Origin of the sequence: Burkholderia sp. BCC0097, from assembly GCF_902832985.1 — a bacterium.
GTDB lineage: Bacteria > Pseudomonadota > Gammaproteobacteria > Burkholderiales > Burkholderiaceae > Burkholderia > Burkholderia orbicola.
The window spans coordinates 57672-115342 of record NZ_CADFDM010000013.1; the positions used below are offsets into that span (position 1 = coordinate 57672).

Here is a 57671-nt window from a genome sequence, read left to right on the forward strand (position 1 = left end):
TTGCGCGCGAGCAGGATCTTGCCGTCGAGTTCGACGATCGCGGCGACGACGGGCAGCGGGTTGTTCCAGTGCACGTAGCCGCAGGACGCGTCGGGGCAGGCCTGGCGGACGCGGCCGCCTTCATGGTCGGGATCGGCGCGCTCGGTCAGCGGGCTCGCGCAGCGCGGGCAAAAGCGATAGTCGGCGGTGGTCATCGATGGGGATCTGGCGAGCGCCGGGCATCGGCCTGCAGGCCGCGTCGGACACCCGCTCGGCGCGGGAAAGGCTTCATTCTAGCGAGTTTGCCCGCGCCCGAGACGATCCGGCCCCACCGGCGTCAGGGCAACCTGCGCCCGCGTGCGGCGGTCGCCGCGAAGCCCGCGGCGCCGATCAGCAGCGCGGCCACCGCGACCCACAGCGCGGGCGTAAACGACCCGAAGCGCGCGGCCAGCGGCGCCGCGACGAGCGGCCCGAGGATCTGCCCGACGCCGTACGACGCGGTCGCATAGCCCATCAGCCCGGCCGCGCGCTCGCCGTGCAGACGCCTTGCCTCGCGCATCGCGAACAGCGTGATCGCGGTGAACGGCAGCCCGAGCAGCGCGCTGCCGACCGAAAAGCCGGCCGCGTTCGGCCACACGATCCCTGCTGCGATACCGAGCGCCTGCGTCGCGCAGCCGGCCGCCAGCAGCAGCCGGTTGTCCCAGTGCCCGGGCAGCCGCGCGGCGGTGATCGCGCCGACGATCAGCGCCGCGCCGAACATCGGCCAGAACAGGTCGGGCCAAGGAGAGGCGGCCGGCAGCGCGGCGCGCGCGATCACCGGCAGGAACGTCGCGGTGATGATGTAGCCGAAGCCGGGGGCGCCGTAGAGCACGACGAGCCACGCGGCGTCCGCGCGAGGGCTTCGCGTATCGGCCCGCGCCGCCACGGAGGCCGGTGCTGCAGTAGCCGCATGCGGCGCGGCGGCCGGCGGCATTGCCTGCGCATGCGCCGAGGCCGGCGCCACACCGAACGTGCGCCAGATCCCGATCGACAGGACAGCCGACAACGCCGCGAAACCCAGCCAGCCCACCAACGCACGCTGCCCGGCCAGCGCACTGCCGAGCAGCCCCGTCACCACGATGCCGACGCCCGGCCCCGCGTAGATCACCCCGCTCCATTCGGGCGCAGCCAGCTCGGCCAGACGCCGCAACCCCCATTGCGACACGAACACGAACGTCCATGCACTGACGACGCCCGCGACGAAACGCACGACGAGCCACACCGGCAGCAGGTGGCCAACGCCCATCGCGGCGGTCAGCAGCACGGTCGCGACGAGCCCGAAGCGCACCATCCGCGCCGGCGCGACGCGCAGCGCCGCGCAACTGACCGCGCCGGCGAAGTAGCCCGCATAATTCGCCGACGCGAGCCAGCTGCCGCCTTTCAGCCCGATCGAGCCGTCCGCGAGCATCAGCGGCAACAGCGGCGTGAACGCGAAACGGCCGACGCCGAGCACGACAGCCAGACCGACCATGCAGGCGAGCGCGGCCGCGCGGGCACGGCGGTCGGCCTGGTCGGACGAAAGCACGCGGGCGGCGGCGGTCAGGGCATCGAAGCGGGACATGGCGGCATGGACCGGCGCGTCGCGCACCGGCCGGGTCGGAAATCGGAATGGGTCCATCCTAACTTGACCAACCATTCTCGAAAAATGAATAATTAAGAATCAACCCATCCCTCGGAGAGAATCATGGACCTGGCGGCGCTGGCGATTTTCCGGGCGGTCGTGCGCGAAAACGGCGTGACGCGCGCGGCGGCCAAGCTCAATCGCGTGCAGTCGAACGTCACGACGCGCATCAAGCAGCTGGAGGAGGAACTCGGCGCGGCGCTGTTCGTGCGCGACGGCCGCCGGCTCGTGCTGACGCCGGCCGGGCACACGCTGCTGCCGTATGCAGAGCGCCTGCTCGCGCTCGCCGACGAGGCGCGCGACGCGGTGCGCGAGGATACGCCGCGCGGCCGGCTGCGGCTCGGCACGATGGAAAGCACGGCCGCGAGCCGGCTGCCGACCCTCCTCGCGCGCTACCACCATGCGTGGCCGGACGTGTCGCTCGAGCTGCTGACGGGCACGACGGGCTGCCTGATCGACCGCGTGCGCGACTTCGAGATCGACGCCGCGCTGTTCGCGCGGCCGCCCGAGCCGGACACGCTGCCCGACACGTTCGAGACGGTGCCGATCTTCCGCGAGGATCTCGTGCTGCTCACGCCGCGCGGCCACCCGCCGGTGCGCACGCCGCGCGACGTGATCCTGCCGACGCTGATCGCGTTCGAGCGCGGCTGCGCGTATCGCAAGTACGTCGAACGGTGGTACGCGGCGCACGGCGTGAAGCCGGCCCGTGTGCTCGAACTCGGCTCGTATCACGCGATCGTCGCGTGCGTCGCGGCCGGCGCGGGCGTCGCGGTCGCGCCACGTTCGGTGCTCGATCTGCAGCCGGAGACCGGCAACATCGCCGCGCACACGATTCCCGAACTCGAAGGCATCGACACGCTGCTCGGGTGGCGGCGCGGTTATGCGTCGGCGGCGCTCGCCGCGCTGCGCGATGCGCTCACCGACGTCGCTCGGCAGCCTGGGGACATGACGAAGCCAACGGTCACCGTGCCGGCCTGACCCGTATTCGCGCGCCACCGCGTCGATCGACGCGCATGGACTGCGCAAACGAAACGACCCGACCGGCCCCTGCCGATCGGGTCGTTCGTCGATTCACGCGATGCCGTCAGTGCGACGGCATCGCATCGGTCGTGCAACGCTCAGAGATCAGAGCCGTTCTTCGACCCAGCCCTTCACGCCGGCCAGCGCGCCCGGCAGGTTCGCCGGCTCGGTGCCGCCTGCCTGCGCCATGTCCGGACGGCCGCCACCCTTGCCGCCGACCTGCTGTGCGACGAAGTTCACGAGCTCGCCGGCCTTGACCTTCTTGCTCGCGTCCGGCGTGACGCCCGCGATCAGGCTGACCTTGCCGCCTTCGACGGCCGCCAGCACGATCGCCGCGCTCTTCAGCTTGTCCTTCAGCTTGTCGACCGTTTCGCGCAGCGTCTTCGCATCGGCGCCGTCGAGCGTCGCGGCCAGCACGTACACGCCGCCGATTTCGACCGCCTGCTGCGCGAGCTCGTCGCCCTGGCTCGATGCGAGCTTCGACTTCAGCGCGCCCAGTTCCTTCTCGAGCGACTTCACCTGCTCCTGCACCTGCGCGATGCGCTGCGTGAGTTCCGACGGCTGCGCCTTCAGCGCCGCTGCCGCTTCGTTCACGCGTGCGTCGAGTTCCTGCACGTAGCGCACCGCGTTGTCGCCGGTGATCGCCTCGACGCGGCGGATGCCGGCCGCGACGCCGCCTTCGACGACGATCTTGAACAGGCCGATGTCGCCGGTGCGGTGCACGTGCGTGCCGCCGCACAGTTCGCGCGAGAAGCCGAGATCGAGCACGCGCACTTCATCGCCGTACTTCTCGCCGAACAGCGCCATCGCGCCGCCCTTCACCGCTTCGTCGTACGGCATCACGCGCACGATGCCCGGCGCGTTGGCGAGGATTTCGTCGTTGACGATCTGCTCGACGCGACGGATTTCGTCGTCGGTCATCGGTGCGTTGTGCGCGAAGTCGAAACGGGTCTTGTCCGCGTCGACGAGCGAACCCTTCTGCTGCACGTGCGCGCCGAGCACTTCGCGCAGCGCCTTGTGCATCAGGTGGGTGGCCGAGTGGTTGCGCTGCGTGCGGGCGCGGCGCTGCGCGTCGATTTCCGCGCGCAGCACGTCGCCGACCTTCAGCGTGCCCTGCTCCAGCGTGCCGTGATGGCCGATCACGTCGGCCTGCACCTTCAGCGTGTCGGCCACCGCGAAGCGCGTCGCGGCGTTCGCGAGCACGCCCTGGTCGCCGACCTGGCCGCCCGATTCCGCGTAGAACGGCGTGTGGTCGAGCACGACGACCGCGTCCTGGCCGGCCTTCACCTCGTTGACGGCCGAGCCGTCGACGTACAGCGCGACGACCTTCGCGTCGTCGAACGCGATTTCCTCGTAACCGTGGAAGGTGGTTTTCGCGCCCGAGTATTCGAGGCCCTGCGTCGCCTTGAACTTGCCGGCCGCGCGCGCCTGCTCGCGCTGGCGCGCCATCGCGTCGTCGAATGCCGGCTCGTCGACCGTCATCCCGCGCTCGCGGCACACGTCGGCCGTCAGGTCCAGCGGGAAGCCGTACGTGTCGTGCAGCTTGAACGCGAGTTCGCCGTCGAGCACCTTGCCGCCCTTCGCTTCGACATCCGCCAGCGCGGCTTCGAGGATCGACATGCCGTGCTCGATCGTCTCGAAGAAGCGCTCTTCTTCCTGGCGCAGCACGTCGGTCACGCGCTGCTCGGCTTCCTTCAGCTCCGGATAGGCGGTGCCCATCTCGGCGACGAGGTCGGCCACCAGCTTGTGGAAGAACGCGCCCTTGCGGCCGAGCTTGTAGCCGTGGCGGATCGCGCGGCGCACGATCCGGCGCAGCACGTAGCCGCGGCCTTCGTTGCCCGGGATCACGCCGTCGACGATCAGGAACGAGCACGCGCGGATGTGATCGGCGATCACCTTCAGCGAGTTGTTCGTGAGGTCGCTGATCTCGGTCACGCGCGCGGCGGCCTTGATCAGGTTCTGGAACAGGTCGATCTCGTAGTTGCTGTGCACGTGCTGCAGCACCGCGGCGAGACGCTCGAGGCCCATGCCGGTGTCGACCGACTGCTTCGGCAGGCGCGTCATGTTGCCCTGCGCGTCGCGGTTGAACTGCATGAACACGAGGTTCCAGATCTCGATGTAGCGGTCGCCGTCTTCTTCAGGCGACCCCGGCGGGCCGCCCCACACGTCCGGGCCGTGGTCGTAGAAGATTTCGGTACACGGGCCGCACGGGCCGGTGTCGCCCATCGTCCAGAAGTTGTCCGACGCGTAGCGCGCGCCCTTGTTGTCGCCGATCCGGATGATCCGCTCGGTCGGCACGCCGACTTCCTTCGCCCAGATGTCGTAGGCTTCGTCGTCTTCCTGGTAGACGGTCACCCACAGCTTGTCCTTCGGCAGCTGGTAGACCGTGGTCAGCAGCTCCCACGCGAACTTGATCGCGTCGTGCTTGAAGTAGTCGCCGAACGAGAAGTTGCCGAGCATCTCGAAGAACGTGTGGTGGCGCGCCGTGTAGCCGACGTTCTCGAGGTCGTTGTGCTTGCCGCCCGCGCGCACGCTGCGCTGCGCCGTCGTGGCGCGCGAGTACGGGCGCGGATCCGTGCCGAGGAAGACGTCCTTGAACTGGACCATGCCCGAGTTCGTGAACATCAGCGTGGGGTCGTTACCGGGCACGAGGCTCGACGAGCGGACGATCGTGTGGCCCTTCGATTCGAAGAATTTGAGGAATTTCTCGCGGATTTCGGCAGCTTTCATGGCGTGCGGGGACAGTCTGGCAAAGACGGCTTCAAACGCCGCCACCCCAGGCGGGGCGCGCGGCGGCATGGATTCGGAAACGATCGATTATACGGGATCGGGGCCCGCTTCCGGGCAAAGCGCCGGCAAGGCGGCTCGGCCATCCGGACGACCCGGTCCGCGCCTGTTCCCGCTGATAACGGGTTCCAGGCCACCCGCGCGGCCGATTCGCCTTAAGATGCTCGACATGCCAATCGGCCTTGCCCGACAACGCAGGCCCGCCATGAAAGGAGACGATTCGACGATGGGTGCCCTGAGCCATATCCGCGTGCTGGACCTGACCCGCGTGCTCGCGGGCCCGTGGTGCGCGCAGACCCTTGCCGATTTCGGCGCGGACGTGATCAAGGTCGAGCGCCCGGGCGCCGGCGACGACACGCGCCATTGGGGGCCGCCGTACCTGAAGGACGCGGACGGCGCGGATACCGCCGAAGCCGCGTACTACCTCGCGGCGAACCGCAACAAGCGCTCGGTGACGATCGATATCGCGACGCCGGAAGGCCAGCAGATCGTGCGCGAGCTCGCCGCGCAGAGCGACGTCGTGCTCGAGAACTACAAGGTCGGCCAGTTGAAGAAATACGGGCTCGACTATGAAGCGCTGCGCGCGGTGAAGCCCGATCTCGTCTACTGCTCGGTCACCGGCTTCGGCCAGACCGGCCCGTACGCGCATCGCGCGGGCTACGACTTCATCGTGCAGGGGATCGGCGGCTTCATGAGCATCACCGGCGAGCGCGACGGCGAGCCGGGCGGCGGCCCGCAGAAGGCCGGCGTCGCGATCGCCGATCTCGCGACCGGCCTCTATTCGACGATCGCCGTGCTCGCCGCGCTCGCGCATCGCGACCGCACGGGCGAAGGCCAGTACATCGACATGGCGCTGCTCGACGTGCAGGTCGCGCTGCTCGCGAACATGAACACCAACTTCCTCGCGAGCGGCAAGCCGCCGGTGCGCTGGGGCAATGCGCATCCGAACATCGTGCCGTACCAGACGTTCCAGACGCGCGACGGCTGGATCATCGTCGCGGTCGGCAACGACGGGCAGTTCCGCAAGTTCGTCGAGGCGGGCGGGCGGCCCGAACTGGCCGACGACGAGCGCTTCGCGACGAACCCGTCGCGCGTGCGTCACCGCGACACGCTGGTGCCGATCCTCGCGGAGATGGTGAAGGCGCGCGGCAAGGCCGACTGGATCGGCGCGCTCGAAGCGGCCGGCGTGCCGTGCGGGCCGATCAACGATCTCGACGAGGTGTTCGACAACGAGCAGGTGGTCGCACGCGGGATGCAGGTGTCGCTGCCGCATCCGTGCGGCGCGGACGTGAAGCTCGTGCGCAATCCGATCCGGATGAGCGCGACGCCGCCCGATGCGCGCACGGCCCCGCCGCTGCTCGGCGCGCAGACGGAAGACGTACTGCGCGACATGCTCGGCTACGACGACGTGCGGATTGCCGCGTTGAAGGCGAAGCAGGCGATCTGACGCGATTCGGGTGACGGCGTCGCGGCGGGTGCGGGCGCCCGTGGCGTGCAACGGTGGTGTGCAACGACGGGATCACACGGCCGCGACCCGCGCACGACCAGCAGGCTGACTAACACCCGAGCGCGTCGAGCCAGCCGCGCGCTTGCGGCCAGTCGCCGAGCCCGCTGTCCGCGTTGATGTGGCCGCGCGGGCCGAGGTCATGGAACGTGCTGCCCCATGCGTTCGCGCAGCCGCGTGCGAACGCGAGCGAACCGTACGAATCGTCGCTGCTCGCGACGACGCAGGTCGGAAACGGCAGCCGCTCGCGCGGCACCGGGGCAAAACCATGCGCGTCGGCCGGAAACACCGGCCCGGCGGGATCGGGCAACGCGACGAGCAGCGCGCCGCGTACTTTCGCGAGCGCGGCCGGGCGTGCATAGCGGGTCGCCCACCATGCGGTGGTCAGCGTGCCGAGGCTGTGGCCGGCGATCAGCACGGGCCCGCGCGCGGCTTCGACCGCCCGGTCGAGCGCGAGACACCAGCCGTTGCGGAAGGCGCGGTTCCAGTCAGGCATCGCGACCCGCGAGAAGCGCGCATCGGCGCGCTCCCAGCGGCTCTGCCAGTGAAGCGGGCCCGAATTGGCATAGCCGGGCAGGACGAAAACGAGGGGATCGCTCATGAACGCAGGCGTCGACGAATGGAGTCGTGTTGTAGCGTCGACGCAGTGTCGCACACCCGCCTCTCCCTGATGGTGCCTGTCAAAATCCGGGGGATGTGCGTGACCTTCGAGCGGGTCGTGACGCGCTCAGGCGCGCGTCACGACCGAAGCGGCGGTCGGATGCGCCCGCACCGCGGACGCCCGCCGACGTGAATCAGCGTACGCCGGCGCCGACCAGGCCGCCTGCCGCCGCGCCGGCCACCGTGCCGATCGGGCCGCCCGTGATCAGGTAGCCGAGCGCGCCGCCCGCGGCCGCGCCGATACCGGCATTACGCTGCGTATGCGTCATCGCGCATGCGCCGAGTTGCGACAGGGCCGCGACGATCACTGCGGTACGAACGAGAAAAGTGGTCTTCTTCATCATGATTATTGGCTTCCTCCCGCCACGCGAAAATCGCAAACGGCGGCATTGAATCGGTGGAGCCATCATAGGAAAAGTCGAACGGCGCCGGCAATCCGATTTACGTCGTGTTACAGCCGACACACACTCGATATATTGCGGTACGCATCGCGCACGGACGGCGACCGACCGGCAGGCCGCGCGGGACGGACCCCGGTCAGGTAGAATTACAGGATTAAACCGGCGCGACGCGCCGACACAACCCTGACGCCAACCGCATGAGCACCGAACGCAACGACGCCCCCGCGGCTTCCAATTTCATCCGCAACATCATCGACGACGACAACCGCACCGGCAAATGGGGCGGCCGCGTCGAAACGCGCTTCCCGCCCGAGCCGAACGGCTATCTGCACATCGGTCACGCGAAGAGCATCTGCCTGAACTTCAGCGTCGCGCGCGACTACGGCGGCGTGTGCCACCTGCGCTTCGACGACACGAACCCGGAAAAGGAAAGCGTCGAATACGTCGACTCGATCGTCGACGCGGTGCGCTGGCTCGGCTTCGACTGGCGCAAGGACGCGGTCGATCACCAGTATTTCGCGAGCGACTACTACGACAAGCTGTACGAATTCGCCGAGCTGCTGATCCAGCGCGGCAAGGCGTACGTCGACAGCCAGAGCGCCGACGAAATGCGCGCGAACCGCGGCTCGCTGACCGAAGGCGGCAAGCCGTCGCCGTTCCGCGATCGCACGCCGGAAGAAAACCTCGACCTGTTCCGCCGCATGAAGGCCGGCGAGTTCAAGGAAGGCGAGCACGTGCTGCGCGCGAAGATCGACATGGCGTCGCCGAACATGAACATGCGCGACCCGGTGATCTACCGGATCCGCTACGCGCACCATTACCGCACCGGCGACGCATGGTGCGTGTATCCGATGTACGACTACACGCACTGCATCTCGGACGCGCTCGAAGGCATCACGCATTCGCTGTGCACGCTCGAATTCGAGGATCACCGCCCGCTGTACGACTGGGTGCTGAACGAACTCGCGGAAGCCGGCGTGTTCACGCGCCCGCTGCCGCAACAGATCGAATTCTCGCGGCTGAACCTCACGTACGCGATCACCAGCAAGCGCAAGCTGCTGCAGCTCGTCACCGAAGGCCACGTCGACGGCTGGGACGACCCGCGGATGCCGACGATCGTCGGCGTGCGTCGCCGCGGCTTCACGCCGGAAAGCATTCATCTGTTCTGCGAGCGGATCGGCGTGACGAAGATCGATTCATGGATCGACATGAGCATCTTCGAAGGCGCGCTGCGCGACGACCTCGACGACAAGGCCGCGCGTACGGTCGCGGTGCTCGATCCGCTGAAGCTCGTGATCGACAACTATCCGGAAGACCTCGAGGAAGCCTGCACGGCGCCCGTGCATCCGCACCATCCGGACCGCGGCGTGCGCACGTTCCCGATCTCGCGCGAGCTGTGGATCGAGCGCGAGGACTTCGTCGAGAATCCGCCGAAGGGTTATTTCCGGCTGTTCCCGGGCAACAAGGTGCGCCTGCGCTACGGCTACGTGATCGAGTGCACGGGCTTCGACAAGGACGCCGACGGCAACGTGACGGCCTTGCACTGCAACTACTTCCCGGACAGCAAGTCGGGCACCGAAGGCGCGAACACGTACAAGGTCAAGGGCAACATCCACTGGGTCAGCGCGAAGCACGCGCAGCCGGCCGAAGTGCGGATCTACGACCGCCTGTTCAAGGAGCCGCACCCGGACGCGGGCGGCGCGAACTTCCTCGAGGCGCTGAACCCCGATTCGAAGAAGATCGTGCAGGCGTACCTCGAGCCGGGCAACGGCGACGTCGCGCCGGAAACGCGCCTGCAGTTCGAGCGTCACGGCTACTTTGTTGCAGACCGTGTCGATTCGAAGCCGGGCAAGCCGGTGTTCAACCGGATCGTCGGGCTGCGCGACAGCTGGGGCAAGCCGGCCTGACGGCCTGCTGCGCGCGGCGGCGTGCGGCTTCGCAAGCCGCCCCGCTGCCTGCTCATGAAAAAACCGGCTCGAGGGCCGGTTTTTTTATCGGCGTACGCCGAAGAATGAATGGCGGCAGCGGACGCTGCAGCGCTCATTCACGCGCCCGTCAATCGTCGATGCAGTTCCACCAGCGACAACTTCGTACGAAACAGCCGCGCGAGACTGCGGCTCGCATAGGTGTCGACGTCGCCCGGCACGGTCCAGCGGTACGCATCCATCTCGGGAATCATCGAGCCGTCGCGACGGCTCGGAAACAGTGACGTACACGTACACCGCGCGGGATCGATCTCGCCTTCGGCCACCTGCACCGCGAACAGGTGCAGGTCCTTGTCGTGCCGGTACGCGAAGCGGCCGAGATCGAGCAAGCGCGCCGGCACGAACTCGATGCCGGTTTCCTCGAGCAGCTCGCGCAGCGCGGCGTCGGCCGGCGTCTCGCCGGGTTCGCCCTGCCCCTTCGGGATATCCCAGTGCGTGGTGTCCGTCGCGTGCGCGAGGAACACGCGGCCGGCCGTATCGAGGATCACGACGCCACACGACACCGTGCGCGGCGCGCCGCCCCGCTTCATCATGCGCGTGCTCAGCGCTTCTGCAGCTGCCACTTGCCCGCGGCCGTCTTGCAGTAGACGGGCTTGAGCGTCATCGTCTGGCCCTTCGCGGTGATTTCGGTCGCGATTTCGCGGCAGGTCTTGCCGTCCGTCTCGGTCGTGCTCGGCGTGAGCTTCGCGTCGATCTGCGTGCCGCGGCCGTTGCTCTGCCACGTCGTGGTTTCGCCGTCCTTGCCTTCGTCGCGCGCCTGCACGACCGCCCTGGAGAGCGACGCGCGGTCGGTCTTGCTGAAATAGCTGATCGGCGTGTCGTTCAGGAAGTTCAGGTTGTTCTGCGCATGGGCGGGCAGCATCGCGGCTGCGCACGCGGCGCCGGCCAGCACACGCGTGACGACGGAAAGGGATGCACGCATCGACATGTTTTTCTCCTTGGATGTTCGATCGAACGGCGTGGCGCGTGCCGGCGAACCGGGGGCCGGCCCTCCGGCATGCGCCACGCCCGTCAGCGAGCGAGCATAGCATGCGTGCTGTAATGAACGCCTCGAGGGCCTGTTCCCGCTAATAACGGGATCGCGCTGGCCCCCACGAATGCATTTTTCCAAACGGGGGAACAGGCCCTAGGGCTTGGCTAACGCGGCCGTTTGCTGATATCCGTCAGTCAGCGTGCCGAGGAACGCGATCACGTCCTTGATCTCGGCCGCGTTCAGCGCCGGCTGGTCGCCGCGCTTGCGATCGAACGGCGCTTCGCGGTTGATGTTCGGCCAGTAGCGCTTCGGCAGATCGTCGTAGATCTGCACCTTGCCGTGCACGACCGGGTAGAACTTCTCCGGATGGATGTCGCGTTCGACGTAGAAGCGCATCACGTCCTCGAGCGAGTGATACACGCCGTTGTGGAAGAACGTCTTGCGCAGCGCTACGTTGCGCAGCGACGGCGTGCGGAACAGCCCGCAGAATTCGTCGCGCCCCTTCAAATCGGTGCGTTCCGGGCCGCAGGCGCCGAGATCGTAAAAGCGCGGATCGCGATTGACGGGCAGCGCGCGGTTGCGCGGCACCGCGATCGCGATCAGCCCGAAATCGCTGAACTGCGGCGGGCCGCCTTCGAGCGTGCGCTGGCTGATGTGGCAGCTCGCGCAGTTGCCCTTCTTCTCGTCGTTGAACAGCTGCAGCCCATGCAACTCCGCGGGCGTGAGCCGCGCGTGACCGGCCAGATACGCGTCGTATTTGCTCGTGTACGGATCGAACAGCGCCGGCTGCTGCTGGAATGCGTCGAGCGCGCGCAGCACCGCATCGAACGTCGCCCGGTCGTCGCCGAGCACCTGGTCGCCGAACGCCTTGCGGAACGCGTCGGCGTACGGCGCGGCGCGAACCGCCTTCGCGACCCGCGCGGGCGAACTGCTCATCTCGAACGGCGACGTGAGCGGAATGCGCGCCTGCGCATCGCGCGTATCGACGCGACCATCCCAGGTCAGCCCGCCGGTCGGGCCCGCGTCGATGCTTTCGTCCCCTTCGTCCGGCGAATCGTGGAAGTGCTCGCTGAACGGCGGGATGCCGCGCAGGTACTTCAGCGACGGCACCGCGCGAAAGCCGGTACGGTGCATGTCGTCGCCGCCTAGCTGCACCGACAGCGCGTTCGGCGGCCCGAACGCATGCTCGGCGCTATGGCATGACGCACAAGCGAGCTTGCCGGACCCGGACAGCGACGGATCGAAGAACAGCTGCTTGCCGAGTGCCGTCATCTGCTTCACGCCCTCGAACACCTGCGCACGCGTCTGCGGCTGGCTGGCCGGCGCGACCGCCGGGGCGGCCGGAGCGGCCTGCGCCGCCGGTACGACGGACGCGGCCGACGCACTCGCGCCGGGCTGAGCATCGCAACCGGCCAGCGCCGCGAGCGCGCCGACCATCGCGAGCGTCGCCGCGGCCGGGATCAGCGATCGCGCGGACGCAAAGGATTTCAGAAGGGTGTGCATCGTTGTTCTGGTAGCGGTGGGCAATCGGCCGGAGCTTATGTCAGTTCCGTGACCGTTGGATGACGTTCAACCGACAGTCAATTGAAAGCGTCCCTACACCCGGCTGTCAAATCGGTTCCAGATAATGCGCGCAGCCGGGCGGTACCGCGAGGTTCGCGCGCCGGCCCTCCCGCCACCCGGTTCCCACACGCGACCAACGACGAATGAGAGAGAACATCGCATGAAGAAGCACGCCTGGATTCGCTACACGCCGATCGCCCTCGCGGCCGCGCTCAGCCTGACCGCCTGCGGCGGCGACGACGTCACGCAACAGGGCCTGTCGGCCGTCAAGAACGTCGTCGTGATCTACGCGGAAAACCGCAGCTTCGACAACCTGTACGGCAACTTCCCGGGCGCGAACGGTCTGCAGAACGCGACGGCCGCGAATTCGGTGCAGAAGGATCGCGACGGCTCGACGATGGCGACGCTGCCGAAGATCTGGGGCGGCCTCACCGCGACCGGCATCACGCCGGCGGTGACCGAGGCGATGACGGCGAACCTGCCGAACGCGCCGTTCGCGATCGACGATCCGAAAGGCTTCAACCAGTCGATGAGCATCGCGACGCGCGACATCGTGCACCGCTTCTATCAGGACCAGATGCAGATCAACGGCGGCAAGAACGACATGTACGCCGCCTGGACCGACGCGGGCGGCCTGACGATGGGCCACTACACGGCCGATCCGTCGAAGCTGCCGCTGTGGAAGATCGCGCAGCAGTACGTGCTCGCCGACAACTTCTTCATGGGCGCGTTCGGCGGTTCGTTCCTGAACCACCAGTACCTGATCTGCGCGTGCGCGCCGTACTACCCGAATGCCGACAAGAGCCCGGCGGCCGGCAAGATCGCCGTGCTGAACGCCGACGGCAAATCGCTGAAGGTCGCGACGAATTCGCCGGCCTCCGCGCTGAGCGGCCCGCCGAAGTTCGTCAACGACGGCGCGCTCACGCCCGACTTCTACGGCATCAACACGATGCAGCCGGCGTATCAGCCGAGCGGCAACAAGGCGGCCGCGGGCGGCGATCCGCTGCTCGCCGACCCCGCCAATCCGTCGACGATGCCGCCGCAGACGGCGACCAACATCGGCGACCTGATGACCAACGCGGGCGTCTCGTGGGCGTGGTATTCCGGCGCGTGGGGCCAGGCGCTGCAAGCGAGCCAGAACGGCACGTCGAACGTGATCTACGGCGCCGACCTGTCGACGCCGAACTTCCAGCCGCACCACCAGCCGTTCAACTACTTCGCGAACCAGGCGCCGGGCACCGCGAGCCGCGCGCAGCACCTGCTCGACGGCGGCGCGAACGGCGCCGAGTTCATCAAGGCGATCGACGCGGGCACGCTGCCGCAAGTCACGTTCTACAAGCCGCAAGGCAACCTCAACGAGCACCCGGGGTACACGGACGTCACGTCCGGCGACCAGCACATCGCCGACGTGATCGCGCACCTGCAGGCGAGCCCGCAGTGGAAGAACATGGTCGTGGTCGTCACGTACGACGAAAACGGCGGCTTCTGGGATCATGCGACGCCGCCGAACGCCGATCGCTGGGGCCCGGGCACGCGCATTCCGGCGCTGATCGTGTCGCCGTATGCGAAGAAGGGCTTCGTCGATCACACGCAGTACGACACCGGTTCGATCCTGCGCTTCATCACGCGCCGCTTCTCGCTGCCGCGCCTCGCGGGCCTGCAGCAGCGCGACGACGCGCTGAAGGCGAACGGCGCCCAGCCGATGGGCGACCTGACGAACGCGCTCGCGCTGTCGCCGAACCTGTAACGGCATCGCCATCACCGCGAACGGGCCGGCCACGCCGCCGGCCCGGACAAACGAAGGGCAGCCCCGCGGGGCTGCCCTTTTGCATGCGGCGTGCGGGTTGCCGCGTGCCGCCGTCGCCAGCCGTACTGCGCGCGATCGCGCAGGTGCAGGATGAACACGGGCGTATCGGGCGCGACTGCATTGAGTTCGCCGATCGTCGGCAGCCGCTTCGCCACGAACTGATGTCCGGTGAAGCCGCCGACCACGCGCACCCGCTGCGGCGCCGGCGTGATCGCGACCTGCTGCTCGAGCATCTCCATCGCGAGCGCAAGCGACGGCACGCCGTCCCAGCGCGAATGGAATCGATCCGATTCCTGAACGAATGCCCGTTCGGGGCCGCCCGCCCTTTTTTTCTTCATGCAAACCCGCTACGCTTTCAAGACTCTGACGGCGCCGTTCCGGCGCCGCTCGGCCATCACGAGGCGCACCACCATGAAACCGTATGTCCTCTCGCTGCTCGCCGGCATCCTCGCCGGTGTGATCTACGGCGCGATCGGCGTGAACTCGCCCGCACCGCCGATCATCGCGCTCACCGGCCTGCTCGGCATGCTGGCCGGCGAACAGATCCTGCCCGTCGCGCGCCGAATGCTGTCCGGCCATCGCCTGAACACCGCATGGCGCGACGCGAAGTGCAGCCAGCACATGTTCGGCGCGCTGCCGGGCGGCGCCGCGAACGACCGCAAGCCCTCTTGATCCGCCGCATCGCCGCCCGCCACGCATGACCAACGTCGAGCTGTTCCATTACCTGTTGCTGTTGATCTGCGGCGCGGGCGCCCTCACCTGGCTCGCCGAGCGCGTGTCGATTCCGCCGGCCGTCGTGCTGCTGCTCGGCGGCTGCGTGGTCGCCGTCGCCGGCAAGCGCGTGCCCGACATGGACCCGGCGCTGCTGCTCGCGGCCGTGCTGCCGCCGCTGCTGATGTCGAGCGGGTTCTACACCGCGTGGAAGGAATTCCGGCAGGAGCTCGCGTCGATCGCGTCGCTCGCGCTCGGGGCCGTGGCGTTCACGACCGTCGCGGTCGCGCTCGCCGTGCATGCGGCGAATCCCGCGTTGCCGTGGGCCGCGTGCTTCACGCTTGGCGCGATCGTGTCTCCGCCCGACGCCGTCGCCGCGAAGGCGATCCTGCAGCGCCACCCGCTGCCCGCGCGGCTCGTCGCGGTGCTCGAAGGCGAAAGCCTCGTCAACGATGCGTCGGGCCTGCTGCTGTACCAGATGGCCGTATCGGCCGCGCTCGCCGCCACGATCACGGCCGCGAGCGCGACCGGCCTGTTCTTCTCGCTCACGCTGATCGGCATCGCGGTCGGCCTCGCGTGCGGCCATGCGATGTGCTGGGTGCTGCAGCGCCTGCGCGAGCCGATGCTCGGCATCGTCGTGACGTTCGCGATGGCATGGGGCAGCTACGGGATCGCGGAAGCCGTCGACGGCTCGGGCGTGCTGTCGGTCGTCACCTGCGGCCTCGTGCTCGGCGTGCGCCAGCATCGCGTGTTCGGCGCCGACATGCGGATCAAGGCGAAGGCGACGTGGGAAGCGATCGTGTTCGTGCTCGACGCGCTCGTGTTCATCCTGATCGGCCTCGCGCTGCACGCGATCCTCGCCGGCGTGAACCACGAAGGCGCGGTGCTGATGGCCGGCCTGCGGGTCGCGCTGCCGGCGACGGCCGCCGCGATCGGCGCGCGCGTCGTATGGGTGTTCGTCGCGATGTGGCTACCCGGTCGCCTGCGCGCGCGGCGCGCGGGCCACGCGGCGTGGTCGTGGCGCGAAGCCGTCGTACTCGGCTGGTCGGGCATGCGCGGCGTCGTGAGCCTCGCGGCCGCGATCGCGCTCCCGGCCAACTTCCCCGGCCGCGACCTGATCCTGTTCAGCACGTTCCTGCTGATCATCGCGACGCTCGTCGTGCAGGGCGGCACGCTCGCGCCGCTGATCCGCGTGCTGAAACTGCGCCCGGCCGCGCGCCGCACGATGTCCGAACATGCGGTGCGCGCGCACACGTTCGGCGCGGCGCTCGCCGAGCTCGATGCGCGCGAGCAGCGCGGCGCGGGCCTCGAACGCGCGTCGCTCGACCGGCTGCTGACCGAATACCGGAGCCGCGTCGCGTTCAACGAGCACGCACATCGCGACGGCGCGGAACCCGCGGACGTGCGCGCGCGGATGCTGCGCGTCGAGCTCGAGCTGGTCGGCGTGTCGCGAGATGCGTTGCTCGACCTGCATCGCGACGGTCGGGTCGACGACGCGGTGCTGCACCGCATAGAATCGGAGCTCGATTTCGAGGAGCTGCGGCTGCAGCGCCTGCTCGAACCTTAACGTCTGGCCTGCCCAGCCCGTCCCCTTTCCCACCTGGAACCGCAATGAGCGAACTCACCGTCGAAGCGAGCATCGGCCCGGTCGATTACCTCGTCCACTTCACCGATGGCGTCCACCAGTGGCGCGCCGACGAACCCGCGTCGCTCGGCGGCGGCGATGCGGCGCCGACGCCCGTCGCGCTGCTGCTGTCGAGCCTCGGCGCATGCACCGCGATCACGCTGAAGATGTATGCGCAACGAAAAGGCTGGCCGCTCGACGAAGTGCACGTGAAGCTCGCGCACGAATCGGGCAGCGCGGGCAGCACGATCGTGCGCCGCATCTCGCTCGAGGGCGACCTGACCGACGAGCAGCGCGAACGCCTGCTGCAGATCGCGAATGCGTGCCCGGTTCACAAGATCCTCACGCATCCGATCACGATCGACACGGCAATCGCCTGAGCATTTCCCGCCACCGCCCGCCACCGCCACCGTCACGAGATTTCCGTTCATGTCCGCCTCGATCAAGACCCTGCTCACGCCGCGCGAAAGCGACATTGGCAACCTCGTCGTGCGCCGCGTGCTGCCCGCGCGCGCCGCGCGCCTCGTCGGCCCGTTCATCTTCTTCGACGAGATGGGGCCGGCCGTATTGCCGGCCGGCCGCGGCATCGACGTGCTGCCGCATCCGCACATCGGGCTCGCGACCGTCACCTACCTGTTCGACGGCTCGCTGATGCATCACGACAGCCTCGGCTTCCGGCAGAAGATCGTGCCGGGCGACGTGAACTGGATGACGGCCGGCCGCGGCATCGTGCATTCGGAGCGCTCGCCCGACGAGGATCGCCCGCGCGAGCAGCCGGTGCACGGCATCCAGACCTGGGTCGCGCTGCCGGTCGAGCATGAAGACACGACGCCGGCGTTCGTTCACCATGCGGCCGACACGCTGCCGTCGTTCACGCGCGACGGCGTGACCGTGCGCGTGATCGCGGGCACCGCGTTCGGGCTCGTGTCGCCGGTCGCCGTGTTCTCGCCGACGCTCTATGCGGTTGCGGAATTCGCGGCAGGCGGCACGTTGGCGCTCGATGCTGAACATGAGGAACGCGGTGTGTATCTCGTCGACGGCGACCTCAGCGTCGACGGCACGTCGCTCGCCCCCGCGACGATGGCCGTGCTCGAACCGGGCGCGAGCGTCGCGCTGGCGAGCGCGCACGGCGCCCGCGTGATGCTGCTCGGCGGCGCGCACCTGCCGGGCGAGCGGTTCATCGAATGGAATTTCGTATCGAGCGAGCGCGCGAAGATCGACGCGGCGCGTGCCGCATGGGCCGATCAGACGTTCGGCAAGGTGCCGGGCGAAGAAAACGAATGGACGCGCCAGCCGGCACGCAAGGCTTAACGCAACGCGCAACGGGCGACCGAGGCCGCCCGGCGATGCAAGCTCAGCACGGCACGCGGCCCACGACTCCGCCACCCGACTGCGTACACCAGCGCTGTTCCTGCTGAGGCTGGCCCTGCGCTTGCGGCGGCGAGTACGGCACGGCCCTCGCCATGGCAAGCGCCTTGGCCAACTCCTTGGCCTCGACCTGCCGCTGTTGCTCGATCGACGTACGCTGCGCGTCGTCCGCCTGCTTCGTCAGCGCAACCAGCCTCGCATACCGGGAATCCCGCGCGTCCTGGAATGGCGGCAGCGGCGGCGGCATCGGCACGGCAGGCGCGGTGCCGCGGTAGCGGGGGATCGACATCTTCGAGGTCTTCCCCCAGATCGCCGCCTCGCCGATATCCCACATCGCCACCCGCATCTCGATCGCGTGTTCATAGCCGCGATCGATCTCGGCCGTCGTGGGCGTGCCCGTCGGCGCGGGAAGCGGCTGCAGGGACGCCGGCAAGGGCTGCAGCGCCGGATGGACGAGCCGCACCCAGCTCACGGCAGCCACCGAGTACTGATACAGGACGCGCTGGTAAGCGTCGAGTATTCTGGCGCGACTGTCAGGCGTGGAGGCCTGGGCGTTCGACACCAGCGCGATGAACGACGTCAGCGTCTGGGTATAGCGGGCGCCTTCTTCCTTCTGCGCCGCCACGCGTTCCGGCTGCGGACCGGACGATGCGGTCAGCATCCCTGCGCACCCTGACAGCGCGGCGACCACGGCCGTGCACACCCCTACCGTTCGAAACGCGATCCGAATGTGATACGACATGGCAGCCCCCCGACACAAGACAAACGCCCAATGAATCAATGCGGTGTCCGCCGCCGGCAGCCGCGCCGCTGGACCCCGAGCGATGGCGCCGGTCAACGGACAGGCAGCCCGACCTTCAGGTTCGAGAGAACGGGCCCGCCTTGGTCGCGGCTGCCCCTTCCGGTTGCAAACCGGCAGGTTCGTCATGCCGAAAGACAGCAGATTGTCTGCCCTCGATCGTGCACGCAAACTCGTTGCCGTCCCTGGCTTTCAGGTTGACGAAGGTATGCGCCCTTCAGTACGGCGGTGGTTTTCCAAATAAAACCGATGCACCGCTCGCGGGGACTATCCGACGGAATAGCCGGAATCGCCAGAAGCCTATGCCCGACGGGGCTGCGCCAAATGATATAGACCGGTCTAGTTTCATGTCAACCGCGCCTGATTAAAATCCGGCATCCCCTGCCCGGCCGCCGTTCCTTCAGGCCTTCAATCCCATCAGCTTCGCGAGCGTCGGCCAGCGATCAAGCGACGCGTCGAACGCGCGGCGCGCCTGTTCGTCGACGTAGCGCTCGGGGTCGAGCGCAGGCAGATGCCGCGCGAGGCCGATCACGTCGTTCGGTTGCGACAGGCGATCGTCGTCGCCTTCGCCAGCTATCGTCACTGTTCGTCGATCCATACACCGTCCGGCGTTTTCACCGCGTAACCCGCGGCCGTCTGCATCGTCACCGTGCCCTCGTTCTCGCCGATCATCCGCGTGCGCGGCAAATCGGCCGCGTATTGCGCGAGCGTCGCACCCGGCTTGAACGGGCTGTTCGACACGAGATTCGACAGCAACTGCGCGAGCGCGAGGAAACTGGTCGGCTGCTCGATCACGGTCGTCGCGCCGTGGTTGCCGGCGAAGCCGACGAGCCGCACGCCGACCGGCCCGTGCACGATGCGCGGCGTCGGAATCTCGCGCAGCCCCGCGATCTGGTTCTTGTCGCCGCGCAACGCGGCGCCGTGCTCGGGCACGAACACGATCACGGCGCGGCGGCCCGATTGCGCGATCAGATCGGCGAGACGGTCGAAGTCGGTCATCATTTTCGTCGCGCGCTGCGGATACGAGTCGATGCTCGTCAGCGCGCTGCCGACGACGCGGTTGCCGTCGTGCAGGCTGATCGTGTTGTAGTACAGCGCGACCGGCCCCGGCACCGACGCGCGCTGCGCGTACCAGTTCGCGAGCGTCGCATAGTCGTCCTTGATCGCCGAGCCGTCGAACGCGTGCATCGCGACCGGCGCGGCCGCGTTCGAGATCATCGGCGCATCGGCCACGCCGATGTTGTCGTGGATCACCTGCAGGAAATTGTCGAAATGGCCGTCGTGGTTCAGAAGCGACTGCACCGTGTAGCCGGCGCCCGCCAGTTGCGAGAACAAGTGGCACTGCTGCGGTGCGCTCTTGTACAGGTCCGCATGCGCCTCCTGCCCGCAGCTCGCGCGCAGCACGCGGATCGCGGCCGGCCCGCTGTAGCTCGCGGCCGTGCTGAAGTTCGTGAACAGGTAGTCGAAGTGGCTCAGCATCGGGTGATTGCGCACCTTCGCCGCATCGAGGTCGTCCCACGACAGCGAGCAGATGTGCAGCACGATGACGTCGAACTGCGCGGCCGGATCGCTGCCGAGATGGCCGAACGCGACCTGCCGCTGCGACTCCTGCGCGCGGAACGTCGCGAGCGCCGCGTTGTGATCCTCGGGCTGGTCGACGCGCGTGGCGCCCGCCACGTTCGCCTGCGGCTGGGCCGGCGCGACGACGCGCGCCATCAGCCCGCTGCCGGCCTGCCACAGCGGCATCACCACCAGCACGGCCACCACGAACGTTGCGACGCGCAGCCAGCGATTGACGATGAAATAGACGATCAGCACGCCGACGATCGTCAGCGCCAGCACGGGCGGCAGCAGGCGCGGCAGCAGCTCCATCCAGTAGTCGAGGCGGAACGTGCTGACTTCGCGCGCGGCCTCCGCGAGACGGGCGAGCGACGGCGCATGCAGCTCGCGCGCGAGCAACGGCACCGCGATCGCGATCGCCACGACCTGCCGGACGATGCGCCATGCGCGCGACCGGATCGGCGCACTCGCCACGAGCGCCACCGCGAACGCGAGGTTCGCGAGCCAGAACGGCTGCAGGCGCCCGGTCGCGAACAGCGCGAACTTCAGGATGAAATACAGATTCCAGAACGTCATCTAACCCACTCCATGATGCGCGCCGCGTCAGTCGCGCGCGCGATCGAGTTTCGGCGCGAGCATCGCCTGCACGCCGCGCGCCGCACCCTTCCACATTCGTACATAGCCGTCCAGCCCGATCCGCAACACTTCCTTGAGCCCGCCAAGCGGCGTGTCGGGCCGCGCGCCTTCGTGCCAGTCGAGCCACGCGTCCGCGCGGCCGAACGTGCATTGCACGAGCTGACGTTCCTGTTCGAGCGTCAATGCCTCGAAGCTGACGCCGACATGAGTCGGCGTCACCCGCGTCACGCGCACCGGGAACGGGAACGCCCGGTCACCGCGCGTCACGCACACCGTCAGCGTGTCGCCTACGGCGAGCGGCAGCCCCGGCACCGCTTCGAGCCCGAGGCCGCCGGTCGAGTAGTCGCTCGTGAAGCATGCGGCGGTCGAGCCGTCGGCGAGCAGCAGCATCGCCGGCACGCGCATCGCGATCCGGTGCGTGACGCGCACCTGCTTGGTCTCGCGCGCAACCGCCAGCGCCGCGCCGAGCATCGCGAGGTTGTACACGGTCCAGCCGAGCGTGATCAGGATGGTCGACGCCTCGTCGCCCTGGTCGGCCACGAGCCGCCACAGGCCGGCGACGATCGCGAGCACGTTCAGCGCGAACAGCACCAGATACGGCTTCGACGTCGACCAGTCGACGTAGCCTTCGTCGATCTTGCCGCCCTTGTCGGTCACGTTGAACTTGCCGTGCTTCGGGCTGAAGAACGCGACGGTGGTCGGCAGCGCGATGTACCACGCGAGCACCGATTCGTAGACCTCGGCCCAGAACGAATGCCGGTAGCGCCCCTGCATCCGCGAGTTCGCGACGTTCGCGAGCACCAGATACGGGATCACGTAGCTCGCGAGCGCGAGCGATGACGCGTTGATGAAGTACAGGTGGAAGAACAGGTATGCGAGCGGGATCGTCAGGAAGATCAGCCGCGGAATCCCGTAGAAGAAATGCAGCATCGCGTTGCCGTAGCAGATCCGCTGGATCAGGCCGAGCCCGCGCCCGAGGAACGGGTTGTCGATGCGGAAGATCTGCGCCATCCCGCGCGCCCAGCGCGTGCGCTGCTTCACGTGGCCCGCGAGGCTTTCGGTCGCGAGGCCGGCGGCCTGCACGGTCGGCAGGTACGCCGACGTATAGCCGCGCCGATGCAGCTTGAGCGCCGTGTGCGCGTCCTCGGTCACGGTCTCGACCGCGACGCCGCCGACCTCCTCCAGCGCACTGCGCTTGAGCACCGCGCACGAGCCGCAGAAGAACGTCGCGTTCCACAGGTCGTTGCCCGACTGCACGAGGCCGTAGAACAGGTTGCCCTCGTTCGGGATCTCGCGGAACGTGCCGAGGTTGCGCTCGAACGGATCGGGCGAGAAGAAATGGTGCGGCGTCTGCACCAGCGCGCACTTCGGGTCGCGCAGGAACACGCCCATCGTCGTCTGCAGGAACGAGCGCGTCGGCACGTGATCGCAGTCGAAGATCGCGATGTACTCGCCGTGCGTCTTCGGCAACGCGCGGTTGATGTTGCCGGCCTTCGCGTGGCGGTTGTCGTCGCGCGTCAGGTAGTCGATGCCGGCCTCGGCCGCGAATGCCGCGAACTCCGGGCGCCGGCCGTCGTCGAGCAGGTACACGCGCAGCTTCGCGCTCGGCCAGTCGATGCTCTGCGCGGCGAACACGGTCGGCTTCACGACCGACAGCGGCTCGTTGTAGGTCGGGATATAGACGTCGACGGTCGGCCAGGTGTCCGGATCGCCGGGCAGCGGCACGATGGGCCGGTCGAGCGGCCACGCGGTCTGCACGAAGCCGAGCAGCAGGATCATCCACGTATAGGCTTCGGCGCCGTACAGCAGGTAGCCGGCGACGGCTTCGACCGGGCTGCGGAAGTCGAGCGTCTGAGTCGTGCGCCACCACACGTAACGCACCGTCGCGAGCAATGCGAGCGACGCGAGCGCGAGGGTCGGCAGATGGCCCGGCAGGCGGCGCAACGCGAGCGCGAGCACCGCGACGATCGCGAAGAACGCGAACTGCGCGCCGGGCATCAGCGGCGACATCCCGGCCGCGGCCCACAGCACCGCGCCGGCCACGAGCAGCAGCGGCGCGAGCCAGCGGCGCCGGCCGACGCCGTTCGCGCGCGCATCGAGCCAGCCGCCCCAGCGCGTCCACGGCAGGCGCTCGAGCATCGCGTTGATGCGCCGGCCGACCGCACGCCCGGCCACGTAGACGGGCACCACGAATTTGTCGAACCACGCGAGCGGATCGCGCGCGGGCCGGCCGTCGGCCGGGTGCGGCGCGCGCACGATCGCGCGCCACAGCCATTCGCGCACGCTGAGCGGCTGCAGCACGCCCCAGTCGTGCGCGAGCCGCAGGAACGAGACGCGCACCCAAAGGCGTACATGATCGGGCCGGCCGGGCGGCGGTGCGTGGAAGAACAGCCGCACGAGCCAGTCCACCCGCGTGCGTTGCGCCGGCAGCCCGATGCCGCGCGCGCACCAGTCGGCCACGCGACGGCCGAACGCGCGCAGTCGCGCCCCGAGCGCGGCCTTCATCGCGCCGCTCCGGTACGGCCGGCAACGGCTGCCGTCAGCCACGTATCGACCCAGTTCGCGACGCCGTTCAGGTCGTGCGACGCCTGCGAATACGGCGCGTCGTCGAAGATCCAGCTGCCGCGTGCGAGCGCTTCTGGCACGGCCGCATCGACGTGGATGCGCTGTTCGAGCATCGATGCCGGCCCCGCGACCGCGCGCAGCATCGCCAGCGCGTCGCGCTGCATGTCACGCGCCGGATTCAGCCGGTTCACGACGATCTGCAGTTCGCCGCCGCCGGCCCGCAGCGCGCCGAGCCGCGCGGCCGTCGTCGCGCAGGCGACCGGCTCCGGCGGCACGACGACGAGCGTCAGATCCGCGCAATGGATCGCCTGCCCGGCCTGCGGTGACGGATAGCGGGCGGTGTCGACCAGCACGACGCCATCGGCCGGCAGCGCGATCTCGTCGAGCGCGCGCGACAGCCACGCCGGATCGGCCACGAGCCGCGCATCGCACGCGGCGGCGCCGGCGGCATCGACTTGCCCGTACGGCACGAACAGCACGCCGTCGGCGTTGCGCCACGTATGCGCGTGCCACGGTTCGGCGCTGCCCAGCAGGCTATGCGCCAGACCGTGCTCGGCCAGCGTATCGAGGCCGAGCGTCGCGCCCATCAGGTTCTGTGCATCGAATTCGACGGCGACGACCGGCCGGCCGCGGCGCGCGAGCAGCACCGCGAGCGCGGCGGCGAGCGTCGTGCGGCCCGCGCCGCCCGTCGTCGACGTGAGGGCGATCGTCTTCATCGTGCCGCCTTGCTGTTGCGAGTGTCGGCTTCGTCGGCGCCGACGCCCGGCAGCAGGCGGCCGCGCAGCGCGACCGGCACGAGCTCGCACGGTACCGCGTCGCGCCGGTCGATGCCGCGCGGCGCATGGAAGCCGCGGCCAATGCCGAGGTGTTGCGCGAGGATCCACACCGGTACCGCAATCACGATACCGACGATGAAGCCGATGACGAGTTCGGCGATCATGCGTCCTCCTGCTTGCGCAACGGCATCGCGCTGCGGACGGCGCCGCGCGCACGCGCGGCGGAAATGACGGGCTCCGGCGGCGACGCGTCGACGGCGATGGGCACGGACGCCTGCGGCACACCGATCGCGTCGAGCGCGACGACGGTATCGATCGCGTCGATCGCGTCGCTCACCTCGCCCGCATCGGGCAATGCCGCGCCGGGCTCGACGGGCGCGGCTGCTGCGCGGGCGGCGCCCGCCGGCCGCGTCGCCGCGAACAGGTCGCTGTAATCGGCGATCGGCGCGCGCCGGTTCTCGGCCTTCAGCGCGTCGAGCTCGGTGTCGATGCTGCCCTGCCCGAGGCACACGACGCGGTCGGACAGCGTATCGACCGGCACCTCGAAGATCCGCGCGAGCGCGTCCTCGGCGTCGACCGGCTCGCAGGCGAACAGGAACACGAACAGGTGCCCGGCATCGGCCGTCACGACGTCGCCCGCGCGGCGCGGCCGGCAGTGCCGCAGCGCGTCGACGTGCGATACGCCCGGCAACAGCGTGAGCTTCGCGAGCGTATGCGGCAGCGCGAGCACCGCGCCGCGATCGAGCACCGCGCGAATCCGCTGGCAGAACGCGCCGACCGGCAGATAACCGAGCACCGAATCGCCGAGCGCGGCCGCGAGCGCCGCGCGGTAGTCGGCCGCGACGGGCCGCGCGTAGAGCTGGCCGTGCAGCGCGTGCACGGCGGCCTGCATCCGCGAGACGGGCAGGTCGCGCGCGACGACCCGGTTCGCGCCGACGCTCAGCACGAGCATCTCGAACTGCTGGCGCAGCACCTCGCCCCGCTCGACGACCGCGATCTTCAGCGCGCCGCCGCACTGACGGCGCAGCGCGTGCACGTCCGCGCACAGCGCTTCGAGCTGCGCGTGCGAGCGGAACACGAGCACCGCGGTCGCGGCCTGCGCGCTCGCGCACGCGGCGACGACGGCCGCGTTGTCGTCGACGATCTCCCAGCCGTCCGGCACGCGGCTCGCGCCGTCGAGCACCGCGCGGCTGACCACCACGCGATCCTCGTCGCTCGCGAGCTTCATCCGGCGTGCCGATTCGGTCGCGCCGCCATCGACGCTCGCCGACAGCCGGCCGCCCGGTGCGAAGCGCAGCGGCCGCACCTCGCCGGCCGCGAGCGTCTCGCCCGCGCGCCAGAAATCGACCACCCACAGCAGTTCGCCATGCGTGCGCTGCAACTGCGCGACGCCCGAACAGATTCCGTGGAAGCCGCTGCGCGGCGTGCGATCGGCATCGCGCACGAGCGGCGCATCGTCGGCGCGCGCGTCGCCGCCCGCGCGGGTCGCTTCAGGGTCGAGCAGCAGCACGAGCGCGATCCGGCGCGTACGGCACCAGTCGGCCAGTGCGTGTGCTTCGTCCGCGAGCGCGACCGGATCGTCCCAGCTGAACCAGCGCTGGGCGCCTTCGACGAAATACAGCGAACGCGCGTGAAATCCATAGCGCTTCATCGCGCGCAAGCCGCCGGCCAGCCGCGCGAACGGGCCCGGCGCCGCGCGGCGCGGTGCGTTGCCGGCTGCGCCGGCGTCGGCACCATCGTCGACCGGCTCGACCGCCGCCGGCATCGCCAGCACGTTCAGGTTGCGCGGCCAGCCGGCCGGCTGCACGCCACCCGCGAAGCCGAGCGATGCCATCTGCGCGGCGACGCGCGCCGGATCGCGCGCCAGCACGATCGTGACGTCGCGCGTGCGCGCCTGGCGCGCGCTTTCCCAGACGAGCGCATCGCAGGCCGGCGTACCGCCGGCCGCGTAGATCGCGTAAAGGCCGCCGGCTTCCAGTTGCGTCCAGGTGTCGGGCAGGCCGTCGATCGCGAGCCGGCTCAAGGCGCCGGCACGGCCGCCCGCCGCCCCCATGCGCAGCAGCACGCGCAGGCGATCGGCCACGCCGGTGGCGCCGGGCATGGAGCGGGTGGCATCGAATTCCGTAGTCACGGCGTTCCCCTAGTAATCCGAATAAAGTCGCACGGGTGTCGGCGTGACGAGCCAGCTGCGCGACGCACGCGCGTCGAACGCATAACGCAGGTAGACGAGCGCCGAGCTCGGCGCATAGTCGTGCGACCGGTCGATCTGCAACTGCGCGCCGACGCTCAGGTGCGGGTTCACGCGATACTCGACGATGCCGTTCACGCCGTACGAGAACGACACGCCGCGCGTCGAACTGCCCGCATAGACGAACCCGGCCGCCACCTGCGCGGCCCGCTGGGCCGAAAACGTCGGGTAATACAGCGAATCCTTCTCGTAGCTGTTCGAGATCCCGCCCGTGACGGTCAGGTCCCACGACAGCGCATCGTGCCGCCCCGCCCATTCGATCGGCACGCCGAGCGACAGATAGCGCTGCGGACTGTAGTAACCGCCCTGCCCGTACGTGTAGTAGCGCAGGTTCTGCGCGTAGTGCCACGCATTGCCGACGAGCCCCGTGCTGACCTTCATCGCCGCGCGCTCGTACACGGGCACCGTGAAGCCGGTGCGCAGCGTGACTTCCGCGTTGCGTTCGACGTTACGCCCCGACAGCACGCCCGCGCCGAGCTCCGCGAACAGGTTCGTGCGGCCGACGTCGACCGACGCGCGCAGATTCACGCCGTCGCGGCGCACGCCGCCCCACACCGCGCCCGTCCACGGGTCGCGCATCCCCGCGTACGACAGCACGCTGCTCGTTTCCGGCCGTCGCGACGCATTCACGGAGAAGCTCGCCGGGCCCGCGTCGAAGCGATAGCGCACGCCGCCGACGAGGTAATGCACCGGGAAGCCGAGCGGCGACGTGCCGAGATCAACGCGCCAGGCGTCCGACAGATAGCCGGCGCCGAGCGCGACGCCCGTCGTCGACTGGTGCAGCGAGCCCGGCGGATTCGCGATCAGCGCGGCGGCCTGCGGATCCGGCTGCGCCCTGAGCGCCGCGTACGTGCCGAACGTCTTGAGCGAATACGCGCCCGGCACGCTCGTATCGAGCGTGCCCGGGTCGAGATGCACGGTGTCGATCTGCGCGAACACGTGCCCGTCGTAGCGGATCGGCATCTGCATGTAGATCGGCACCTGCTGCGCGCGATACGACGAGACGCCTTCGTCGCCCGACTTGTACGCGGGTATCCAGCCGGTCTCGATCTCGGGATTGCGCCGCTGCTGCAGATCCGCGAACGCGGCCTGCGCGGGCGTGAGCCCGTCGCGGCCCGGGCTCACGCCCGTCGCGCGTTCCTGCGACTGCGACAACCGGTACAGCGACGCCGCGTCGTCATAGCGGCCCTGCGCCTCGGCCACGCGCCCGGCCGCGACCGTCACGTCGGCGCGTGCCGGATACGCGGCCTGCAGCCGCTCGGTCACCTGCGCGGCTTCGTCCGGCCGACGCAGCGCGTTCAGGCGGCGCACGGCCGACAGTTGCGTGTCGACGTCGTCATCCGGCGTGCGCGCCAGCACGGCCTGCACGCGCTCGCGCGCGGCGGCACGGTTGCCGCTGTCCTCGTCGATCCGGGCGAGCGCGAGCTGCGTATCGGCGTCGTCCGGCGTGCGCGCGACGACCGGTGCGAGCGCCTCGCGCGCCGCGTCGTAATGGCCCTGCGCGCGTTCGAGGTCGGCGAGTTCGAGCGCATAACGCTTGTCCGCCCGGCCGGCCGGGCTCGCGCGATCGAGCAGCGTGCGCGCCTGGGCATAGTCCTGTCGCGCGATCGCGTCGTCGGTCTGCCGCAGCACGAGCCGCAGCGACTGATCCTCCAGTCGCGCCGTCTGCGCGGGCGTCAGCGCCGGATCGCGGCGCAGCGTGTCGAGCCACGCGGCGAGCGCATCGTCGCGCCCCGCGCGGCCGAGCAGATCGCCGTAGCGCAGCCGCACGTCAGCGTCGGCTTCGCGCGGATGCGCGGCGATCCAGTCGCGCAGCGGCGCGAGGCCGCGTTCCGGTTCGCCCGCGTCGATCCACTGCGCGCCGATCGCGGCCAGCATGTCGGGATCGTCCGGCGCGCTCGCCTGCGCGTGCGCGAGCGTGGCGGCGAAGGCCGCGCGGTCGCCGCGTGCGCGCGCGCCGCGCGCGTCGGCCAGCGCGCTTTCGGCATCGAGCTTGCGCGCCAGCGCCCGCATCCCGTCCGAACGGTGCGCATCGTCGACCGGCGCCAGCGCGGCTTGAGCGCCCGCGACATCGTCGAGCGAGTTGCGGTACAGCGCGTTCGCGTAACGCATCTCGGGCGTATCGCTCAGCGCGAGCCCGTCGTCCATCACCGTGCGGCCGAGCTGCGGCAACCCCATGTCGCGATAGAGGCGCGCGAGCGCGAAGCGCGTCCACGGTGCATCGGGCGCCGCGCGCACGGCCGCCTCGTAGCGTTGCGCGGCCGGCCCGCGCGCGCCCTTGTCGGCCAGCGCGCGCGCCTCGTTCGCGAGCACGTCGCCACGCAGGCCGTCGAGCGCACGGCGATCGTCGGCGCCCGTCACACGCCCTTGCAGCGCATCGAGCAGCGGGCCGATGCGGTCCGCGCGGCCGGTGTTTTCATACAGCGTGGCCGTGTCGCGCACGGCCGACAGGCTCGGCGAACGCGCGGCCAGCAAGCCGCGCAGCAACGGCTCCGCCTGCGCCCAGTCGCGCTGCGCGAGCAGCGCATCGGCGAGCTGCAGCTTCGCGTCCGGGTTGTCCGGCTGCATCGCGAGCGCCGCACGCGCGGCGCGCTCGGCATCGCGCGGGCGGCCCGCACTGGCCGCTTCGCGGCCTTGGGCGAGCAGCCCCCAGAACTGCGCGGTACGCGCGAGGCCTTGCCATTTGCCGCGCTGGTCGGTCGCACGCGCCGCGGCCCGCGCGAACAGCGCGCGCGCTTCGTCGTGCCGCCCTTCGCGCAGACGCAGCAGGCCGAGCCCGCCCAGCGCATCGGCGTCGTCCGGGCGCGCCCGCGCGGCACGCGCGAGCAGCGGGTCGGCGGCGGCCAGGTCGCCGCGCGCGAGCGCCTGCAACCCGCGCTGCTGCGCGATGTAGTCGGGATCGCGTTCGAGCCGGCGCTGCGCGTCGCGCTGCTGGTCGAGGCCGGCGGCGCGATCACGGAATTCGGTGTCGTCCGGCGCGAGCGCGAGATACGCGTGCAGCGCATCGAGATACGCGGGGTCGCTGCCGGCCGACTGCAGCACGCGCCGCCACAGCGCCATCGCTTCCGTATGATCCGCGTCGGCGCGCTTCGCGAGCGACCATGCGATCCGGTTCGCTTCCGCGCGCGTGTCGGCGCGCTGGTTCAACAGCCGCGCGAGCGCCATCGACGCGCTCGTGTCCCGCGGATCGGCGGCGACCGCGCGGCGCAGCGCGGCGATCGCCGGCTCGCGCCCGCCCGGCGCATTCGACACGATCTGGTAATACTCGGCGCCGAGCGCGCCCGATGGCGCGCCGTTCGGAAACAGCGCGACGATCCGCCGGGCCGCCTCGTCGGCGCGTCCGCTGCGCGCGAGCAGCCGGATCTGCGCCATCTCGCCGCGCCCGCTCGTCGCGACGCGGTATTCGTCGGCCACCCGCCGCGTGGCCGGCGCATTCGGCGACTGCGCCTGCAGTCGCGCCAGCGACGCCTGCGCGCCTTTCGCGTCGCCGAGCCGCAGCAGCACACGCACCTGTTCGGCCAGCAGTTCGGGATCGCCCGGCGCGATCAGCAAACCCTTGCGCAGCGCATCACGCGCGAGGTCGTCGCGATGCTTGATGCCCCACATCCGCGCGGTGTCGAGCTCGCGCCGCGCATCGGCGGCAGCCGAAGTCGCCGGTGTCGCCGGATTCGGGATCGCCACGCCGGAGGCCGCGCCTGGCGCCGCGGCGCACACCGACGACGCGAGCCACGCGAATCCCGCGACGTGCGGCGCGGCACACTTCAGCGGGCGGCGCACGAACGGCCTCCCCAGCGGGTGTCGAGCGTGCCGTCCGTCCCGAACCGGTAGCGGCCGTCGCGCCAGCCGAGGCCGAACAGCGTCAGCACGCTCGTGTAATAGCCGGGCGCCGACTGGCGCGCGAGCGTATCGACGCGGGTTGCCTGGGCATCCGCGAGCGCGTGCTGGCCGCGTGCGTCGAGGAACGGCACCGCGGCCGCGGAGAAGCCGCCGTTGCCGTCGTTCGGCCCCGCGACGCCCGTCGTCGTATCGACCTTCTCCGGCGGCGCGCCATGCACGGCAATATGGTCGGCGAACGGCGCGAACTTCGCGAGCAGCGGCGCGGCGAGCGGATCGGCGCGGTCGAGCATGCCGGCCCACAGGTACACGCGGATCGCGTTGTACGCGCTTTCCGCATGGGTCTGCGGATCGGGCCCGAAACCGTTGCCCGCGCGATACAGCGCCCAGTCGGGCGAAAAACCTTTCGGCGCGGTGTCGAGCAGCACGCGAGCAGTGCTGGACGCCAGCGCGGCCCAGCGACGGTCGTCGGGCAGCCGGGCGCCGAGCCCGCGAATCACCTGCGGCGGCGAATAGCTCGGATTCAAGCGCCATTGGCCGTTGGCCAGCTTGAACCCGGTCGGGCCTGGCAGCAGCGTAAGGCCGAGGCCCGGCACGGTCGCCGTCTCGGCGTCGAGCACGCGCTTCGCGAGCAGCGCGCCGCGCGCCGTATAGCTGCGCTCGTGCCACAGCCGCCCGGCCTCGACGAGCGCATACGCGATCCACAGGTCGGCGTCCGACGCCGGGTTCGCGTCGAGCACGCGCCACGCGCCGTCGGGCGCGCGGCCCCACAGCCACGCCGGCAGGTGCGCGCTCAGGTCGCCCTGCGCGAGGTTGTTCTCGGTCCATGCGAGGATCGTGTCGAACATGCGCCGGTCGTTCGCGACCAGCGCGAGGAAAAGTCCATACGCCTGCCCCTCCGATACCGTGCGCGAATCGGCCGAGCCGACGTCGATCACGCGGCCGTCGGCCGAGATGAAGTCACGCTTGAACGCGTCCCAGCGCGGCCACGCCACGCTGCATCCCGTGCTCGCCGCATCGGCTGCACTGGCCGCCGCCGCGTGCGTGCGCGTGGCCATGCCGGCCGCCGCGCACGTCACCGCGACCGCCAGCGCGAGCGTCGCGCCGACACGCCGCGCCGGCTGCGTTGCCCGTCGCTTCGTCATTGCCCGCGCCATCCGTTACATCCCCCGGCGACGCGCCGCGATTCGCTGCAGCACGCTGAACACGCCGAGCGCGAGCAGCAGCCCCGCGACGACGCCGACCGCGCCGAGCACGACCGGATGCCGCGCCGCCTCCGTCCACACACGCGCATACCACGGCACGAAGCCGACCACGTAAGGCTCGCCGACCCGCAGGCTGTCGACCTGCCCCGGCCGGACCAGCGCGAGGTCGCCCTGCAACTGCGACACGAGGCCGCCGTTCTCGAACACGTCGAGCAGATCGCCGAGGCGCGGCTGATCGGTCGCCGTCAGCGCGACGACGCTGCGGCCGCGGCTACCCGGCAGCTCGAACCCGGCGAGCGCCGCGAGCGGGCCCGTCTGTTCGATGTGCGCGCCGCCGTCGGCGAGGCCCACGCCGTTGCGCCAGCGCTCCTTCACCGTGAATGCGACGCGCGTCGCACCCGCGCCGCCGGCCCCGCCCTGCTCGCCGATCGCGAGCGGCAGCGCCGCGCGCCATTGCGCGAGCAGCGGCGACGCCGGCGAGCCGTCGATCACGAGCAGATCCTTGTGCCCCGACAATGCGGCGACGTCGCCGGGCCGCGCCACCTGCACGCGCAGCGCCGGAAAGCCGGTCCATTCACCCATGTGGCCGAGCATCGTCAGGTAGGCCTCGAGTTCCTGCGGCGACGGCCGGTCGGGCAGCACGACGGCCGTCTGCGACAGATCGGCGAAGCGCGTGAACGGGAAGCCGCTGTTCGCGAAGAACGCGAGATTCGGCAATTGCGCGTAATGGACGAAGTGCGAGAAGTCGATCGTCGAATCGGGATCGATCGCCGCGCGTTGCGGCTCGGTGGCCGTGCTCGAACACAGGCCCGTTTTCTGCGAATCGAGCGTGAAGCGGAACTGCAGCTGGTTGCCGCTGCCGACGCGGAACGCGGGAATGTCGACGTCGCTCGTCACGCGCCCTTCCGGCACCGCCAGCAGCGGCAGCTGCATGCGGCCGTGCGCATCTTCGGCATGGGCCGGCCCGAGCCGGTACGACTTCACGAGCTGATCGTTGATCTCGACCGCCAGCGTCGAATTGTCCTGCACGGTCGGCGCCGTGTAGCGGTAGCGCAGCGTGATCGGCACGCCCGCGCCGTTCCACGAATGCAGATCGGCCGGCACGCGCAGGTTCAGCCGGATCGCGTCGGGCGTCGTGCCACGCACTTCCAGCTGACGCGGATCGTTCACGAGTTCGCGGAACGCGATCGGCCGGTTCACCGGCAGCCAGCGCGGCGCGTCGTACGGCTTGCGCGGCGCGCCGAGATCGACGTGCGCGACCGTCGCCGCCTGACCCGACAGCGCCGCGCGGCCGAGCACGAGCGTCGCGACCGCGTCGTCGACCTCGGCCGCCGTGCGGCCCGTGACGACCAGCAGCTTGCGGCCCGGCGCGGACGGGTTGTCCGCGACCGCGAGCAGCGGGCCGTTGACTTGCGGCAGCGCGAGACCGGCCGGCAGCGTCGCGGCCGTGCCGACCACGACGGCCTGGTCGTCGGCCGGCAGCGCCGCCGACACCGGGAAGCGCGCATGCCGGTAGTCGGCCAGCGCGCCGAACCACGACGCGAGCACGCCCGCGCTGCGCAGGGTGGCCGAATCGGGCGTGGCGGGCAGCACGAACGGCAGCCGCAGGCGGCCGTTGTCGCGCCGGTCGAAAAACGGCGCGGGCAGCAGCGCGAGATCGTTCGGCAGGCGCACCGGCGATTCGTCGAGGATCAGTTCGCTCGTCGGGCTCACGTCGGCCCACAACGCCGAATTCGTCGGGTCCTCGCAGTGGTCGAGCGTGTAGTGCGCGATCAGGCGCAGGCCGATCTGGTTGAAATCCGAAAAATAGCGCGGATCGATCGGAATCTCTTGCGTCACCGTGCGGCCCGCACGCGCGGCATCGAACGGGACGGTCGCGATCACCTCGCCGTTCACCGACACCTTCAGGTGCGACAACGGAAAGACCAGCGACGGCGAATACGCGTAGGTCAGGCGCAGGCGCGCCCCCGTGATCACGCGGTCGAGCCGCACGCCGGCGTTGATCGTGCGCGCGTCGTCGGCGCCGCGCAGGCGCAGCGGATCGAACGCGCCGAGCGACGCGAACGGCATGCGCACGGTCGTCGCCGGCAGGCCGGCGGTCGGCGCGCTGGCCCCGGTCGGCGCGACCGGCGCGGTCGCGGACACCGCGGCTGGCGCTGCATCGGGCACCGCCGCGTGATCGGCGGCCGCCGTCGAAGCGGCGGCCGGCACCGGCGCGGCCGACAGCGCGGCCGTGTGGAAAGCGCCGGTCATCGCGGCAGCCAGGACGAACAGCGACACGGCCGGCTTCATGCGCCGCTCCGCTTCGTCACGATCGTCCGGTCATCCTGCGCGTCGAAACCGACGCGCGCAAAGCAGCTATGCCCGTGAGTGCACATCCCCTCTGCTTCCCCTCATTTATGGCCTGATTGCATTTATCGGAACGACGCGGCGGATCATTCAATGACCGGTTCGTCGCGCTGGGAGCCACCTGGCACCGGCGGCCGCCCATTTGTCACACTATCTCAAAAATAGAACAAAACTTACCGTGATTCGCGACTGAGAAGCGAAAAAAATCTCAATTCGGTTGGAAATGCCGCGCAGGAAGAGTGAATGGCAAGAATTGCGCCGTCGCCGCCGGATGGCTGGAACGGCATACTGCCGGCGCGGTTCGGCTGGCCGGACATCGGCCCCGTTCCGTGGCGAGCTGCCCGGAACGCGCTGCCGCGAGCGGCGCGTATGCTACCGCAATCGCGCGTCGCGCGACGTATTTTCTTGGTGAAAAACTGACCTGGATCAATTCGTCGGCAACGCCATCCGCGCTGGGGCTGGCAGCGGCGCGACGAGGGCCGAAATCGCGAAGTCCAAGCTGGAGCTTGGGACCACGCTGGCGCAGGGCCGATTTCCATCGATCGCGCGCTTGCACCGCCCTCGCCCAACCTCGGCCTCCGCGATGACGCGCATGCACGACGCATACGGCCCGCGCGCGGCAGGTCGGCGCATCGGCCGCATTCGACAGGGGCGCTGCGGCCGGCTATCCTCACCGGCAGCGTGAAACGGTCGGCCAACGACGCCCTTACGAAGAACGTACCGGCCGCGCATCCGAACCCGACACTGCAGGAAACCAACCGAACACGATCGCGGCGCACCGGCACCGCGCATCGCTAGCCGATCGGCGACACCGCGACCGCGATCCCGACGACGAGCCACTGCACGATCGCCACGAGCACGGCGGCCCGGCACAGCCCGACCGCGCCGCGCACGCGTGCGTCGAGCGTGCGCCCGGCCTTCGCCGCGTCGATCCAGCCCAGGTCGGCGAGCGCGCGGTCAAGCGCCGCGAGCGGGTCGTCGACCGCCCCATCGCCGTCCACCGCCCACGCGAGCGTGGCAAACAGTCGCCGGTCGATCGCGATGCGCACCGCGTACCACAGTGCCGCGATCCCCGACCCCGTGCTGACGACGGCCAGCAGCACACGGGCAAGCGTCGGCGCCGCCCAGCCCGCCGCGATCCACCCGCCTGCTCCGGCCGCGACCAGCGCTGCCGCGAGCGCCCATGCGCCCGCATCGAGCGCGCCGCGTGCGGCGGCAATCCTGAACGGAGCGGACGGATCGCGCATCACCGCTGCCCCGCGCCGCGCCGGCGATCGATCCACTGCTGCAGCACGGCCACGCCGTCATCCGACCACACCGCGCGTGGCCGGACCGCACGCACCGCGGCCAGCGCGTCGCGCGCATCGGTCAACCCGCGCCGCGCTGCGAGCCACGCGGCCGCGCACAGCACGCTGCGCCCGTAGCCGAGCGCACAGCAGACCAGCACGTCGCGCCCTTCGCCGTGCAGGCGTTCGAGCGCCTCGACGGCCTGCGCGAGCTGCACCGTCGTCGGTGCGACGAGATCGAGCTGCGGCACCGACGCATACGCGAGCGATGCGTCGGCCGCCGCCCAACGCGGCATCTCGGCGGTCAGGTCGACCAGCGCGGTGAAGCCGTGGCGCCGGATGTCGCGCGTGGTCGGCGTCCGGCCGATCGACACGCGCTCGTCGATCCGCACCGGCGCGGGCTGCCGGCGCGTCCACAACCGCGAATTGACGAATGCGCCGGCGATCGTCGGCGCGAGCAGCCAGCCGATGAAGACCGGAAGCCGCCCGTGCACATCCTTCTGAAATGCGCCGGGCGCGCCGCGCCGGTAGGCCCACGCAACGCAGGCGAGCGCCAGCGCGCCCCACCCAGCCGCCAGTGCCCAGCCCGGCGCGCGCGGCACGCACGCCAGCGCCACGAGTGCGACCAGCGCGGCGCCGAACGCATAGCGGCGCGCGAGCGCGCGAGCGGCCGCGGACGGCGACGCATCGGCGCCCGGCAGCCGGCCCGCGGCATCGCGCGGCGGAAACAGGAACAGCGCGAGACAGCCGACGGCCGCCCCGGTCGGCACGTCGATCGCGTGATGCTGGTAAGTCGTCAGCACCGACACGCCGATCGCCGCGAACCACAGATGCAGCACGACGCGCGCGAACGTGCCGCGCAGGTGCTTCGCATAGGCGGCCCACAGCACGACGAGCAACCCGATATGTAGCGACGGCGCCTGGTTGAACGGCTTGTCGAAGCCCATCAGCAGCGTGAACAGCGCACCGGCCATGCCGCCCGCATCGGGCCGCTCGAAGCCGAAGCGCAGCGGCCACGCGATGAAGCACGCAACCGACACCAGCTGCACGGTCAGCAGCCGCTTCACGTGATCGAGCAGATCATCGCGGCGCGTCCAGAAGAAGAACGACAGCGCATACAGCAGGTCGATCGACCAGTACGGCACGATCGTCCACGGCACGAAGGGGATCGCATGCTCCCAGCCGAACGCGAAGGTCGGCACCGCGGCGCGGCGCGCGGCGAGCCAGTTCGCGAAGCCGTACGTCGAGAAGAACACGGCGCCCATCGCCGCGAGCCAGCCCAGGCGCAACACGAACGACGCGTCGCGCGCGCCAGGCGCCGGTTCGGCCAGTCCGTCACTCGCCCCCGCGCCCGCGTCGCCGCCGAGCACGCTCATGACGCGTCGACCCGCTGCGCGAGGCTCACCGTGAAGATGCCCATCTCGTCGATCCGCTGGTCGAGCTTGCGGAACCCCGCGCGCGCGACGAGCTCGTCCATTTCGGCCTGCGAACGGCGACGCATCACCCAGGTCGACTCGCCGCGATGATTGTTCAGCGCGCGTGCGATGAATTCGAGCTGCGGATGCCACGGCTGCCCCGTATAGACGAGATAGCCGCCCGGCGGCACGGCCTGCGCGAGCCCGCGCAGCGAGCGCTCGATCAGCGCGTTCTCGCCGAACAGCTCGTACAGGCCCGACACGATCGCCAGCGTCGGCCGCGGCTCGAGCGTCGCGAGCGACGTCTCGTCGAACGCGTCGCCGCGCTCGAAGCGCGCGATCGGCTCGAGGCCGCGCTGCGCGATCAGCACGCGCCCGGCCTCGACGTTCGGCGGGCTGTAGTCGCGCAGCGTGATGTCGTCGGGCGCCGCGCCGTCGCGCTCGGCAGCCGTCGCGATCGCATCGAGCACGTAGCGCCCGTGGCCGGCGGCGATGTCGACGATCCGCACCGGCGTGCCGTTCCCGCGCAGGCGGCCGATCGCCGTGCCGATCAGTTCCTGCAGATGCACCTTGCGCTGGCGAATGCCGACCCAGCCCGGCGAATCGAGATACGTCCGGTCGATCAGTGCGCCGATGCCCAGCCGCCCCTGCGCGCGGTTGCGGTACACGTAGTCGAGCGTCGAGCCCGAATCGAAGCCGAGCCGCAACCCGAGCGCGATGCCGTCCGACAGCGCGCCGCCGGCTTTCAGGCCGGCGCGCGTAAGCGCCCAGTACGCTCGTGCGAACACGTTCGCCGGCGGCCGGGAGAGCGCCGCGTATTCGTCATGGAAAGCGCCGCGCCGGTCGGCATCGGCGAGCGACACGCGCGGGCTCGGCGCATCGAACTCGCGCAGCACGAACGCCCGCAGCGGCGCGAGCGCCTGCGCGCGGTCGCGCTCGCCGAGCGTGTCGTGATAGAAGCCCGGCAGCACGATGCGCTCCTTGCGCGCCGCGCCGAGCCGCTCGAAGAAGCGGTCCTGCGGGCCGCGATGCACGACCCAGTCGGCGCCCGAGATCAGCAACAGCGTCGGCACGGTGATCGCCGCCGCGTCGGCGACGATGCGCTGCGCGGTATCGTGCAGGTCGAGCAGCATGTTGACCGCGATCGGCCGCGTGATCAGCGGATCGGACGCGTAGCTCGCGATCCGTTCGGGATCGTGCGTGAGGAATTTCGGCTTCACGTAGCTGTTCACGTAGAACAGCCCGCGCAGTTTGTGCATCAGCCGCAGCCCGGGCCGCGCGAACGGCACGTAGAGCTTAATGTGGAATGCCGGCGACACGACGACGAGCGCGCGGATCGGCGGCGCGTAGTCATGCACCCAGGTCGCCGCGAGCACCGCGCCGACGCTCTGGCCGACTACCGCCAACTCCTCGATCGCGATGCCGTGCGTGTCGCGGATATGCTCGACGAAGGTCTGCAGGTCGCGCACCGATGCGGCCGCGCTCGGGCTGTAGCCGCGCGCGCCGGGCGAGCGGCCGTGACCGCGTGCGTCCCACGCAAAAAACGCGAAATCCGGCAGGTCGAGCTCGTCGACGAGGTGCGCGACGCGCGCCGAGTGTTCGTGCCCGCGATGCAGCAGCACGATGGCGCCGCGGCAGCGTGCACCCGTGGCGGGCCAGTGACGATAGAACAGCGTTTCGCCGTCGTGCGTGATGAAGTCGGCCTCGCGGGCCGTGCGTGCGCTCATGCGATCTCTCTCGTTTCGTTATACGTATCGTGTGGCGCCGCCCTCCGGCGCCCGGCCCGTCAGCCGCCCGCTTCGGTGATCCCGGCCCGGACGCGCCGCACCACCGTCACGATCGACAGCACGATCAGCAACCGCCACAGCCATGCGCCGACGCTGCCCACCGGCAGACCGAAGCCGATCCACAGCGCGAACGCGCCGAGGGCCAGCGCCCGGTCGCTCTTGCCGAACGGGCCGTCGTAGCGGCGGGTCGCGCCGACGAGCGGGCCGATCAGCCCCGCGCATTCGACGATCACCGCCGTCAGCGCGAACAGCCAGACATCCGCCGGAGCGAACGCGGGAATGGCGAGGAATGGCAGCACGAGCGCGACGTCGGACACGATGTCGCCCAGCTCGTTCAGGTACGCGCCGAGCGTGCTCTTCTGCCCATGCTCGCGCGCGAGCATTCCGTCGATCGCGTTGAGCGCCATGCGCGCGAACAGCCACAGCGGGATCAGCAGGAACAGGGCGCGGGCGAACACGCCGAGGCCTGCGAGCGCGCCGACGACGATCGAGCCGCCGGCCGCGAACAGCGTGACCTGGTTGGCCGTGACGCCGCGTTCGGCGAGCGAATTCGCGAACGGGCGCAGACGGTTCTGGAATTTGGGTTTGAGTGCGTAGAGGCTCATCGTTTCGTATTCGTATTATTCGCGCGGCACGGTCGGATACGTTCCCGCCGCCATGCCCCGGGCGGCGAAACGGCCTTCGTCGGCCTGGATTGAACGGCCCTCATCGTCGCCGAGCGGCCTCGATGCGTCAAGCATGCGGACCAGCCCGCCCGCGCGGCGCCAATCTGGCGTTTTTTGGCGAAACTCGCGATAATCCGCTGGCTCGATCGCGGCGAGATCCATTCGAACTGCAGACGGGCACTCGTGCAACAGCCGATTATCACGCCGCCGATCGGCGCATTCGCCGCGACGCATCCGCGTGCGACGGCGAATCGTCCGATTATCGCGGACCTGCGACAGGCAGCCACGAACTTGAAAAAATTTAAACAAGAGCCGTCCGGCGCGCATCCTGCCGCGCCGGCATTCCGGGGTTCCGCCCGCCGCGCATGCGCGGCGGGCCTGGCATGCATGCAGGAGGCAGCGCGCCGATGAACATCCTCAACGTCTGGCAGCGCGATTTCCTGCTGTCCATCGTGCGACTCGTCGCCGGCGCGTATCCCGTCTGGCATCAGGCGCCGCCGTCCCCGACGCAGAAGATCTATTTCTCGAACCATACGAGCCACATCGACACGCTCGCGATCCTCGCCGCGCTGCCGCGCGACGTGCGCGCGGTCGTGCGGCCGGTCGCCGCGCGCGACTACTGGGACAGCAGCGACCTGAAACGCCACATCGCGCAGAAGCTGCTGAACGTCGTGCTGATCGACCGTCATCGCGAAAACGGCGGCGATCCGCTGGAGCCGGTGCGCGATGCGCTGCGGCAGGGCCACTCGATCATCATCTTCCCGGAAGGCACGCGCGGCGCCGACGTGTTGCCGCAGCCGTTCAAGAGCGGGCTGTTCCATCTCGCGACCGAGTTCCCGGACGTCGCACTCGCGCCCGTCTACCTCGAGAACCTGCAGCGCATCATGCCGAAGGGCGCGATCTGGCCCGTGCCGCTGATCTGCAAGGTGCATTTCGGTGCGAACGACGCGCTCCGCGCCGACGAAGACAAGCCGACGTTCCTCGCCCGCATGCGCGACGCGGTCGTCGCGCTCGCGCCGCCGCAGCGGCCGGCCGGCTGAACGCGGCGCGCCCCCTTCTCCCTTTTCCGGAAACCAATCATGCGAACCCTCTTCTGGGAACTGGTCGCGGGCGTCACGGGCGTGCTCGTCGTCGCGACCGTGATCGGCGCGATCCTCGGCGCGCGCAGCGGCGGCACCAGCGCGACCATCGTCAACCTGAACCAACGCATCCGCGCATGGTGGGCGATGATCGCGATCATGGCCGTCGCGATCGGCCTCGGCAACAACGTCACGTATCTGGTGTTCGCGCTGCTGTCGTACCTGACGCTGCGCGAATTCATCACGCTCACGCCGACCACCGCAAGCGACCATACGACGCTCTTCATCGCGTTCTTCATCGCAATCCCCGTGCAGTACCTGCTGCTCGGGATCAACTGGTACGGGATGTATTCGATCTTCGTGCCCGTGCACCTGTTCTTCGCGATGTCGCTCGTGTCGGCGCTTACGCAGGACACGCGCGAATTCCTGAGCCGCAACGCGAAGATCAACTGGGCGCTGATGGTGTGCGTGTACGGGCTGAGCCACGCGCCGGCCGTGCTGATCCTCGACATTCCGCACTACGCCGGGCAGAACGCGCTGCTGCTGTTCTTCTTCCTGTTCGTCGTGCAGATCAGCGACGTGCTGCAATACGTGGTCGGCAAGCTGTTCGGACGCCGCAAGATCGCACCGCAGCTGTCGCCGTCGAAGACGGTCGAGGGCTTCGTCGGCGGCGGCCTGCTGGCCACGCTGTGCGGCGCGTCGCTGTATCGCGTGACGCCGTTCAGCTTCGGCGCAGCCTTCGGGATCTCGCTCGCGATCGTGATCGCGGGCTTCGTCGGCGGGCTCGTGCTGTCGGCCGTCAAGCGCTCGCTCGGCACGAAAGACTGGGGCTCGATGATTGCCGGCCACGGCGGGATGCTCGATCGCGTCGATTCGATCTGCTTCGCCGCACCGGTGTTCTTTCACCTGGTGCGCTATCTGTATGTGTGAGGCGCGGGCGGCGCTACGCCGCCCGTTCCTGCGCGCGACGGATCAATATCCGTCGCGCAGCGCCTTCGGCACGACGTAGCGGCCGCGCGCAGCGTCGAACTTCACCGTGTAGCGTACGTGGATGGCCTTGTCGCCGCGCGTGCCTGTTTCCGTGACGGTCAGCGGATAAACGTCGCCGATGCCGGTCGTGTCCGGCGCGATCTCGAAGCGGCGTTCCTCGCAGCGCGCCCGGGCATGCGCGCATTCCGTCGACTCCGCATTGTCGAGCGCCTCGTCGATGCGCGCCGCCGCATGCACCAGCGCATTGCCGTACGGCAGCCAGATCGAACGAAAGCGTTGCGTGTAGCCTTGCCGCGTATCGCTTTCGCCGATCACGAACCCGAACAGGTGCGGCCCGAGCCGCTCGATGCGCACCGCGCCAGGTTCGCCGCGCTGGCCCGAGGCGATCTCCGTTTTCTTCACGACCGGCTCCAGCGCGCTGCCGTCCGGCGAAGGCTTTAGCACGTACAGGTCGATCGTGCCCGGCGTCGCGTCCGAATCCATGCCCGGCATCCCGTTCTGCACCGCCGCCTCGGTCTCGCCGCACATCGCGAGCAGCGTGCGCGGGCCGTCCGCGGTCGCCACGCGCAGCACGCCGCACGGCGAATAGATGAAATCGTCCCCTTCCGCCTGCCAGCCCTTGCGGTCCGCACGCCAGTTGCCGTACGTGTCGTGGATGAAGGTTTGCAGTTGATGGTCGGGCTGCGGCGGCTCGGCGGCATGAACGGGCGACAGCGCGGCAAGCGCCATAAGTGCCGTGAGCGCGCCGAGGGCGGCGAGCGACTTCAGACGTCGGTTCCGGTTCTGGAGGGCCATGACGAGATCAGTTCGGATTGGTGTGTGGCGGATTGTTGCAGAATCGCCGGATCAAGGTTGCCGGGGCGCGACGCCCGTGCCGTCCGGCTTCAGCCGCGCAGTGCGCACCCACCCTTCGGCGATGCCGCGTGTACGCGGATTCAGGTAGACGACCGACGTGAAGCGACCGTACTCGGTCCGCGCATCGACGTGTTCGTGCTCGACGATGAAGAGCCCGTCGATCCTGCACGCGTCGTCCGGTGCGGAAAGGAACGGCAACCGCCCGTTGCCGATGACGACGCGCCCGGCGTCGCTGCCCATCACGTAATCGCCTTGCGCCTGCGCACGGCGGTTCAGCGCATCGCAATCGACGGCACTGTGTACCGGCGTCGCCGATACCACGCACGTCGACACGAAACGCGACAGCGCGCGCCGGTCTATCTTGAGCACGTCCGGCCGATCAGGATCGCGCGTGACGTCGAGCGCCCGCATCGCCTTCGTATCGAGCGTCACCCAGCCGACCGTCGCTTCACGATTCGGCGTGCCCGGATGGTCGGGGCTGGTGAACAGCCGGATCCGGTAGACGTCGCCGTTGCGCTCGTCCACGGCGGCATGGATGTCGCGCCGGGCGAACGCGGTCTGCGGCAGTGCAGGCACGATCAGTGCCGTCAGTCGTTCGTTGCACGGCGACGGCGACGGCGACGCCGGCGCGGCGACGGCGGCCTGTACGGCCAGCGCGCCGACACACGCGAGCGCGACGCGCACGGCGATGGCCGCGCATCGGCTGCGCCGCCCGGCCTCGCCATTCGCGCCGGTCGGCGTTACGATCTCATCCTTCACTCCAGGCTCCGTTCGACACACGCGGAAATCGACCCGCGAAGCCGTAGCGTACACGCACGGCGCGACGAGCCACCGCCACCGACACCACCCATGAAACTGAAACTCGACATCGTCCAGCTCGCCGGCCGCGACGGCGACACGCGCTACAACCTGCAACGCACGCTCGACGCGATCGCGGCCAGCGCGCCCGGCACTGACATCGTGATGTTTCCGGAGGCGCAGCTCACCGGCTTCCTCGATCCGTCGAATCTCGCCGACGTCGCCGAACCGCTCGACGGCCCGAGCGTCGGCGCGGTAGTCGCGGCCGCCCGGGCACGCGACGTCGCAATCGTAGTCGGGCTGATCGAGAACGATGGCGGCCGCTTTTACAACACCACCGTGTTCGTCACGCCGGACGGCATCGCGTTGCGCTATCGCAAGACGCACCTGTGGGTCAGCGAGCGCGACGTCGTGCAGCCCGGCGACCGCTACGCGACGGTCGAATGGCGCGGCGTGCGGATCGGCCTGCTGATCTGCTACGACAGCGAATTCCCGGAAAGCGGCCGGGCGCTGGCCGCGCTCGGCGCGCAACTGATCCTCGTGGCCGACGGCAACATGGAGCCGTACCGCAACGTCCACCGCACGTCGGTGTCGGCGCGCGCGATGGAGAACCAGGTGTTCGCGGCGGTTGCCAACCGTGTCGGCGTCGGCAGCGAAGACGTCGTGTTCGCGGGCGGCAGCCTCGCGGTCGATCCGTTCGGCGGCCTGATCTTCGAAGCCGGCAACGGCGAATCGCGCCACACGGTCGAACTCGATTTCGATCGGCTCGCCGCGTCGCGCGCGGTGTACGACTATCGCGCGGACCAACGCCTGCACGTCGCCGGCGAGCACATCGAGCACGCGGACGGACTGCGCGAACTACTGATCCCGTGAGCGCCCGGCCGCTTCCCGGCCCTTCCCAGCCGCGACGCCTGCGTCACGCCGGGTCCGGCACCTCGATCGCCAACAGCACCGAACTGACCGACTTGCCGTGCGCGTCGAGCGCAAGCGAGCGCGTCACCCCGCCGCCGAGCGCATCGCGCATCACGAAGTTGAACGCGCAGAGCGCCGGCAATTCGTAGCGCACGACGTCGCCGTGCACGATGCCGGCGAGCCGCGCCTTCACCGTTGCCGCATCCAGATGTGCACGCAAATGGTCATAATGACGCGGATCGCGGCAGATGACCGACACGTTCAGCGTATTACCCTTGTCGCCGGTGCGCGCATGCGCGAGTTCACGCAGTTGCATCAGGCCTCCACGAATGAAAACGACGGTGTCACGGCCGCACGCGGCAGCAGCACCGACTGCACCGCGATCACCTCGCGCGTCGACTTGAACGCGCCGCCGCCGCCGGCCGGCCCGTTCGTATAGAGCGTCTCGACTTCGTTGCCGATCCGCGCGGCTTCGGCGGCGTTCGCCGCGCGGCCGGCCACCCGCACGCGGACTTCACTCGGCTCGCCGCGTGCGGCCGGCGTCGCGTCGCCGTACAGTGCATCGACGCCGATCAGGTCGAAACGCAATTCGCTTGCCACGACGCCGGTCAGCGCGAGCCGCTCGCGAACGATGTCGAGCGCCAGACGCGCACGCGCGAGTGCGCCCGGGCCGCCGTACGAGATCTGGCCTTCGCCGATCCAGCCGTCCACGTAAGCCACCGACACCTTCAGCGTATCGGGCCGCGCGGTGCCACGCCCCCCCGTCACGCGCACGCGATCGGCCGCCTCCTCGGCGACCGTCACGCCCGTGAAATCGGCCACGACGTCGGGCTGCAGATAGCGCGCCGGGTCGTGAATCTCGTAGAGCAGCTGTTCCTTGCAGGTCGCCGCGCTCACGCGGCCGCCCGCATGCGGCACCTTCGTGATCACGATCGAGCCGTCGGCCGCGACCTCGCCGATCGGAAAGCCGAGCCGCGCGAGATTCGGCACATCCTTGTAGCCGGGATCGGCGAAATAGCCGCCCGTCACCTGCCCCGCGCATTCGAGCAGATGGCCGACGACGGTCGCCGCCCCCAGCGTGTCCCAGTCGTCCATCCGCCAGCCGAACGCGTGGATCAGCGGTGCGGCGAACAGCGACGGATCGGCGACGCGCCCGGTCAGCACGACGTCCGCGCCGGCCGCGAGCGCATCGACGATCGGCGCGGCGCCGAGATACGCGTTCGCGGACACGATGCGATCGCGATACGCGGCGACGTCGTCGCCCGATTCCTCGAAACGGAATGCACCGCGCAGCACGACGTCGAGCACGTCGTCGCCTTCGACCGCCGCGACTTTCAGCCCGGCGATGCCGAGCGACTGCGCGATCTGCGCGGTGCGCCGCGCGGCCGCGCGCGGGTTCGCCGCGCCCATGTTCGACACGATGCGCACGCGCTTCGCCGCCGCAATCGGCAACACCGCGTGCATCCGCGCGTCGAGCAGCGGATCGTAGCCGAGCGCCGGGTCCTTGCGCCGCGCCTGCTGCGCGATCGCGATCGTACGCTCGGCCAGGCATTCGAACACGAGATAATCGAGCTGCCCGTGTTCGGCCAGTTCGACCGCGGGCTCGATCCGGTCGCCCGAGTAGCCCGCGCCCGCGCCGATGCGCACGCGCCGTTCGTGTGATGGCTTTACAGTCATGTCCGTACCGTCATCCGGCGAGCGCATCGCCGGCAAAATTCAAAACACGCCGAGCACGACGCACGCGATCGTCATCACGATCGACGCGCCGAACAGCAGCGGAAACGTGAACTTCTGGTGCTCGGCCAGCTCGATCCCGCACAAGCCGACGACGAGGAACGTCGCCGGGGTGAGCGGACTGACCGGAAAGCCCGTCGTCATCTGGCCGAGCAGCGCCGCCTGCCCGACCTGCACGGCCGGCACGCCGAGCTGGCCGGCCACTTCGGCGATCACGGGCAGCACGCCGAAGTAGAACGAATCGGGATCGAACAGCATGCTGAGCGGCATCGACGCGAGACCGAGCGCCACCGGGATGTGGCCGGCCATCGAAGGCGGCACGAAGCCGACCGCCGCCTGCGCCATCGCCTTCAGCATCCCGCTGCCCTGCATGATCCCGGTGAACACGCCGGCCGCGAGCAGGATGCCGGCCATCATCAGCGCGGCACGCGCATGCGCGTCGATGCGCTTTCTCTGCATGTCGACGTCGGGGTAATTCACCATCAGCGCGATGCACAGCCCGACCATGAACATGATCGCGGGCGGAATCTTCTCGCCCATCACGACCATCGTGCCGAGCACGACGAGCGTCAGCACCAGGTTGAACCAGAACAGGTGCGGCCGGCGCAACGCCTGTTCGTCGGGCGTCAGCTCGCGTTTCGGCAGCGGAATCGACGCATCGTCGCGCGACAGGCCGAGCCGCTTCTCCTCGCGCCGCCCGAGCCAGTACGCGACGCCGAACACGAACACGAGTCCGATCGCCTGCACCGGAATCAGCGGATTGAACAGCGCCGACACCGGCAGGTGCAGCGAGGCCGACGCCCGGATCATCGGGCCCGTCCACGGCAGGAAGTTGATGCCCGCGGCCATCGACACCGCGGCGGCCAGCACGCGCCGGTCCATCTTCAGCCGGTCGTACAGCGGCAGCACGGCCGGAATCGTCACGAGAAAGCAGACGGCGCCCGAGCCGTCGAGGTGGATCAGCAGCGCGAGCAGCGTCGTGCCCATCACGATGCGCGTGGGGCGCGTGCCGACCGCGCGCAGGATCCGGTCGATGATCGGGTCGAGCGTGCCGGCGTCGGTGATCGTCCCGAAATAGAGGATCGCGAACACGAACATCCCGACGACGGGCGCGAGCCCCTTCAGCCCGTCGATGACGAACTTGCTGGTGTGCAACCCGAAGCCGCCGAGCAGCGACGCGGCGATCGGCACGATGATCAGCGCGACGAGCGGCGACATCCGCTTCGACAGAATCGCGGCCAGCAGCACGACGATCGTGCCCAGCCCGAGTAACGGCAGCATCCGTGTCTCCTACCTTGTCTTTTGTTGGAGACGAGCGTAAGGTCGGCGCAGCGATAGCACAATTGAAATGATTTGATTGCAGCAATCACGAATCGTTATGGATCTGAATCTTCGCGACATTCGCGCATTCGTCACCGTCGCGCACGCCGGCAACTTCACGCGCGCGGCCGCGCGGCTGCATCTGTCGCAGCCGGCACTGACCGTGCAGATCCGCCGGCTCGAGGACATCGTCGGCGCGCGCCTGTTCGACCGCAACAGCCGCAGCGTCGCGCTCACGCAGACCGGCCGTGAATTGCTGCCGCTGTTGCAGCGTTCGCTCGACGACATGGAACGCGTGCTGCGCGATGCGCGTGCGCTCGGCGAAGGCGCGAGCGGCACGGTCCGGCTCGCGTGCCTGCCGACCTTCGCATCGAGCGTGCTGCCGGAGCTGATCCAGTCGTTCCGGCGCGACGTGCCGCGCGCGGGCTTCGAGATCCGCGACGGCGTCGCGAGCCTCGTCACCACGCTCGTGCGCAACGAGGATGCCGATCTCGGGCTGACCGGCGGCGATACGTTCGATGCGTCGCTGGAGGTGCTGTATGCGGGCGCCGACCAGCTCGTCGCCGTGTGCCCGAAGGATCATCCGCTCGCGCGCAAGCGCCGTGTCGGCACCACCGACGTCGCCGGCGTGCCGCTCGTGCTCACCGCGCAAGGCACGAGCGTGCGCAGCGTCGTCGATGCCGCGCTGGAAGCGGCCGGCTGCACGCCCGACATCGCGTGCGAGCCGACCTACATGATGACGGCGGTCGCGATGGTGCGCGGCGGCCTCGGCGTGACGATCCTGCCCGCGACCGCGCGCGAGGTGCGCGCCGAGCCCGAACTCGTCGCGAAGCCGATCGACGATCCGGCGTTCGTGCGGCCGATCGCGCTCGTCGCGAAGCGCGGGCGCACGCTGCCGCGCGTCGCGCAGGCGTTCGCCGACCTCATGCTGGCGGAATTGAAAAAGCGCGCATGACGCGCGCTCTGGTGAGGAATGGCCGACCGTCCGACGCTTACTGCGGGTCCGGATCGACGTCGACATGGAGCGATTCGCCGATCGCATAGAAATTGCCGCCCGCGATGTAGTGCAGGCTGCGCAGCGCCGGGTCGGCCGATTCGAAATACCAGTGGCCGTCGCGGAACACGCGCGTGTCGGACCACGCGGCGACCACCTCGCCGATGAACAGGTCGTAGGTCTGCTGGTTGTGCGGCTCGGGAATCAGCCTGCACGCGAGCCAGCCCGAGCAGCCGGCGACGAACGGCAAATCGTGGCCGTCGACGTCGAACAGCGTGACGCCCGCTTCGCGCAGCTTGTCGGGCCGCTGCGCGAGGCTGTGACTGCCGACCGCATGCGTGAGCTGCAGTTGCGCGGCCGTCGGCACCTGGATCACGAACGTGCCGCTGCGCTCGACGAGCTCGCGCGTCTTCGCGGATTTGTCGAGCACGACCGTCAGCTTCGGCGGCAGAAAGTCGAGCGCGCACGCCCACGCGGCGGCCATCACGTTGTCCACGCCGTCGTGGCGGGCCGATACGAGCACGGTCGGGCCGTGATTGAGGAGACGGTAGGCCTTGTTCAGCGCCACCGGCGCGATGTGACTGTCCATACGGGTTCCCTGGAAAACGGCGCGCACGGACGGATGCCGTGCTGCGCGGCGCCGGCCGTCGCACCTGCGCGCGGCCGGGCTGAAGGCCGCATTCTCGCACCCAACGTCAATCGGCGCTGGCGCCGCTGCCGGTCACTTCGCGAACAGCTGGCCGATGTCGCGAAACGCCTTGAATTCGAGCGCATTGCCGCACGGATCGAACAGGAACATCGTCGCCTGTTCGCCGACCTGCCCCTGGAACCGCACGTACGGCTCGATCACGAAGGTCACGCCGAACCCGCGCAGCCGCTCGGCCAGCGCTTCCCAGCTCGCCCAATCGAGCACGATCCCGAAATGCGGCACCGGCACGTCGTGACCGTCGACCGCATTCGTATGCGCGCTTTCCTGCGATGCCGTTTTCGGATGCTCGTGGATCACGAGCTGATGCCCGTAAAAGTTGAAATCGACCCACTGCGTGCTCGAGCGCCCCTCTTCCAGCCCGAATACGCGGCCGTAAAAATCGCGCGCGGCCGGCAGGTCGTAGACGGGAATCGCCAGGTGAAACGGGGAAAGACTCATGATGGCCTCGTGAAGAAACACTCGCGTGGCGCGAGGACCGCACCATGGTAGACAACACCGATCAGAAATTAAATCAATATATATTTTTGCGATTCACAAACGGAATTGATGAATGATTCGCGAGCTGAAAACCCTCGTCGCCGTCGCACGGGAAGGCACCTTTGCCGCGGCCGGCAAGCGCATCGGGCTCACGCAGGCGGCCGTCAGCGCCCAGATGCAGCGTCTCGAAGCCGAGCTCGGCTTCGCGCTGTTCGACCGGCAACGCCGATCGGCTCGGCTCAACGAGCGAGGCCATCACGTGCTCGACCAGGCGCAGGCGCTGATCGGCCTGTACGAGAACCTGAGTTCAACCGCGCCCGGCTCGCCGCCCGCCGTGCGGGTGACGATCGGCGCGATCGCGTCGGTGCAGAGCGCGCTGCTGCCGGCCGCACTGGCCGATTTCCATCGCCGGCACCCCACGTGCCGAACGCGCGTGATACCCGGGCTGTCGATCGAGCTGGTCAACCGGGTCGACGCGGGCGAGATCGACATGGCCGCGATCATCCGCCCACCGTTCGCGCTGCAGAGCGACCTGCACTGGACGACGCTCGCGCGGGAGCCGTTCCGGCTGATCGTGCCGCGCGGCGTGAAGGGCAAGGACTGGGCCGCGCTGCTCGCGAACGCGCCGTTCGTGCGCTACGACCGCGCGTCGTTCGGCGGTCGGCAGGTCGACCGCTTCCTGCGCAAGATGCACATCGCGGTGCGCGACACCTGCGAACTCGACGAGCTCGACGCGATCGTCAAGCTGGTCGAGAACGGCGTCGGCGTCGCGATCGTGCCGCAGACCGCCGTGTATCGCCGCTGGCCGGCCGGCGTGCGCGCGATCGACCTCGGGCATCACACGTTCCACCGCGACATCGGGCTCGTGCATCGCGCGCGGCGCACGATGTCGGAGCCCGCGCAAACGCTGGCGCAACTGATCGAAGCGGCGTCGCGGCGGCGCGCGCCGCCGCCGGCCGCGTGATCGACGCGTGGCGGCTCAGCGCCGCCCGGCCGCCCAGTCCACCGCCGCGTCGAACAACGCGACGCCGGCCGGCGACAGGTTCGTGAACGTGTCGTTGTCGAGGAAGAACATCACGCGGCGCGCCGGCGCCAGCGTTTCGTAGTCCATCGTCGCGCCCTTCTCGTACGCGAAGATCGCGGCCTTGTCGGGTTGCCCGTAGACGGTCGCGATGGTGATCGCGCCGAGCCCCGGCTTGCCCCAGCTCATCGGCGCCTGCTTGCCGTACGCGTTCGTCGCGCCGGCCGGCAGCCCGGCCGCGATCGGATGCGGCGCGTTGACGAGCCACAGGTAGCGCTCCTTGCCCGTTTCGCCGAAGTCGACGTCGTGCCGCTTGCCCGTCATCGCGAGATCGTCGAGCAGGTCGTTTTCCCAGGTCACGAGCGGCTTGTCGAGCATGCGCCAGCCGGGCCGCACGTTCTTCGACGATACCGTCGACGAGATCACGACGAGATCGGCGTCGCGCGCCGCATCGGGCGTGGCCGACTCGTCGATCAGGCGCACCGCGTAGCCGTGTTCGCCGAGATGCTGGCCGATGCGTTCGTCCACCTTCAGGTTCGGGCCGTGCAGTTGCACGAGCATCGCGACGCGCGTGACGGCCGGCGATGCATCGGCGGCGAATACGGGCGCCGAGACGCCGGCGCCGAGGCCCGCGGACAGCGCGAGCGCCGAACCCGCGATCGCGCGCAACAGGCGGCGGCGCGCACCGCTCTTCATCTTCAGCTTCATCTGGATTCCTCTCCGAAGCCGCGCGCCGACGCAATGGCCGCGCGGCGATTGCATGGTCAGAACTGCAGTGTGGTCAGCAGCGACACCTGGCGCGCGTCGCCGACCGCGACGAAGTATCGGTTCGCGCTCGACGGGTAGTACGTGCGGTTGAACAGGTTCTTCACGTTGAGCTGGAACGACAGCTTCTGCTTGCCGATCCGTGTGTCGTAGGTCGCGAACGCATCGGCGAGCACGTACGACGGCAGCGTGAAGCTGTTCGCCGAATCGCCGGGCCGCGCGCCCACGTAACGCACGTCCGCTCCGATGCGCAGATCGTCGCCGCCCGCCACCGTGCCGAAATCGTAGACGGCCGCGAGCGACGCGGTGTGACGCGCGACGTTCCATAGCTGGTTGCCCGCGTACAGTGGGTCCTCCGTCGTCTTCGCGTCGATGTACGCGTAGCTCGCGATCACGTTCACGCGTTCGCCGAGCTTGCCGGATACGTCGAGCTCGACGCCGCGCGAACGCGCCTTGCCCGACGTGCGCCAGTCGGTCAGCTTCGTCGCGTCGTTGTACTGCGACACGAGCACGTTCTTCTTGTCGATGTTGAACAGCGCGAGCGTGCCGGTCATCCCGCCCGGCAGATCGAGCTTGCCGCCCACTTCCCATGCGGTCGCCTCCTCGGGCGGCGTCGCGCCGTCGATGATGTAGCCCGTCATCGGCGCGATCGACGACGATGGCTTCAGCGACTGCGAATAGCTGCCGTACAGCGAGAACGCATCGGTCCACTTGTAGACGACGCCCGCGCGCGGCAGCCACTTCGAGCCGCTGAGATCGGTGTTCGCGACGAATGGCCGGCCGCGCCCCGCGACCTGGTTGTACGTGATGTAGCGGAGGCCGCCCGACACGATCCACTTGTCGGTCAGGTGGACGGTGTCCTGGAAGAACGCGGACGCATCGTGCAGCGTGTCGGTCTGGTCGCTGTCGCTCGCGGACACGGTGCTCGACGGCGGCAGCAGCCCGTACACGGGGTCGATATAGTTGAACGGCGTCTTCACGGCCTGACGCAGCAGGTCCTTGCGATAGATGCGGCGGTATTCGGTATCGAAGCCGACCTGCACGTCGTGCCGCATCCCCGCGAGGGTCAGCTTGCCCGTCACGTAGCCGATCCCGTAGCTGTCGGTGCTGAGCGAGCCGTGCGTCGCATCGTTGCTGCGCGTCATCGTGCCCTTCACCGGGTCGACGCCGGTCGTACGCAACTGGTTCGCGTCGTAGGTCTCGCGGTTGTAGCTGTAGCCGAAATGCGCGCTCCAGTCCGCATTGAACTGGTGATCGACGCTCAGTTGCGCGAGCTGCGATTCGCCGTCCATGTTGTTGAACGGCTCGTCGATGCGCCGCCGTGCGGGGATGTCGAGCGGCGCATTGGTACGCGGATCGAGCGCGGTGCCGCGATCGAACGGCGAATGGAACTTGCGGTACTGGTACGACACCGCGACCTGCGTATCGCGGCCGTACCACGCGAGCGACGGCGCGACGAAGGTCTGCCGGTACTCGCCGAAGTTGCGCCAGTACTGTTCGTTCGACTGGTCGACGATCAGCCGGTACGCGAGCCGCGAATCGCCGATCGGCCCGGTCGAATCGAAGGTCGCGCTGCCGCCGTTCTTGCCGTGCCCGAACGTCGACGCGCCGAGCGAAATCGCGTTGTAGCGCACGAGCTGCGGCTGCTTGGTGACGACGTTGACGACGCCGCCCGGGTCCATCAGCCCGTACAGCAACGACGTCGGCCCCTTCAGCACCTCGACGCTGTCGGTCGCCGCATTGAACGCGCGGCCCTGCACGAGCGGCATGCCGTTCTGCATGATCGAGCCGTCGCGGTTGCCGCCGAAGCCGCGCTTCATGATCGTGTCCTGCGTGCCCGCGAGCGTGTTGCCCTGCGTGATGCCGCTCACGTTGCCGAGCGCATCGTCGAGATTGCGCGGCCGCTGATCGCGCAGCACCTGCGCGGGGACGATGTTGACGGCCTGCGCGGTGTCGAGCAACGGAATGTCGGAGCGCAGCACGCCGGCTTCCTTCGGCGCGCGATAGCTTTCGGCGCGCAAGGCGCTGGAGCGCACGTCGATCGTCGGCAACTCGGTGGCCGGCGCGACGCCGGCCGCCACGGGGCCGGCCGCCGAGCCGTCGGCGCGCATCAGCGTGTAACCGCCGCCCGGCTGGCGCAACGCGACCAGCCCGGTGCCGGTCAGCAGGCGGTCGAACGCACCGTCGACGTCGAACCGGCCGTGCACGCCGCCGCTCGCGAGACCGGCCGTCAACTCGGGCGGAAATGCGAGCAGGATGCCCGCGTCGCGGCCGAACCGGTTCAGCGTCGCTTCGAGCGGGCCGGCCGGAATGTCGAACGCGCGACGCGACGCGCGCTGCGTGGCGCGCGCCGCATCGGTGTCGGTGTCGGCCAGCGCGGGCAGCGGCAGCAGTGCCGACAGCAGGACGGCGCCGGCCAGCCGGCGGGCGAAACGGCCCAGCGCGGCCGGGCACGACGCGCGCGGCAGATGACGGGCGGGCGCCGGACGGCGCCGATACGTGAGACGGATGGAAGCCATGATCGGAGAGTCGGTGGACGATGGGCTAGGGCCTGTTCACGCTAATAACGGGCTTGCGCTGGCCCCCAGAAGGGCCGAGCGCAAGGATTGCGACGAAGCGAATACTCGACGTATTCGCGAGGAGCATGACGCGGCGATCGGCCCTTCTGGGGGCCAGCCCCACGAATGCATTTTTCCAAACAGGGGAACGTGCCTTTCCGCCCGCATTGCGGCGTCGTGCGTCGCTTGTTTGGCACGGCCAAACGGCGCTCCTTATTCCTTGCACTGCGGGCGGAAAGGCACGTTCGCAAGCCCGTTATTAGCGTGAACAGGCCCTAGGCTGCTTTCACTACCCATGTCACGCGAACATCGGAAAACAGCTCAGGTCGGCAAAAAAAATTTTCGGGGCGCTCACGAATGGGGCGAATAGGCCGGCACGACGGTCGCCCAGTAGCGCGTCAGGTAGTGGACATCGATCGGCAGCGTCGCCATCAGCGTATCGAGCACGCGCTGCGGATCGTCGAGCGGATAGGTGCCCGACACGCGCAGGTCGGCCACGGCCGGATCGCAGCGCAGGTTGCCACGGCGATAGCGGTCGAGCTCGGCGACGAGATCGGCCAGCCGCATGCGCGACGCGACGAGCATGCCGCTCGTCCACGCGGACGCATACGGATCGAGCGACGCAGGCGCGCCGATCGCGTCACGCGTGAAATCCGCGCCCTTCCCGGCCGCGATCACGCGCGTGCCGGCCGACGCATCGACCGGCCGCACCTGGACGGCGCCGGCGAACACCTCGACGCGCGTCGCGCCGTCGCGCTGCCGCACCGCAAAGCGCGTGCCGAGCGGCCGCAGCTCACCCTGCGCGGTCGCGACGACGAGCGGCCGCGCGGGCAGTCGATCGTCGTGACCGCTGGTGACCATGATCGTGCCGCGCAGCACGCGCAGCACGCGCAGGCGCCGCGCCGCGTCGTCGAAGCGCACGTCGAGCGCCGTGTCGGTATCGAGCACGACGACCGTGCCATCCGCAAGCGTCACCGTGCGCCGCTCGCCGACCGCCGTGCGCAGGTCCGCCGGCCAGATCGTCGCGCGCCGCGCGGGCTCGGCCATCCATGCGGCGCCGCCCGCGAACAGCAGTACGGCCAGCGTCTTCACGGCCGCGCGGCGGCCGGCCCGCTTCGGCAGCAGCGCCGCCTGTGCGGCCTGCGCGTCGAGCCCGGCCGCCAGCCGGCCGAACCGGCCCTGCATCGCTTCGATGTGACGCCACGCCGCGTCGTGCGCCGGATCTTCCGCGCGCCAGCGCGCAAGCGCGGCAGCGAACGCGTCGTCCGTGTGACCGGACTGCCGGTCGATCCACCACTCGACCGCGCGACGGGCGACGTGCGGCGGCACCGCCGGCGCTCCCGGGGCGGCCATCGGTCAGGCCGCCATCGAGAAGAAGCACTGCGTGCCGGCCTTCACGAGATGGCGCTTCACCGTCGCGAGCGACACGCCGAGTTCGCGCGCGATCTCGACCTGCGTGAGCCCGTCGAGCTGCGCGAGCAGGAACGCACGCTTCGCCGCGGGCGGCAGGCCGTCGAGCAGCCGGTCGATCTCGAGCAGCGTCTCGACCACGACGGCCCGCTCTTCCGGCGACGGGGCAACCGCTTCCGGGCGCTGCGCGAGCACGTCGAGATACGCGCGCTCGATCTGCTCGCGCCGCCAGTGGTTGCTCAGCACACGCTGCGCGACCGTCGTCAGGAACGCGCGCGGCTCGGCCGCACCGATCGGCTCGTCGCGTGCGAGCAGGCGCACGAACGTGTCGTGCGCCAGATCGGCCGCGCGGTGCGCGCACCCGAGCTTCCGGCTCAGCCAGCCGCGCAGCCACGCGTGGTGGCCGGCATAGAGGGCGTCGATTTCTCGATGGAGGGACAGCTTGTCAGCGGACATGGCCGGGTTCCGGGTGCGCGAGCGTCAACAATTCTGTAAATGAGAATGATTATTATATACAAAAGTAAACTTCTCTCCCGGATTTCGGCGCGCGGTGGCTACGACGCAACGACGGCTCCTGACGTTTCGAGACCACCCCCAGCCCGCGCGACGCGCATTTATCACAATCGTTTCAGTCCGGCCAATTCGATTCGTTAAAGAATGATTTGACGGATCGATAACAATATCGAGATCGCAGTCATTCACCCGAAAATCGCACTGGATTATCACGTCGCGCGCAAAAAGCAATGAAAAACCGGTGGAATGACAATCCATTGATACGCGCCCCTCAATAATGCAAATCCCTCAATGGTGTAATTCCAGGAACATCCCTGTCTGCATCAGGCCACATCGAAGAATTTCATTTTTGCCGTTTTATCGCGGCTCGGTAGTCTCCTGCCATTCCGGATCACGAACCCGCACCAAAGCGCCAAGGAGATGAAATGAAACGCACGACCCTCTCTCTGATTTCGCTCGCGTCGTTCGCGGCGATACCCGTCGCGCATGCGCAGTCGAGCGTCACGCTGTATGGCGTGATCGACACGTCGATCACCTATGTGAACCATGAACAAGGCAAGGACAACGCGTGGATGCTCGGCAACAGCAGCGCGGGCAACCTGGCCGGCAGCCGCTGGGGCGTGAAAGGTACCGAGGATCTCGGCGGCGGGCTGAAGGCGCTGTTCCAGCTGGAGAACGGCTTCGACCCGAGCAACGGCCGGCAGGGCCAGGGCGGCCGCCTGTTCGGCCGTCAGGCGTTCGTCGGCCTGACGAGCGACCGCTACGGCACGCTCACGTTCGGTCGCCAGTACGACCCGCTCGTCGACCTCGTGCAGGGCATCACCGCCGACAACTACCTGGGCAGCGTGTTCGCGACGCCGGGCGACGTCGACAACTACGACAACAGCTTCCGCGTCGACAACGCGGTGAAGTACACGTCGGCCGTCTATTCGGGCCTGCAGTTCGCGGCGATGTATTCGTTCGGCGGGATCGCCGGCAGCACCGGCGCAGCGCAGTCGTACTCGGCCGCCGTGTCGTACAACAACGGGCCGTTCAGCGTCGCGGGCGGCTACTTCCACGCGTCCAACAGCCCCGCATCGAACGGCGTGCGCAACGGCTGGACCAGCTCGTCGGACGGCACGTTCGACGGCCCGATCAACAGCGGCTATGCCAGCGCGCACTCGTTCGGCATCGCCCGCATCGCGGGCCAGTACGTCGCCGGCCCGTTCACGTTCGGCCTCGGCTACAGCAACGCGCAGTACCGCCGCGACGCGAGCTCGGTGTTCGGCTCGAATGAGCACTACAACACGGGACAAGGCTTCGTGAACTACCAGGCGACGAACGCGCTGCTCGTCGGCGTCGGCTACAGCTACACGCGCTCGGGCGGCGACACGTCGGCGACCTACCACCAGGTATCGGCCGGCGCCGACTACAGCCTGTCGAAGCGCACCGACGTCTACCTGAGCGCCGCGTATCAGCACGCGAGCGGCCAGACCGGCGACGGCAACGGCGGCTCGATGGCCGCGCAGGCATCGATCGGCTCGTACGGCTATGCGGGCACGAGTTCGCAGACGATGGTCAACCTCGGCCTGCGTCACCGCTTCTGATCGCGAATCGCGACACCGGGAGACGGCCGGTTGCGCTCCGCGCGGGCCGGCCGACTCCGCATTGCCCCCAAGGAGGCTTCGGCCGCCGATTTTTGTCGTGTCCTTTCGCGCCGCCAACGGCTGGCGCGCGATTTTCTCTTTCACTCGCTTGATTGCCGGTTTCACCCCGTGAATGACGTAATACGTCAGGTTCCGGTCGCCGCCATTGCATCGGCATTCGCGCCAATGCCGGCCATTCTTACCGATCCCGCACCGCCTCGGACCCGGATCCGGCGCGATAAAAATGCGCGTCGAACGCGCAGATAAATGCAAAGGAAAGTTTGACGCGAGCCATTTGCCCGGCTGCTATGGCACACTTCGCGTCTGCGTAATTTCCTTGCACCGGGCGCCCGGATTCCGCCCCATCCTGCCATGCCGCGTCATACCACTCGCCTGTTCGGCCGTCACTCGCTGATCCTCGCCTCGACGATCGCGCTTGGGTGCGCGCTCTGCGGCGTCGCGCGGGCCGATTGCCTGGACGACGCGGCCGCGTTCCAGCACGTGAGCGTCGCCCTGATGCGCGGCATCGCGCAAGTCGAATCGGGGATGAATCCGAACGCCGTCAACACGAATACCAACGGCACCGTCGACATCGGGCTGATGCAGATCAACAGCACGTGGCTGCCGACGCTCGCACGCGAAGGCATTACACGGGAAAGCCTGTTCGATGCGTGCACGAACGCGTACGTCGGGGCTTGGATCCTGTCGCAGAACATCCGCCAGCTCGGCCCCAACTGGAACGCG

General features: G+C 69.3%; 49 protein-coding genes and 1 pseudogene (2 of these 50 cut by a window edge). 15 read left to right on the forward strand and 35 right to left on the reverse strand.

The features are described from left to right. On the reverse strand, positions 1-194 hold the beginning of the coding sequence (locus HWX07_RS33175; protein ID WP_006476241.1) for an NUDIX domain-containing protein. The gene continues 343 nt to the left of window position 1, outside the view; only the first 194 of its 537 coding nucleotides appear in the window; the start codon lies at positions 192-194; the stop codon falls past the left edge of the window. Positions 195-316: 122 nt separating this feature from the next. Next, a complete protein-coding gene (locus tag HWX07_RS33180) occupies positions 317-1579 on the reverse strand; it encodes a YbfB/YjiJ family MFS transporter (protein WP_175879192.1) in 1263 nt (420 codons plus the stop codon). Between the two features lie 123 nt (positions 1580-1702). Here HWX07_RS33180 and HWX07_RS33185 point away from each other — a divergent pair, with 123 nt between their 5' ends. Further along, positions 1703-2617, forward strand: coding sequence for a LysR family transcriptional regulator (locus tag HWX07_RS33185; RefSeq protein WP_012328334.1), 915 nt, complete (start codon positions 1703-1705; stop codon positions 2615-2617). Between the two features lie 147 nt (positions 2618-2764). Here the strand turns inward: HWX07_RS33185 and alaS are convergent, their stop codons facing one another. Continuing rightward, positions 2765-5389, reverse strand: coding sequence for an alanine--tRNA ligase (alaS, locus tag HWX07_RS33190; protein WP_012328333.1), 2625 nt, complete (start codon positions 5387-5389; stop codon positions 2765-2767). 283 nt (positions 5390-5672) lie between these two features. On the opposite strand from alaS, the gene HWX07_RS33195 reads away from it, so the two are divergent. Then, a complete protein-coding gene (locus tag HWX07_RS33195; protein WP_012328332.1) occupies positions 5673-6893 on the forward strand; it encodes a CaiB/BaiF CoA-transferase family protein in 1221 nt (406 codons plus the stop codon). Positions 6894-7002: 109 nt separating this feature from the next. Here the strand turns inward: HWX07_RS33195 and HWX07_RS33200 are convergent, their stop codons facing one another. Together HWX07_RS33200 and HWX07_RS33205 are read right to left on the reverse strand one after the other, a co-directional pair. Further along, a complete protein-coding gene (locus tag HWX07_RS33200; RefSeq protein WP_175879193.1) occupies positions 7003-7551 on the reverse strand; it encodes an alpha/beta hydrolase in 549 nt (182 codons plus the stop codon). A 193-nt stretch (positions 7552-7744) separates the two neighbouring features. Beyond that, positions 7745-7954 carry an ornithine acetyltransferase gene (locus HWX07_RS33205; RefSeq protein WP_006476248.1) on the reverse strand — a complete coding sequence of 70 codons (210 nt, stop codon included), beginning with the start codon at positions 7952-7954 and terminating at the stop codon, positions 7745-7747. A 254-nt stretch (positions 7955-8208) separates the two neighbouring features. On the opposite strand from HWX07_RS33205, the gene HWX07_RS33210 reads away from it, so the two are divergent. Beyond that, complete coding sequence (locus tag HWX07_RS33210; protein ID WP_175879194.1) at positions 8209-9918, forward strand: glutamine--tRNA ligase/YqeY domain fusion protein; 1710 nt, start codon at positions 8209-8211, stop codon at positions 9916-9918. 137 nt (positions 9919-10055) lie between these two features. On the opposite strand, the gene HWX07_RS33215 is transcribed toward HWX07_RS33210, so the two are convergent. From HWX07_RS33215 to HWX07_RS33225, 3 genes are all read right to left on the reverse strand, one after another. Continuing rightward, entirely contained in the window at positions 10056-10526 is a 471-nt protein-coding gene (locus tag HWX07_RS33215) for an NUDIX hydrolase (protein WP_175879243.1), read from the reverse strand. Between the two features lie 11 nt (positions 10527-10537). Continuing rightward, on the reverse strand, positions 10538-10924 hold the full coding sequence (locus HWX07_RS33220; RefSeq protein WP_034174165.1) for a hypothetical protein: 387 nt from the start codon (positions 10922-10924) through the stop codon (positions 10538-10540). Between the two features lie 198 nt (positions 10925-11122). Continuing rightward, a complete protein-coding gene (locus HWX07_RS33225) occupies positions 11123-12472 on the reverse strand; it encodes a cytochrome c peroxidase (RefSeq protein ID WP_105798488.1) in 1350 nt (449 codons plus the stop codon). Positions 12473-12692: 220 nt separating this feature from the next. On the opposite strand from HWX07_RS33225, the gene HWX07_RS33230 reads away from it, so the two are divergent. Continuing rightward, on the forward strand, positions 12693-14279 hold the full coding sequence (locus HWX07_RS33230; protein ID WP_027806366.1) for an acid phosphatase: 1587 nt from the start codon (positions 12693-12695) through the stop codon (positions 14277-14279). 128 nt (positions 14280-14407) lie between these two features. Here HWX07_RS33230 and HWX07_RS33235 read toward each other — a convergent pair. Next, positions 14408-14611, reverse strand: a pseudogene (locus HWX07_RS33235) (amidohydrolase family protein); the annotation flags it as partial. A gap of 139 nt (positions 14612-14750) precedes the next feature. Here HWX07_RS33235 and HWX07_RS33240 point away from each other — a divergent pair. From HWX07_RS33240 to HWX07_RS33255, 4 genes are read left to right on the forward strand one after another with little or no spacing between them, the layout of a single operon-like run. Further along, positions 14751-15011: a XapX domain-containing protein gene (locus HWX07_RS33240; RefSeq protein WP_034174167.1), complete on the forward strand. Its 261-nt coding sequence runs from the start codon at positions 14751-14753 to the stop codon at positions 15009-15011. A 25-nt stretch (positions 15012-15036) separates the two neighbouring features. After that, a complete protein-coding gene (locus HWX07_RS33245) occupies positions 15037-16617 on the forward strand; it encodes a sodium:proton antiporter (protein ID WP_175879195.1) in 1581 nt (526 codons plus the stop codon). Between the two features lie 44 nt (positions 16618-16661). Then, the gene (locus HWX07_RS33250) at positions 16662-17054 is read left to right on the forward strand and encodes an OsmC family protein (protein WP_124467998.1); all 393 of its coding nucleotides are present in this window, start codon (positions 16662-16664) and stop codon (positions 17052-17054) included. A gap of 49 nt (positions 17055-17103) precedes the next feature. Next, positions 17104-17985: a pirin family protein gene (locus HWX07_RS33255; RefSeq protein WP_175879196.1), complete on the forward strand. Its 882-nt coding sequence runs from the start codon at positions 17104-17106 to the stop codon at positions 17983-17985. A gap of 43 nt (positions 17986-18028) precedes the next feature. On the opposite strand, the gene HWX07_RS33260 is transcribed toward HWX07_RS33255, so the two are convergent. The 15 genes from HWX07_RS33260 to HWX07_RS33330 all read right to left on the reverse strand — a co-directional run bounded on the left by HWX07_RS33260 (position 18029) and on the right by HWX07_RS33330 (position 39329). Then, positions 18029-18703, reverse strand: coding sequence for a hypothetical protein (locus HWX07_RS33260; protein WP_244130062.1), 675 nt, complete (start codon positions 18701-18703; stop codon positions 18029-18031). Between the two features lie 538 nt (positions 18704-19241). Next, on the reverse strand, positions 19242-19439 hold the full coding sequence (locus HWX07_RS33265; protein ID WP_011694257.1) for a hypothetical protein: 198 nt from the start codon (positions 19437-19439) through the stop codon (positions 19242-19244). Next, the gene (gene bcsG, locus HWX07_RS33270; protein WP_006476258.1) at positions 19421-20977 is read right to left on the reverse strand and encodes a cellulose biosynthesis protein BcsG; all 1557 of its coding nucleotides are present in this window, start codon (positions 20975-20977) and stop codon (positions 19421-19423) included. Before bcsG ends, HWX07_RS33265 begins: the two co-directional genes overlap by 19 nt. 27 nt (positions 20978-21004) lie before the next feature. Further along, on the reverse strand, positions 21005-23542 hold the full coding sequence (gene bcsA / locus HWX07_RS33275) for a UDP-forming cellulose synthase catalytic subunit (RefSeq protein ID WP_175879198.1): 2538 nt from the start codon (positions 23540-23542) through the stop codon (positions 21005-21007). Beyond that, the gene (gene bcsQ / locus HWX07_RS33280) at positions 23539-24318 is read right to left on the reverse strand and encodes a cellulose biosynthesis protein BcsQ (protein WP_175879199.1); all 780 of its coding nucleotides are present in this window, start codon (positions 24316-24318) and stop codon (positions 23539-23541) included. The genes bcsA and bcsQ overlap by 4 nt, the downstream gene beginning before the upstream one ends. Next, positions 24315-24542: a hypothetical protein gene (locus tag HWX07_RS33285; RefSeq protein ID WP_175879200.1), complete on the reverse strand. Its 228-nt coding sequence runs from the start codon at positions 24540-24542 to the stop codon at positions 24315-24317. The genes bcsQ and HWX07_RS33285 overlap by 4 nt, the downstream gene beginning before the upstream one ends. Next, the gene (bcsE, locus tag HWX07_RS33290; protein ID WP_175879201.1) at positions 24539-26509 is read right to left on the reverse strand and encodes a cellulose biosynthesis protein BcsE; all 1971 of its coding nucleotides are present in this window, start codon (positions 26507-26509) and stop codon (positions 24539-24541) included. Before bcsE ends, HWX07_RS33285 begins: the two co-directional genes overlap by 4 nt. A gap of 9 nt (positions 26510-26518) precedes the next feature. Continuing rightward, positions 26519-30403, reverse strand: coding sequence for a cellulose synthase subunit BcsC-related outer membrane protein (locus HWX07_RS33295; RefSeq protein WP_175879202.1), 3885 nt, complete (start codon positions 30401-30403; stop codon positions 26519-26521). Next, positions 30388-31617: a cellulose synthase complex periplasmic endoglucanase BcsZ gene (bcsZ, locus tag HWX07_RS33300; protein ID WP_105798495.1), complete on the reverse strand. Its 1230-nt coding sequence runs from the start codon at positions 31615-31617 to the stop codon at positions 30388-30390. Before bcsZ ends, HWX07_RS33295 begins: the two co-directional genes overlap by 16 nt. Positions 31618-31620: 3 nt before the next feature. Continuing rightward, positions 31621-33957: a cellulose biosynthesis cyclic di-GMP-binding regulatory protein BcsB gene (bcsB, locus tag HWX07_RS33305; RefSeq protein WP_105798496.1), complete on the reverse strand. Its 2337-nt coding sequence runs from the start codon at positions 33955-33957 to the stop codon at positions 31621-31623. 851 nt (positions 33958-34808) lie between these two features. Next, a complete protein-coding gene (locus HWX07_RS33310) occupies positions 34809-35261 on the reverse strand; it encodes a hypothetical protein (RefSeq protein ID WP_175879203.1) in 453 nt (150 codons plus the stop codon). After that, positions 35261-36676: a phosphatase PAP2/dual specificity phosphatase family protein gene (locus HWX07_RS33315; RefSeq protein WP_175879204.1), complete on the reverse strand. Its 1416-nt coding sequence runs from the start codon at positions 36674-36676 to the stop codon at positions 35261-35263. Before HWX07_RS33315 ends, HWX07_RS33310 begins: the two co-directional genes overlap by 1 nt. Beyond that, positions 36673-38442 (reverse strand): bifunctional alpha/beta hydrolase/class I SAM-dependent methyltransferase, encoded by a 1770-nt coding sequence (locus HWX07_RS33320; protein ID WP_175879205.1) that lies wholly within the window; start codon positions 38440-38442, stop codon positions 36673-36675. Before HWX07_RS33320 ends, HWX07_RS33315 begins: the two co-directional genes overlap by 4 nt. 59 nt (positions 38443-38501) lie before the next feature. Continuing rightward, positions 38502-39107: a CDP-alcohol phosphatidyltransferase family protein gene (locus HWX07_RS33325; protein WP_175879206.1), complete on the reverse strand. Its 606-nt coding sequence runs from the start codon at positions 39105-39107 to the stop codon at positions 38502-38504. A 15-nt stretch (positions 39108-39122) separates the two neighbouring features. Continuing rightward, the gene (locus HWX07_RS33330) at positions 39123-39329 is read right to left on the reverse strand and encodes a hypothetical protein (protein ID WP_175879207.1); all 207 of its coding nucleotides are present in this window, start codon (positions 39327-39329) and stop codon (positions 39123-39125) included. A gap of 245 nt (positions 39330-39574) precedes the next feature. Between HWX07_RS33330 and HWX07_RS33335 the strand changes: the two genes are divergently transcribed. Then, positions 39575-40207 carry a lysophospholipid acyltransferase family protein gene (locus HWX07_RS33335; protein WP_034174591.1) on the forward strand — a complete coding sequence of 211 codons (633 nt, stop codon included), beginning with the start codon at positions 39575-39577 and terminating at the stop codon, positions 40205-40207. 39 nt (positions 40208-40246) lie between these two features. Then, a complete protein-coding gene (locus HWX07_RS33340; protein WP_006476267.1) occupies positions 40247-41176 on the forward strand; it encodes a phosphatidate cytidylyltransferase in 930 nt (309 codons plus the stop codon). 42 nt (positions 41177-41218) lie between these two features. On the opposite strand, the gene HWX07_RS33345 is transcribed toward HWX07_RS33340, so the two are convergent. Both HWX07_RS33345 and HWX07_RS33350 read right to left on the reverse strand, forming a co-directional pair. After that, on the reverse strand, positions 41219-42031 hold the full coding sequence (locus HWX07_RS33345) for a topoisomerase IV (RefSeq protein WP_175879208.1): 813 nt from the start codon (positions 42029-42031) through the stop codon (positions 41219-41221). A 51-nt stretch (positions 42032-42082) separates the two neighbouring features. Next, positions 42083-42850 carry a hypothetical protein gene (locus HWX07_RS33350; RefSeq protein WP_244130063.1) on the reverse strand — a complete coding sequence of 256 codons (768 nt, stop codon included), beginning with the start codon at positions 42848-42850 and terminating at the stop codon, positions 42083-42085. 90 nt (positions 42851-42940) lie between these two features. On the opposite strand from HWX07_RS33350, the gene HWX07_RS33355 reads away from it, so the two are divergent. Continuing rightward, entirely contained in the window at positions 42941-43762 is an 822-nt protein-coding gene (locus HWX07_RS33355; RefSeq protein ID WP_175879209.1) for a carbon-nitrogen hydrolase family protein, read from the forward strand. A 43-nt stretch (positions 43763-43805) separates the two neighbouring features. On the opposite strand, the gene HWX07_RS33360 is transcribed toward HWX07_RS33355, so the two are convergent. From HWX07_RS33360 to HWX07_RS33370, 3 genes are read right to left on the reverse strand one after another with little or no spacing between them, the layout of a single operon-like run. Continuing rightward, a complete protein-coding gene (locus tag HWX07_RS33360; RefSeq protein WP_006476271.1) occupies positions 43806-44117 on the reverse strand; it encodes a hypothetical protein in 312 nt (103 codons plus the stop codon). Continuing rightward, positions 44117-45478: an acyclic terpene utilization AtuA family protein gene (locus tag HWX07_RS33365; protein WP_175879210.1), complete on the reverse strand. Its 1362-nt coding sequence runs from the start codon at positions 45476-45478 to the stop codon at positions 44117-44119. Before HWX07_RS33365 ends, HWX07_RS33360 begins: the two co-directional genes overlap by 1 nt. Positions 45479-45517: 39 nt before the next feature. Further along, entirely contained in the window at positions 45518-46816 is a 1299-nt protein-coding gene (locus tag HWX07_RS33370) for a citrate:proton symporter (protein ID WP_006476273.1), read from the reverse strand. A gap of 97 nt (positions 46817-46913) precedes the next feature. Here HWX07_RS33370 and HWX07_RS33375 point away from each other — a divergent pair, with 97 nt between their 5' ends. After that, positions 46914-47810: a LysR family transcriptional regulator gene (locus HWX07_RS33375; protein ID WP_175879211.1), complete on the forward strand. Its 897-nt coding sequence runs from the start codon at positions 46914-46916 to the stop codon at positions 47808-47810. A gap of 37 nt (positions 47811-47847) precedes the next feature. Here HWX07_RS33375 and HWX07_RS33380 read toward each other — a convergent pair whose 3' ends face one another. Both HWX07_RS33380 and HWX07_RS33385 read right to left on the reverse strand, forming a co-directional pair. After that, a complete protein-coding gene (locus HWX07_RS33380; protein WP_034174173.1) occupies positions 47848-48438 on the reverse strand; it encodes a flavin reductase family protein in 591 nt (196 codons plus the stop codon). A 132-nt stretch (positions 48439-48570) separates the two neighbouring features. Further along, positions 48571-48996 (reverse strand): VOC family protein, encoded by a 426-nt coding sequence (locus HWX07_RS33385; protein ID WP_034174174.1) that lies wholly within the window; start codon positions 48994-48996, stop codon positions 48571-48573. 112 nt (positions 48997-49108) lie between these two features. On the opposite strand from HWX07_RS33385, the gene HWX07_RS33390 reads away from it, so the two are divergent. After that, positions 49109-49999: a LysR family transcriptional regulator gene (locus HWX07_RS33390; RefSeq protein WP_006476277.1), complete on the forward strand. Its 891-nt coding sequence runs from the start codon at positions 49109-49111 to the stop codon at positions 49997-49999. Between the two features lie 15 nt (positions 50000-50014). On the opposite strand, the gene HWX07_RS33395 is transcribed toward HWX07_RS33390, so the two are convergent. The 4 genes from HWX07_RS33395 to HWX07_RS33410 all read right to left on the reverse strand — a co-directional run bounded on the left by HWX07_RS33395 (position 50015) and on the right by HWX07_RS33410 (position 55245). Further along, the gene (locus HWX07_RS33395; protein WP_175879212.1) at positions 50015-50764 is read right to left on the reverse strand and encodes a hypothetical protein; all 750 of its coding nucleotides are present in this window, start codon (positions 50762-50764) and stop codon (positions 50015-50017) included. Positions 50765-50820: 56 nt separating this feature from the next. After that, complete coding sequence (locus HWX07_RS33400; protein WP_175879213.1) at positions 50821-53340, reverse strand: TonB-dependent receptor; 2520 nt, start codon at positions 53338-53340, stop codon at positions 50821-50823. 390 nt (positions 53341-53730) lie between these two features. Continuing rightward, complete coding sequence (locus tag HWX07_RS33405; RefSeq protein ID WP_175879214.1) at positions 53731-54732, reverse strand: FecR family protein; 1002 nt, start codon at positions 54730-54732, stop codon at positions 53731-53733. A 3-nt stretch (positions 54733-54735) separates the two neighbouring features. Beyond that, positions 54736-55245 carry a sigma-70 family RNA polymerase sigma factor gene (locus HWX07_RS33410; RefSeq protein ID WP_175879215.1) on the reverse strand — a complete coding sequence of 170 codons (510 nt, stop codon included), beginning with the start codon at positions 55243-55245 and terminating at the stop codon, positions 54736-54738. 482 nt (positions 55246-55727) lie between these two features. Here HWX07_RS33410 and HWX07_RS33415 point away from each other — a divergent pair, with 482 nt between their 5' ends. Together HWX07_RS33415 and HWX07_RS33420 are read left to right on the forward strand one after the other, a co-directional pair. Further along, positions 55728-56888 carry a porin gene (locus HWX07_RS33415; protein ID WP_175879216.1) on the forward strand — a complete coding sequence of 387 codons (1161 nt, stop codon included), beginning with the start codon at positions 55728-55730 and terminating at the stop codon, positions 56886-56888. A 411-nt stretch (positions 56889-57299) separates the two neighbouring features. Next, on the forward strand, positions 57300-57671 hold the 5' end (the start) of the coding sequence (locus HWX07_RS33420) for a transglycosylase SLT domain-containing protein (RefSeq protein ID WP_175879217.1). 855 nt of this gene lie beyond the right edge of the window; the window shows 372 of its 1227 coding nt (coding positions 1-372); it begins with the start codon at positions 57300-57302; its stop codon lies off the right edge, out of view.

Bases quoted from the DNA above. Each gene is read 5' to 3' on its own strand.
- HWX07_RS33400 (WP_175879213.1), bottom strand. From the start codon at position 53,340: ATGGCTTCCATCCGTCTCACGTATCGGCGCCGTCCGGCGCCCGCCCGT.
- HWX07_RS33185 (WP_012328334.1), top strand. From the start codon at position 1,703: ATGGACCTGGCGGCGCTGGCGATTTTCCGGGCGGTCGTGCGCGAAAAC.
- HWX07_RS33225 (WP_105798488.1), bottom strand. From the start codon at position 12,472: ATGCACACCCTTCTGAAATCCTTTGCGTCCGCGCGATCGCTGATCCCG.
- HWX07_RS33230 (WP_027806366.1), top strand. From the start codon at position 12,693: ATGAAGAAGCACGCCTGGATTCGCTACACGCCGATCGCCCTCGCGGCC.
- HWX07_RS33395 (WP_175879212.1), bottom strand. From the start codon at position 50,764: ATGAAGCTGAAGATGAAGAGCGGTGCGCGCCGCCGCCTGTTGCGCGCG.
- HWX07_RS33320 (WP_175879205.1), bottom strand. From the start codon at position 38,442: ATGAGCGCACGCACGGCCCGCGAGGCCGACTTCATCACGCACGACGGC.
- bcsB (WP_105798496.1), bottom strand. From the start codon at position 33,957: ATGAAGCCGGCCGTGTCGCTGTTCGTCCTGGCTGCCGCGATGACCGGC.
- HWX07_RS33195 (WP_012328332.1), top strand. From the start codon at position 5,673: ATGGGTGCCCTGAGCCATATCCGCGTGCTGGACCTGACCCGCGTGCTC.
- HWX07_RS33380 (WP_034174173.1), bottom strand. From the start codon at position 48,438: ATGGACAGTCACATCGCGCCGGTGGCGCTGAACAAGGCCTACCGTCTC.
- HWX07_RS33340 (WP_006476267.1), top strand. From the start codon at position 40,247: ATGCGAACCCTCTTCTGGGAACTGGTCGCGGGCGTCACGGGCGTGCTC.
- bcsG (WP_006476258.1), bottom strand. From the start codon at position 20,977: ATGACGTTCTGGAATCTGTATTTCATCCTGAAGTTCGCGCTGTTCGCG.
- HWX07_RS33215 (WP_175879243.1), bottom strand. From the start codon at position 10,526: ATGAAGCGGGGCGGCGCGCCGCGCACGGTGTCGTGTGGCGTCGTGATC.
- HWX07_RS33325 (WP_175879206.1), bottom strand. From the start codon at position 39,107: ATGAGCCTCTACGCACTCAAACCCAAATTCCAGAACCGTCTGCGCCCG.
- alaS (WP_012328333.1), bottom strand. From the start codon at position 5,389: ATGAAAGCTGCCGAAATCCGCGAGAAATTCCTCAAATTCTTCGAATCG.
- HWX07_RS33390 (WP_006476277.1), top strand. From the start codon at position 49,109: ATGATTCGCGAGCTGAAAACCCTCGTCGCCGTCGCACGGGAAGGCACC.
- HWX07_RS33415 (WP_175879216.1), top strand. From the start codon at position 55,728: ATGAAACGCACGACCCTCTCTCTGATTTCGCTCGCGTCGTTCGCGGCG.
- HWX07_RS33245 (WP_175879195.1), top strand. From the start codon at position 15,037: ATGACCAACGTCGAGCTGTTCCATTACCTGTTGCTGTTGATCTGCGGC.
- HWX07_RS33260 (WP_244130062.1), bottom strand. From the start codon at position 18,703: ATGCTGACCGCATCGTCCGGTCCGCAGCCGGAACGCGTGGCGGCGCAG.
- HWX07_RS33255 (WP_175879196.1), top strand. From the start codon at position 17,104: ATGTCCGCCTCGATCAAGACCCTGCTCACGCCGCGCGAAAGCGACATT.
- HWX07_RS33310 (WP_175879203.1), bottom strand. From the start codon at position 35,261: ATGCGCGATCCGTCCGCTCCGTTCAGGATTGCCGCCGCACGCGGCGCG.
- bcsQ (WP_175879199.1), bottom strand. From the start codon at position 24,318: ATGAAGACGATCGCCCTCACGTCGACGACGGGCGGCGCGGGCCGCACG.
- HWX07_RS33355 (WP_175879209.1), top strand. From the start codon at position 42,941: ATGAAACTGAAACTCGACATCGTCCAGCTCGCCGGCCGCGACGGCGAC.
- bcsZ (WP_105798495.1), bottom strand. From the start codon at position 31,617: ATGGCGCGGGCAATGACGAAGCGACGGGCAACGCAGCCGGCGCGGCGT.
- HWX07_RS33365 (WP_175879210.1), bottom strand. From the start codon at position 45,478: ATGACTGTAAAGCCATCACACGAACGGCGCGTGCGCATCGGCGCGGGC.
- HWX07_RS33205 (WP_006476248.1), bottom strand. From the start codon at position 7,954: ATGATGAAGAAGACCACTTTTCTCGTTCGTACCGCAGTGATCGTCGCG.
- HWX07_RS33180 (WP_175879192.1), bottom strand. From the start codon at position 1,579: ATGTCCCGCTTCGATGCCCTGACCGCCGCCGCCCGCGTGCTTTCGTCC.
- HWX07_RS33250 (WP_124467998.1), top strand. From the start codon at position 16,662: ATGAGCGAACTCACCGTCGAAGCGAGCATCGGCCCGGTCGATTACCTC.
- HWX07_RS33210 (WP_175879194.1), top strand. From the start codon at position 8,209: ATGAGCACCGAACGCAACGACGCCCCCGCGGCTTCCAATTTCATCCGC.
- HWX07_RS33285 (WP_175879200.1), bottom strand. From the start codon at position 24,542: ATGATCGCCGAACTCGTCATCGGCTTCATCGTCGGTATCGTGATTGCG.
- HWX07_RS33335 (WP_034174591.1), top strand. From the start codon at position 39,575: ATGAACATCCTCAACGTCTGGCAGCGCGATTTCCTGCTGTCCATCGTG.
- HWX07_RS33345 (WP_175879208.1), bottom strand. From the start codon at position 42,031: ATGGCCCTCCAGAACCGGAACCGACGTCTGAAGTCGCTCGCCGCCCTC.
- HWX07_RS33375 (WP_175879211.1), top strand. From the start codon at position 46,914: ATGGATCTGAATCTTCGCGACATTCGCGCATTCGTCACCGTCGCGCAC.
- HWX07_RS33370 (WP_006476273.1), bottom strand. From the start codon at position 46,816: ATGCTGCCGTTACTCGGGCTGGGCACGATCGTCGTGCTGCTGGCCGCG.
- HWX07_RS33410 (WP_175879215.1), bottom strand. From the start codon at position 55,245: ATGTCCGCTGACAAGCTGTCCCTCCATCGAGAAATCGACGCCCTCTAT.
- HWX07_RS33385 (WP_034174174.1), bottom strand. From the start codon at position 48,996: ATGAGTCTTTCCCCGTTTCACCTGGCGATTCCCGTCTACGACCTGCCG.
- HWX07_RS33360 (WP_006476271.1), bottom strand. From the start codon at position 44,117: ATGCAACTGCGTGAACTCGCGCATGCGCGCACCGGCGACAAGGGTAAT.
- HWX07_RS33330 (WP_175879207.1), bottom strand. From the start codon at position 39,329: ATGGATCTCGCCGCGATCGAGCCAGCGGATTATCGCGAGTTTCGCCAA.
- HWX07_RS33220 (WP_034174165.1), bottom strand. From the start codon at position 10,924: ATGTCGATGCGTGCATCCCTTTCCGTCGTCACGCGTGTGCTGGCCGGC.
- bcsA (WP_175879198.1), bottom strand. From the start codon at position 23,542: ATGAAGGCCGCGCTCGGGGCGCGACTGCGCGCGTTCGGCCGTCGCGTG.
- HWX07_RS33315 (WP_175879204.1), bottom strand. From the start codon at position 36,676: ATGAGCGTGCTCGGCGGCGACGCGGGCGCGGGGGCGAGTGACGGACTG.
- HWX07_RS33405 (WP_175879214.1), bottom strand. From the start codon at position 54,732: ATGGCCGCCCCGGGAGCGCCGGCGGTGCCGCCGCACGTCGCCCGTCGC.
- HWX07_RS33240 (WP_034174167.1), top strand. From the start codon at position 14,751: ATGAAACCGTATGTCCTCTCGCTGCTCGCCGGCATCCTCGCCGGTGTG.
- HWX07_RS33265 (WP_011694257.1), bottom strand. From the start codon at position 19,439: ATGGATCGACGAACAGTGACGATAGCTGGCGAAGGCGACGACGATCGC.
- HWX07_RS33200 (WP_175879193.1), bottom strand. From the start codon at position 7,551: ATGAGCGATCCCCTCGTTTTCGTCCTGCCCGGCTATGCCAATTCGGGC.